The 41,106-nt window shown below is 71.9% G+C and carries 42 protein-coding genes, 1 pseudogene and 1 riboswitch (1 of these 44 running past the window's edge); of the genes and pseudogenes, 22 read left to right on the plus strand and 21 right to left on the minus strand.

What is annotated here, in order from left to right; translation table 11 throughout:
• Together ACFC0D_RS12675 and ACFC0D_RS12680 are read left to right on the plus strand one after the other, a co-directional pair.
• A protein-coding gene (locus tag ACFC0D_RS12675; protein WP_376434052.1) for a sensor histidine kinase crosses the window boundary here: on the plus strand, nucleotides 1-684 show its 3' portion. The gene continues 162 nt to the left of window position 1, outside the view; only the last 684 of its 846 coding nucleotides appear in the window; its start codon lies beyond the left edge, outside the window; the stop codon is at nucleotides 682-684.
• A 38-nt stretch (nucleotides 685-722) separates the two neighbouring features.
• Complete coding sequence (locus ACFC0D_RS12680; protein ID WP_376434054.1) at nucleotides 723-1,397, plus strand: response regulator; 675 nt, start codon at nucleotides 723-725, stop codon at nucleotides 1,395-1,397.
• Between the two features lie 12 nt (nucleotides 1,398-1,409).
• Here the strand turns inward: ACFC0D_RS12680 and ACFC0D_RS12685 are convergent, their stop codons facing one another.
• The 3 genes from ACFC0D_RS12685 to ACFC0D_RS12695 form a co-directional block, all read right to left on the minus strand.
• On the minus strand, nucleotides 1,410-1,715 hold the full coding sequence (locus ACFC0D_RS12685; RefSeq protein ID WP_376434056.1) for a CU044_2847 family protein: 306 nt from the start codon (nucleotides 1,713-1,715) through the stop codon (nucleotides 1,410-1,412).
• A gap of 268 nt (nucleotides 1,716-1,983) precedes the next feature.
• Nucleotides 1,984-2,778, minus strand: coding sequence for an ArsR/SmtB family transcription factor (locus ACFC0D_RS12690; protein WP_376434058.1), 795 nt, complete (start codon nucleotides 2,776-2,778; stop codon nucleotides 1,984-1,986).
• 62 nt (nucleotides 2,779-2,840) lie between these two features.
• On the minus strand, nucleotides 2,841-3,419 hold the full coding sequence (locus ACFC0D_RS12695; RefSeq protein ID WP_376434060.1) for a TetR/AcrR family transcriptional regulator: 579 nt from the start codon (nucleotides 3,417-3,419) through the stop codon (nucleotides 2,841-2,843).
• Between the two features lie 90 nt (nucleotides 3,420-3,509).
• Between ACFC0D_RS12695 and ACFC0D_RS12700 the strand changes: the two genes are divergently transcribed.
• The 8 genes from ACFC0D_RS12700 (at nucleotide 3,510) to ACFC0D_RS12735 (ending at nucleotide 10,148) form a co-directional block, all read left to right on the plus strand.
• Complete coding sequence (locus ACFC0D_RS12700; RefSeq protein ID WP_376434062.1) at nucleotides 3,510-4,724, plus strand: FAD-dependent monooxygenase; 1,215 nt, start codon at nucleotides 3,510-3,512, stop codon at nucleotides 4,722-4,724.
• Nucleotides 4,725-4,781: 57 nt separating this feature from the next.
• A complete protein-coding gene (locus tag ACFC0D_RS12705; protein WP_376434064.1) occupies nucleotides 4,782-5,351 on the plus strand; it encodes a PadR family transcriptional regulator in 570 nt (189 codons plus the stop codon).
• A gap of 138 nt (nucleotides 5,352-5,489) precedes the next feature.
• Nucleotides 5,490-6,401: a LysR family transcriptional regulator gene (locus ACFC0D_RS12710; RefSeq protein WP_376434066.1), complete on the plus strand. Its 912-nt coding sequence runs from the start codon at nucleotides 5,490-5,492 to the stop codon at nucleotides 6,399-6,401.
• A gap of 74 nt (nucleotides 6,402-6,475) precedes the next feature.
• On the plus strand, nucleotides 6,476-6,931 hold the full coding sequence (locus tag ACFC0D_RS12715; protein WP_376434068.1) for a peroxiredoxin: 456 nt from the start codon (nucleotides 6,476-6,478) through the stop codon (nucleotides 6,929-6,931).
• Between the two features lie 129 nt (nucleotides 6,932-7,060).
• The gene (locus ACFC0D_RS12720; protein ID WP_376434070.1) at nucleotides 7,061-7,456 is read left to right on the plus strand and encodes an SHOCT domain-containing protein; all 396 of its coding nucleotides are present in this window, start codon (nucleotides 7,061-7,063) and stop codon (nucleotides 7,454-7,456) included.
• A gap of 152 nt (nucleotides 7,457-7,608) precedes the next feature.
• Complete coding sequence (locus ACFC0D_RS12725; protein WP_376434072.1) at nucleotides 7,609-8,397, plus strand: hypothetical protein; 789 nt, start codon at nucleotides 7,609-7,611, stop codon at nucleotides 8,395-8,397.
• A 36-nt stretch (nucleotides 8,398-8,433) separates the two neighbouring features.
• Nucleotides 8,434-8,886: an RrF2 family transcriptional regulator gene (locus ACFC0D_RS12730; protein ID WP_376434074.1), complete on the plus strand. Its 453-nt coding sequence runs from the start codon at nucleotides 8,434-8,436 to the stop codon at nucleotides 8,884-8,886.
• A gap of 74 nt (nucleotides 8,887-8,960) precedes the next feature.
• Nucleotides 8,961-10,148 carry a globin domain-containing protein gene (locus ACFC0D_RS12735; RefSeq protein WP_376434076.1) on the plus strand — a complete coding sequence of 396 codons (1,188 nt, stop codon included), beginning with the start codon at nucleotides 8,961-8,963 and terminating at the stop codon, nucleotides 10,146-10,148.
• 96 nt (nucleotides 10,149-10,244) lie between these two features.
• On the opposite strand, the gene ACFC0D_RS12740 is transcribed toward ACFC0D_RS12735, so the two are convergent.
• From ACFC0D_RS12740 to ACFC0D_RS12755, 4 genes are all read right to left on the minus strand, one after another.
• Nucleotides 10,245-10,616 (minus strand): peptidase inhibitor family I36 protein, encoded by a 372-nt coding sequence (locus ACFC0D_RS12740; RefSeq protein ID WP_376434078.1) that lies wholly within the window; start codon nucleotides 10,614-10,616, stop codon nucleotides 10,245-10,247.
• On the minus strand, nucleotides 10,616-11,314 hold the full coding sequence (locus ACFC0D_RS12745) for a hypothetical protein (RefSeq protein WP_376434080.1): 699 nt from the start codon (nucleotides 11,312-11,314) through the stop codon (nucleotides 10,616-10,618). Before ACFC0D_RS12745 ends, ACFC0D_RS12740 begins: the two co-directional genes overlap by 1 nt.
• Before the next feature lie 434 nt (nucleotides 11,315-11,748).
• Nucleotides 11,749-12,525 (minus strand): polysaccharide deacetylase family protein, encoded by a 777-nt coding sequence (locus ACFC0D_RS12750; protein ID WP_376434082.1) that lies wholly within the window; start codon nucleotides 12,523-12,525, stop codon nucleotides 11,749-11,751.
• A 341-nt stretch (nucleotides 12,526-12,866) separates the two neighbouring features.
• Nucleotides 12,867-13,244 (minus strand): hypothetical protein, encoded by a 378-nt coding sequence (locus ACFC0D_RS12755; protein WP_376434084.1) that lies wholly within the window; start codon nucleotides 13,242-13,244, stop codon nucleotides 12,867-12,869.
• A gap of 187 nt (nucleotides 13,245-13,431) precedes the next feature.
• On the opposite strand from ACFC0D_RS12755, the gene ACFC0D_RS12760 reads away from it, so the two are divergent.
• A complete protein-coding gene (locus ACFC0D_RS12760; RefSeq protein WP_376434086.1) occupies nucleotides 13,432-13,968 on the plus strand; it encodes a DUF6328 family protein in 537 nt (178 codons plus the stop codon).
• A gap of 9 nt (nucleotides 13,969-13,977) precedes the next feature.
• On the opposite strand, the gene ACFC0D_RS12765 is transcribed toward ACFC0D_RS12760, so the two are convergent.
• Nucleotides 13,978-15,525: an ATP-dependent DNA ligase gene (locus ACFC0D_RS12765; RefSeq protein WP_376434088.1), complete on the minus strand. Its 1,548-nt coding sequence runs from the start codon at nucleotides 15,523-15,525 to the stop codon at nucleotides 13,978-13,980.
• A gap of 96 nt (nucleotides 15,526-15,621) precedes the next feature.
• On the minus strand, nucleotides 15,622-16,143 hold the full coding sequence (locus ACFC0D_RS12770) for a MarR family winged helix-turn-helix transcriptional regulator (RefSeq protein ID WP_376434090.1): 522 nt from the start codon (nucleotides 16,141-16,143) through the stop codon (nucleotides 15,622-15,624).
• Nucleotides 16,144-16,277: 134 nt separating this feature from the next.
• Between ACFC0D_RS12770 and ACFC0D_RS12775 the strand changes: the two genes are divergently transcribed.
• On the plus strand, nucleotides 16,278-17,894 hold the full coding sequence (locus ACFC0D_RS12775) for a DHA2 family efflux MFS transporter permease subunit (protein WP_376434092.1): 1,617 nt from the start codon (nucleotides 16,278-16,280) through the stop codon (nucleotides 17,892-17,894).
• Here ACFC0D_RS12775 and ACFC0D_RS12780 read toward each other — a convergent pair.
• On the minus strand, nucleotides 17,848-18,855 hold the full coding sequence (locus tag ACFC0D_RS12780) for a DUF6397 family protein (RefSeq protein WP_376434094.1): 1,008 nt from the start codon (nucleotides 18,853-18,855) through the stop codon (nucleotides 17,848-17,850). The genes ACFC0D_RS12775 and ACFC0D_RS12780 overlap by 47 nt on opposite strands.
• 131 nt (nucleotides 18,856-18,986) lie before the next feature.
• Nucleotides 18,987-19,400 (minus strand): roadblock/LC7 domain-containing protein, encoded by a 414-nt coding sequence (locus tag ACFC0D_RS12785; protein WP_362357998.1) that lies wholly within the window; start codon nucleotides 19,398-19,400, stop codon nucleotides 18,987-18,989.
• A 137-nt stretch (nucleotides 19,401-19,537) separates the two neighbouring features.
• Between ACFC0D_RS12785 and ACFC0D_RS12790 the strand changes: the two genes are divergently transcribed.
• Nucleotides 19,538-19,963, plus strand: coding sequence for a PPOX class F420-dependent oxidoreductase (locus ACFC0D_RS12790; protein ID WP_376434096.1), 426 nt, complete (start codon nucleotides 19,538-19,540; stop codon nucleotides 19,961-19,963).
• A 28-nt stretch (nucleotides 19,964-19,991) separates the two neighbouring features.
• Here the strand turns inward: ACFC0D_RS12790 and ACFC0D_RS12795 are convergent, their stop codons facing one another.
• The 5 genes from ACFC0D_RS12795 to ACFC0D_RS12815 all read right to left on the minus strand — a co-directional run bounded on the left by ACFC0D_RS12795 (nucleotide 19,992) and on the right by ACFC0D_RS12815 (nucleotide 25,372).
• On the minus strand, nucleotides 19,992-20,612 hold the full coding sequence (locus tag ACFC0D_RS12795) for an ATP/GTP-binding protein (protein ID WP_376434098.1): 621 nt from the start codon (nucleotides 20,610-20,612) through the stop codon (nucleotides 19,992-19,994).
• Complete coding sequence (locus ACFC0D_RS12800; protein ID WP_376434100.1) at nucleotides 20,593-21,009, minus strand: DUF742 domain-containing protein; 417 nt, start codon at nucleotides 21,007-21,009, stop codon at nucleotides 20,593-20,595. The genes ACFC0D_RS12795 and ACFC0D_RS12800 overlap by 20 nt, the downstream gene beginning before the upstream one ends.
• A gap of 12 nt (nucleotides 21,010-21,021) precedes the next feature.
• Nucleotides 21,022-21,456 carry a roadblock/LC7 domain-containing protein gene (locus ACFC0D_RS12805; RefSeq protein WP_376434102.1) on the minus strand — a complete coding sequence of 145 codons (435 nt, stop codon included), beginning with the start codon at nucleotides 21,454-21,456 and terminating at the stop codon, nucleotides 21,022-21,024.
• Nucleotides 21,453-24,281, minus strand: coding sequence for a nitrate- and nitrite sensing domain-containing protein (locus tag ACFC0D_RS12810; protein ID WP_376434104.1), 2,829 nt, complete (start codon nucleotides 24,279-24,281; stop codon nucleotides 21,453-21,455). The genes ACFC0D_RS12805 and ACFC0D_RS12810 overlap by 4 nt, the downstream gene beginning before the upstream one ends.
• Nucleotides 24,282-24,481: 200 nt before the next feature.
• Complete coding sequence (locus ACFC0D_RS12815) at nucleotides 24,482-25,372, minus strand: MHYT domain-containing protein (protein ID WP_376434106.1); 891 nt, start codon at nucleotides 25,370-25,372, stop codon at nucleotides 24,482-24,484.
• A 151-nt stretch (nucleotides 25,373-25,523) separates the two neighbouring features.
• On the opposite strand from ACFC0D_RS12815, the gene ACFC0D_RS12820 reads away from it, so the two are divergent.
• The 4 genes and pseudogenes from ACFC0D_RS12820 to ACFC0D_RS12835 all read left to right on the plus strand — a co-directional run bounded on the left by ACFC0D_RS12820 (nucleotide 25,524) and on the right by ACFC0D_RS12835 (nucleotide 29,045).
• Entirely contained in the window at nucleotides 25,524-26,120 is a 597-nt protein-coding gene (locus ACFC0D_RS12820) for a class I SAM-dependent methyltransferase (protein ID WP_376434108.1), read from the plus strand.
• Nucleotides 26,121-26,221: 101 nt separating this feature from the next.
• Nucleotides 26,222-26,536 (plus strand): hypothetical protein, encoded by a 315-nt coding sequence (locus ACFC0D_RS12825; RefSeq protein WP_376434110.1) that lies wholly within the window; start codon nucleotides 26,222-26,224, stop codon nucleotides 26,534-26,536.
• Between the two features lie 99 nt (nucleotides 26,537-26,635).
• Nucleotides 26,636-27,532: a hypothetical protein gene (locus tag ACFC0D_RS12830; RefSeq protein ID WP_376434112.1), complete on the plus strand. Its 897-nt coding sequence runs from the start codon at nucleotides 26,636-26,638 to the stop codon at nucleotides 27,530-27,532.
• A 133-nt stretch (nucleotides 27,533-27,665) separates the two neighbouring features.
• A pseudogene (locus tag ACFC0D_RS12835) lies at nucleotides 27,666-29,045 on the plus strand (tannase/feruloyl esterase family alpha/beta hydrolase).
• A 40-nt stretch (nucleotides 29,046-29,085) separates the two neighbouring features.
• Here the strand turns inward: ACFC0D_RS12835 and ACFC0D_RS12840 are convergent.
• From ACFC0D_RS12840 to ACFC0D_RS12850, 3 genes are all read right to left on the minus strand, one after another.
• On the minus strand, nucleotides 29,086-29,631 hold the full coding sequence (locus ACFC0D_RS12840; protein ID WP_376434114.1) for an MOSC domain-containing protein: 546 nt from the start codon (nucleotides 29,629-29,631) through the stop codon (nucleotides 29,086-29,088).
• A gap of 204 nt (nucleotides 29,632-29,835) precedes the next feature.
• A complete protein-coding gene (locus tag ACFC0D_RS12845; RefSeq protein ID WP_329112629.1) occupies nucleotides 29,836-30,018 on the minus strand; it encodes a hypothetical protein in 183 nt (60 codons plus the stop codon).
• Nucleotides 30,019-30,034: 16 nt separating this feature from the next.
• On the minus strand, nucleotides 30,035-31,135 hold the full coding sequence (locus ACFC0D_RS12850) for a fatty acid desaturase family protein (protein WP_376434116.1): 1,101 nt from the start codon (nucleotides 31,133-31,135) through the stop codon (nucleotides 30,035-30,037).
• Between the two features lie 277 nt (nucleotides 31,136-31,412).
• On the opposite strand from ACFC0D_RS12850, the gene ACFC0D_RS12855 reads away from it, so the two are divergent.
• The gene (locus ACFC0D_RS12855; protein WP_376434118.1) at nucleotides 31,413-34,352 is read left to right on the plus strand and encodes a DEAD/DEAH box helicase; all 2,940 of its coding nucleotides are present in this window, start codon (nucleotides 31,413-31,415) and stop codon (nucleotides 34,350-34,352) included.
• Nucleotides 34,349-35,635: an SWF or SNF family helicase gene (locus tag ACFC0D_RS12860; RefSeq protein ID WP_376434120.1), complete on the plus strand. Its 1,287-nt coding sequence runs from the start codon at nucleotides 34,349-34,351 to the stop codon at nucleotides 35,633-35,635. The genes ACFC0D_RS12855 and ACFC0D_RS12860 overlap by 4 nt, the downstream gene beginning before the upstream one ends.
• 28 nt (nucleotides 35,636-35,663) lie before the next feature.
• Here ACFC0D_RS12860 and ACFC0D_RS12865 read toward each other — a convergent pair whose 3' ends face one another.
• Nucleotides 35,664-36,338 carry a hypothetical protein gene (locus tag ACFC0D_RS12865; RefSeq protein WP_376434122.1) on the minus strand — a complete coding sequence of 225 codons (675 nt, stop codon included), beginning with the start codon at nucleotides 36,336-36,338 and terminating at the stop codon, nucleotides 35,664-35,666.
• A 107-nt stretch (nucleotides 36,339-36,445) separates the two neighbouring features.
• On the minus strand, nucleotides 36,446-37,300 hold the full coding sequence (locus ACFC0D_RS12870) for a bifunctional 5,10-methylenetetrahydrofolate dehydrogenase/5,10-methenyltetrahydrofolate cyclohydrolase (RefSeq protein WP_376434124.1): 855 nt from the start codon (nucleotides 37,298-37,300) through the stop codon (nucleotides 36,446-36,448).
• 28 nt (nucleotides 37,301-37,328) lie between these two features.
• Nucleotides 37,329-37,435: riboswitch (ZMP/ZTP riboswitch) on the minus strand.
• Between the two features lie 134 nt (nucleotides 37,436-37,569).
• On the opposite strand from ACFC0D_RS12870, the gene ACFC0D_RS12875 reads away from it, so the two are divergent.
• From ACFC0D_RS12875 to ACFC0D_RS12885, 3 genes are all read left to right on the plus strand, one after another.
• Entirely contained in the window at nucleotides 37,570-38,850 is a 1,281-nt protein-coding gene (locus ACFC0D_RS12875; RefSeq protein WP_376434126.1) for a GAF domain-containing protein, read from the plus strand.
• 45 nt (nucleotides 38,851-38,895) lie between these two features.
• On the plus strand, nucleotides 38,896-40,419 hold the full coding sequence (locus tag ACFC0D_RS12880) for an aldehyde dehydrogenase family protein (protein ID WP_376434128.1): 1,524 nt from the start codon (nucleotides 38,896-38,898) through the stop codon (nucleotides 40,417-40,419).
• A gap of 309 nt (nucleotides 40,420-40,728) precedes the next feature.
• A partial coding sequence (locus ACFC0D_RS12885; protein ID WP_376434130.1) for an AI-2E family transporter occupies nucleotides 40,729-41,106 on the plus strand: 378 nt, incomplete at its 3' end.

The raw sequence follows: 41,106 nt of genomic DNA on the forward strand, positions 1-41,106 counted from the left end.
CGGATCGCGGTCGAGGAGGAACGCGCCCGGATCGCCCGCGAGTTGCACGACGTCGTCAGCCACAATGTGGCGCTGATGGTGGTGCAGGCGAGTGCGGCCCGCGAGGTGCTGGCCACGCTGCCCGAGGAGGCGGCGACGGCGATGGAGGCCGTCGAGTCGGCGGGCCGGGACACGATGACCGAGCTGCGTCATCTGCTCGGACTGCTCGCGCCCTCGCCGAGCGGTGAGGACGAGCCGTACGCTGCGGAACTCTCCCCGCTCGCTCCGCAGCCGGGTCTGGGCCGGCTCGGTCCGCTGGTCGACCGGATCGCCTTCGCGGGGCTGCCGGTCGAGGTGCGGATCTCGGGAGAGCCGCGGCCGCTGCCGACCGGGGTGGAGGTGACGGTGTACCGGATCGTGCAGGAGGCGCTGACGAACGCGCTCAGGCACGGCGACGGGGTGAAGGCGGAGGTGTCGGTGCGATACGGGGAGCGGTACGTGCGGGTGGAGGTGCTGAACAGCGGACCGAGCGTGCTGTCCGGCGACGCCGCGCCGAAGCTGTCGCTCCGTGACCACGCCGGTGCGGGCCGCGGGTTGATCGGGCTGCGCGAGCGGGTCGCGGTGTACGGCGGGGAGCTGGACGCCCGGCGACGGCTCGGTGGCGGATACCGCGTCCGGGCCCGGATACCGCTGGACGGCGCGTGACGGCCGCGGGCACGGCTCCGTCCCCTCGGGCGCCTCGGGTGCTCATCGCCGACGACCAGGCTCTGATCCGTACCGGCTTCCGGCTGATCCTGACGACTCGCGGCATCGAGGTCGTCGGGGAGGCGTCCGACGGGGCCGAGGCGGTGGCAGCGGCGCGGCGACTGCGCCCGGACGTGGTCCTGATGGACATCCGGATGCCGGGGATGGACGGCCTGGAGGCCACGCGGAGGATCCTTGCCGAGTCGCCGCGTCGCAAGGTGCTGATGCTGACGACCTTCGACCTGGACCGGTATGTGTACGCGGCGCTGGCCATGGGTGCGAGCGGGTTTCTGCTGAAGGACGTGACGCCGGAGCATCTGGCGGCGTCCGTACGGCTGGTGGACACGGGCGACGCGCTGCTGGCGCCGTCGATCACCCGCCGTCTGGTGGAGCGCTTCGCGAGCGGCGACCGGGTGTCGGGGGCGGGCGGCGACGCGCCCGCGGTTCACCGTGATCTGGCGGCGCTGACGCCCCGGGAGCGGGAGGTGCTCACGCTGATGGGGCGCGGGCTCTCCAACATGGAGCTGGCCGAGAGGCTGACGCTGAGCGAGGCGACCGTGAAGACCCACGCGGCCCGGATCTTCGCGAAGCTGGCGCTCCGGGACCGGGCCCAGGCGGTGGTCCTCGCGTACGAGACGGGCCTGGTCACCCCGGGCGGCGCGATGGAGGGCTGACGGGCCGGCAGTTCAGGAGGACTTGGTCCATTCGAGGGTCACCCGCAGGTTCGCGCTGGTGCTGCCCTTGACGATGAGTGCGGTCAGGCCGCCCGCGTCCAGGCCCAGTTCGCAGCCGAACTCCACCGTCGCCCGGTCCGGCGCCGCCTGGTTCAGCGCGTGGCTGAGCTGGCCGGCGAAGGAGGACAGGGCGCGGGTGACCCCGGAGAGGTCGGGGACACGGTCGCCCAGGCCCTCCAGCTCCGAGTCGGGACCGAGTCGCTCCGCCTCCACGTAGAGCACGGCGCCTTCGACCTCGACCTTGGTGACGTCCCGCATCACGGATCCCTCCGAGGGTGGGTGGCGAGCAGAGCGCCAGTATCACCGAGCGGTGGCCGGAGCCCGGGCAACAGGGCTCCCGAGGCGTGGCGGGGCGAGCCCGGGGTGCGGCGGCGTATGTGAGGGCACGCCCGCCGTCGTGGGGAGGGGCGGCCGCACACGCGGTGCCGACGTGGAGTGCCGCCCGTCGGAGGAAGGCCTCGTGCGATCCCCCGGCGGCCGGGACTCCCGACCGCCGGACAGGGCACGCGACGTATCCCGCCCGAACTCACCGGGGCGGTTCCGGCAGCTCCTCGCCCGTCTCCAGGAGGGACTTGAGGCTGGAGAGCAACGCCGGCCACCCCTCGCCGATCATGCCGCGCATGGTGCTGTCCGGCTCCAGGTCGTCGTGCACGACGGTGAGCTTGACCGTGTCCCCGGCAGGCTCGATCTCGAACGTCACCTTCGAGCGGCGCTCCTTGGCGAGCTTCGCGTACACGTCGTCCCCGATGCCGACCGCCTCGGCCCACTCCGGCGTGAAGGTGTGCCAGGTGTACGAGAGTCGCCGGCCGGGCTCGGCCGCGAGGACCACCTGCTCGGGGTCGCTGGTCCTGCGGCCGCCCTCGTCCCAGACCATCGGCGATCCGGCCGTCCACGTGGTCTCGAAGGTCACGCCCCAGTAGCGCCTCGTGAAGTCCGGGTCGGTGAGGGCCTGCCACAGCTCGTCGGGGGTGGTGCGGATGTAGGTGGTGTAGACGAACGCGTTGCTGTCCATCGGGTTCTGCTCCAATGCTGACTTCAGGTCGGCGAGCGCACGGACGCGCTCGCGGGCGTACTGACTGATCCAGCGGTCCGCGATGGCATGGATCGGAGCGGCGTTCAGGTAGTGCAGCTTCTCCCGTCCTCGCCGCACCGTGACCACCAGCCCCGCCGCCTCGAGAAGCGCCAGATGCTTGCTGACGGACTGCCGTGCCATGTCCAGACCCGCGCAGAGTTCGCGCAGGGTCTGGCCGTTGCGGGCGTTCAGGCTGTCGAGCAGCCGTCGCCGACTGGCATCGGCCAGTGCCTTGAACACCTCGTCCATCGCCCCACCTCAACATGCAGCCTTTTAGCTGCCTCTACGGTAGGCAGCTGTTCGGCTGCATGTCAACGACCCTCCGTTCCGGCGGGCCGGAGCGCCGCCGCCACCAGCCCTTCGATCTCCTCCGCGGTGACACTCCCGCCCCCGACGACACGGTCGAGCACGAGTCCGTCCACACAGGCGAGCAGCGTCAGCGTGCGACCCTCGGGGTCCTCGACCCCCTCGGCGGCGAGGAAGTCACGGACCGCATCGCGCCCAGGGTTCTCACGCGGTACCAGGATTTCGCGGAGTTCGGGGTCACGCACGCTCTCGACCACGCAGGCGTAGCGGGCCAGGGAGCGGCGTCGCCCCTCCCCACCGAGGCGCGCGGCCACCAGCAGACCGATGCCGTGGGCGAGTTCGGCGGCGGAGCGCGGCGCGGGGATGCGCTCTCCGGCCGCCCGCAGCTCGGCCTGGTCGAGTTCGACCAGGCGGCGGACCAGGGCGGTCAGGAGGGCCGAGCGGGTGCGGTAGTACGCCGAGGTGGTGCCGGCCGGCAGTCGTGCGGCGGCATCGACCGCACGGTGGGTCAGGCCGCGCATCCCGGCGTCGGCGAGGACACCGAGCGCGGCGTCGGCGAGGAGGGTACGTCGATCGGAGGTCACCCCCTCTTTCTACACCTGTAGAGGACGCACGCTACGCTTTCTACAGATGTAGAAGCCGTCTTGGTCGGTTCGGTGAAAGGGCTGGTCGCCATGGGGAACATCGCTGTCGTCGTCGGCGCGGGCATCGGAGGGCTCGCCGCCGCCATCGGGCTGCGGCGCGTCGGCTGGGAGGTGCGGGTCGTGGAACGCGCACCCGTTCTCGACGACGCGGGCGCCGGAATCTCGCTGGCCGCCAACGGCATCCGCGCCCTGGACGAACTCGGCGTCGGCCCCTCCGTACGGGCGGCCGGGCGCGGTCAGTACACCGGCGGCACCCGCACTCCGGACGGATCCTGGCTCGCCCGGATGGACGGCGCCGCGCTCGAACGCGCCCTGGGCACCCCCATCGTCGGCATCCCGCGCGCCACGCTGCACCGTCTGCTGCGCGACGCGCTGCCGCCCAAGAGCATGAGCATCGGAGTCGAGGTGACCGAGGTCGACAGCTCGACATCGGGCCCCGTCCGCGTCATGACCCGGCCGTCCGGCCCCTCCGCCGCCCCGGGCACGGGCCCGGAGCTCCACGCGGACCTGGTCGTGGCTGCCGACGGCGTCAACAGCCGTACCCGGGCCGCCCTCTTCCCCAACCACCCGGGACCGGCGTACAGCGGCTCGACCGTGCTCCGCGCCCTCACGGAACCGCTGGACCTCACCACGGACTTCGAGATCACCTGGGGGCACGGCGCCGAGTTCGGGCACATCGCGCTCGACGACGGGCGTGCGGAGTGGCACGCCGTCCTCAACGCCCCCGCGGGAGTCCGGCACGCCGATCCGCTCGGCGAGGTCCGCAGGCGTTTCGCCGGCTGGCACCAGCCCATCGGGCGACTCCTCGACGCGACCCGCCCCGAGTCCGTCCTCCACCACGACATCCACGAACTGGCCACCCCGCTCCCCTCCTTCGTCTCCGGCCGGGTCGCCCTGCTCGGCGACGCGGCCCACGCGATGACCCCGAACCTCGGCCAGGGCGCCTGCCAAGCCCTGGAGGACGCCGTCGTACTGGCCGCCGCCCTGGCGCGCGACCCCGACACCGACACGGCGCTGGCCGCCTACGACTCCGAACGCCGCCCACGGGCCCAGTCGGTCACCGTCGCCGCCCGCAAGGCCGGCCGTATGGGGCAGCAGCTCTCCGGCCCGGCGGCGGTCACCCTGCGCAACGCGGCCCTGCGACTGGCCCCGTCGGGCATGGCGGTGCGCATGATCCTTCGGCACGCCGACTGGACCCCGCCCAGGCTCCCCGCGGTGGGTTCGGGTACGTCGCTCGTTGAATAGGTGCGGACGAAACCAGGTGCGGACAAAACTACTCAACGAGGCTGCTAGCTTGTCCGGATGTCCCTCAAGCACGCGGTCCTGGCAGCTCTCCTGGAGGGCGAGGCGTCCGGATACGACCTGGCCAAGATCTTCGACGTGTCCGTGGCCAACTTCTGGGCCGCCACGCCGCAGCAGCTCTACCGGGAGTTGGACCGGCTCTCCGACGCAGGTCTCATCGCCGCCCGTGTCGTAGAGCAGGAACGGCGCCCGAACAAGCGGATGTTCTCGCTCACCGACGCGGGGCGCCAGGACCTGATGGAGTTCACGGCGCAGCCGCCGCGCCCGACCGCCATCCGTGACGAGCTGATGGTCCAGGTCCAGGCCTGCGACGAGGGCGACACCGACGCGGTGCGCGGTTTCGTCGAGGAGCGGATGGAGTGGGCCCGGGGCAAGCTGGCACGGTGGGAGCGGCTGCGGGAGTGGATGCTCGACGGCCGGGACGAGGCCACGTACCTCCGCGAGGCGGAGCGGATCGGCCCCTATCTCACGCTGATGCGGGGCCGCTCCCTCGAGGAGGAGAACCTGCGCTGGGGCGAGCAGGTGCTCGAGATCCTGGACCGGCGTCGGACCGTGCGCCAGCAGGCCTGACGTACGGCCGGGCCCTCATCGGGACCCATCGGCACGCCTATGCTTGGCGCTGTGACGGATAGAAGGAGCGATGGCGGAGCGGCCGCCGACCCGAGGGACGAACCGAGCCGGTCGGAGGCTTCGCCGCGCGGGGCGGGCGTGGCTTCGCGCGGACCGCTCGACCTGTCGCTGCTGCGCACCTTCCTCGCAGTCCACCGGACCGGCTCCTTCACGGCCGCGGCCCGGCTGCTGAGCCTGTCCCAGCCGACCGTCACGACCCAGATCCGTTCACTCGAACGCCGCCTCGACCGCGAGCTGTTCGAGCGGCAGCCGCGGGGCGTGGCGCCGACGCCGTACGCCGACGAGCTGGCCGCGCAGGTGGCGGGGCCGATCGACGCGCTCGCCGCGGTGGCCGATCATGGCCCGGGAGGCGCGACCTCCCTCCAGCCGGTCCATCTCGCCGGGCCCGCAGAATTCCTCTGCGTGACCGCCCTGCCCGCTCTCGCACCGCTGGTCGGGGAGGGTGTGCGCCTCCAGGTGACACCCGGGCTCACCGACGAGCTCCTCGACGGACTGCGGGCGGGTCACCACGATCTGGTGATATCGACGGTCCGCCCGCGCGGGCGGACCCTGACCTCCGTACCGCTGGACGACGAGGAGTTCGTGCTCGTCGCATCGCCCGAATGGGCGCGGCGGATCGGCCCGGACGCCGTGGCCGAGGACGGCCCCGCCGCGCTGCACGGTGTGCCGATGGTCATGTACGCGGAGGATCTGCCGATCGCCCGCCGTTACTGGCGCCATGTCTTCGGCCGGCGTCTGACCGGCGAGGCCGCCGTCACCGTGCCCGATCTCCGGGGTGTCGTGGCCGCGGTCGCGGCGGGGGCCGGCTTCAGCGTGCTGCCGCACTATCTGTGCCGCGCGGAGCTCGACGCGGGCCGGCTCGTGGCGCTGCTGGAACCGGAGGACCCGCCGATCAACACCGCCTACCTGGTCCAGCGGCCCGGCACCCCCGAGAACCCGCACGTGACGCTCGTGCGCGATCGCCTGCTGGCTGCCGCCCGCGACTGGTGACGCACCTCCTTACCCTGCGGTAACGTCACCGGTCGTCGACCGGAGGCGCCGGTCGCGGACAAGGGGCGGACCGGATGAACGTCGGTGACATCGTCGAGGACTTCACTCTCCCGGACGAGACGGGGACACCCCGCTCGCTGACCGGCCTCCTCGCGGACGGGCCGGTCGTCCTGTTCTTCTACCCGGCGGCCCTCACCGCCGGCTGCACCGCCGAGGCCTGCCACTTCCGGGATCTGGCCGACGAGTTCCGGTCGGCGGGTGCGCGCCCGGTCGGTATCAGCTCCGACGTCGTGGAGCGGCAGCAGGAGTTCGCCGAGCGCCACTCGCTCGGCTACCCGCTGCTGTCCGACCCGCAGGGCGCGATCCGCGACCGGTTCAGGGTGACGCGGGGCTTCTCGCTCGCACCGACGAAGCGAGTCACTTTCGTCATAGACACGGACCGCCGGATCCTGGAGGTGGTCCGCAGCGAGCTGCGGATGAGCGTCCATGCCGACCGCGCGCTGGCGGCGCTGAAGACCCGCACGGCCTGACGAGCGCAGGGTCCGGATCGGGCTCGGGCGACCTGACGCCCCGCCCCGACATGCGGAGGGGCCGGGGTTGGGCAACACTCGCTCGTACCGGCGGTCGACTTCCGGCCGCGGCCGGAACGGAGTGTAGGCATGGACGACTACCCCCTCCTCAATGTCTTCTGGACCATGCTCTGGTTCTTCATCTGGATCATGTGGCTGTTCCTGCTGTTCAAGGTCATCACGGACATCTTCCGTGACCACGACCTGAACGGCTGGGCCAAGGCGGGCTGGCTGATCCTGTGCATCGTGCTCCCCTACCTCGGCGTGCTGATCTACGTGATCGCCCGCGGCAAGAGCATGACCCAGCGGGACCTCAAGCAGGCCAAGGAGAGCGAGGCCGCGTTCCAGTCGTACATCCGCAAGACGGCGGGGACGACATCCGGCGGCGGCCATGCCGACGAACTGGCACGGCTCGCCGAGCTGAAGGAGAAGGGCGCCATCACGAACGAGGAGTTCGAGAAGGCGAAGGCCAAGGTCCTGTCCTGACGGACGACGAGAAGGAACCGTCCACCGACGCGCTCTCCCGCTCGCTGCTGCGGGAGGCGCTCGCCGATCCGGGGCGGCTTCCGGAGCTTCTGGCGGGGTACGCACTGCGGCACATGGGCCCGCGGGCCGGGCGACGCGTGGCACGCCTGCGCATGCAGCATCCGCAGGCCACCTCTGCCGAGCTCCGGGCCATGGCGGCGGAGCGGGGCCGGCGCGCGGTCACGGCCGAAGGGTCGTTCGTGGGCGGGCCGTTCATGCTGCTCGTGCCCTTCGCGTTCTGTGGGGCAATGCTGCTCCAGGCACGGACGATCCTCGAACTGGCGGTCCTCGAAGGCCGGGACACCACCGATCCCGAGCGTGCCGCCGAACTGCTCGTGCTGCAAGGGGTGTACGAGGACACCGCCACTGCACGTACCGCCCTGCGCGCCCGCCCGAAAGCACACGACAGCAGTCGCCCCCGGCCGGGCAGAATCACCGCGCTCTGGGACCTGGTCATGCGGATGGCCCGCCTCCTCGGCCTCATCACGCCCGACGACGACGGCCGCAGCCGACTCGTCCGCGCCGGCCAGTGGGCTCTCGTCGGCGTGGTCTTCCTCGTCGGTCTCGTGGCGCCGCTGGTGTGGATGCCCTATCTGGGGGTCTCGTTCTACCGGGCCACCACCCAGGTGACGGACCGGGCGACCCTCTTCTACGTCGGCAGCCGCGACACGCGTGCGCCACGTCCGGGCCGCCTCAGCCCGGAGATCGTGGGCGCCGGCCTGCGCGCGTTGGCGTCGATCCTGGTACCGATGGTGAGTGTGGCTCTGGTCCTCTTGACCGACATGGAGCTCGCGGGGCGGCGGTGGCCTCTGATCGCACTGGTATTGATCGTTTCCCCGGTGGTCGTGGGCGGCATCTGGATGTGGCGCCGCCACTCCACGGCCCATCGCGAGGACCCTTAATAGGTGTCCAAGATGCTTGTTTGATACTTTCATGGCGTGCGGCTGACGAAATTCACCGACCTGGCGCTTCGTGCTGTGATGCGCCTGGCGGTCCCCGGAACTCCCGGGCAGGACCCTTCCGCCACCACCCGCGAGGTAGCGGAGGTGATGGCGGTGCCCTATGCCCATATGGCGAAGGTGGTCACGCGGCTCCAGCACCTCGGGGTCGTGGAGGCCCGGCGCGGTCGCGGCGGCGGTCTCGCCCTGACCGAAACCGGTCGGCGCGCCTCGGTCGGCTGGCTGGTGCGGATGCTCGAGGGCGAGGAGGAGGTCGTTGCCTGCGAGGGCGACACCCCCTGCCCGCTGCGCGCGGCCTGTCGGCTGCGTGGGGCCCTCCGCGAGGCGCAGGAGGCGTTCTACCGCACACTCGATCCACTGACCGTCGCGGATCTGGTCGAGTCCCCCACCGGTCCGGTGCTCGTCTCGCTGAGCGCGCGCCACTCCGACTGACGCCCCACCCCGATCCGACTCCGCACCTCTTCACCGTTTTAAATACGTAGATCATCTACCACTTAGGAGTGTCGATGCTGTCCGAGCAGGCCGTCCCGGTCGTCCGAGCCACCCTCCCCGTCGTCGGAGCCTCGCTCGGCGACATCACCGATCGCTTCTACGCCGGACTGTTCGCGGCCCACCCCGAACTCCTGCGGGATCTGTTCAACCGCGGCAACCAGGCCAACGGCGACCAGCGGCGCGCTCTGGCCGGCTCGATAGCCGCGTTCGCCGGGGCGCTCCTGGACAGCCCGGACACCCGGCCGGACGTCATGCTCTCCCGTATCGCACACAAGCACGCCTCGCTGGGTGTCACGTCCGAGCAGTACAAGGTCGTCCACGAGCATCTCTTCGCCGCGATCGTCGACGTGCTCGGCGAGGCCGTGACCCCCGAGGTGGCACGGGCATGGGACGAGGTCTACTGGCTGATGGCGAATGCCCTCATCGCCCTGGAAGCCCGTCTCTACGAGGAGACGGGTGTCGCGGAGGGCGGGGCCCGTCGGCCGATGGAGATCGTCGAGCGCCACCAGGAGGCGGCCGACACCGTCTCCTTCACCCTGCGGCACTCCGACGGGCGGCCCGCGGAGCCGTTCCGGCCGGGGCAGTACGTGAGCGTACGGGTCGAACTGCCCGACGGCGCCCGGCAGATCCGCCAGTACAGCCTCTCCACCGCGCCCGGCCTCCCGTACTGGCGGATCACCGTGAAGCGCGTCCCCGGCGACCCGGCGGGCGAGGTGTCGAGCTGGCTCCACGCGCACGCGCGCGTGGGCGACACGGTCGAGGTGTCCGCGCCGTTCGGCGATCTCGTCCTGCCCGAGGGCGAAGGCCCGCTGCTCCTCGCCTCCGCGGGGATCGGCAGCACGCCGATGCTGGCCATGCTCGGCCACCTCGCCACCGTCGGCTCGCGCCGCCCCGTCACCGTCGTCCACGCCGACCGGTCCCCGGCGGACCACGCGCACCGCGAGGAGCTGCGAAGGCTGGTCGACGCGCTGCCGCAGGGCTCCCTCCACCTCTGGTACGAGGAGCCGGGCGACGCCACCGACGCCCGCCCCGGCCGCGCGGACGTCACCACGCTCGACGTACCCACCGACGTGACGGCGTACCTCTGCGGCCCCTTGCCGTTCATGCGGCAGGTACGCGGCGACCTGCTGGCCGGCGGGGTCGGCGCGGCTGCCGTGCATTACGAGGTCTTCGGCCCGGACCTGTGGCTGGGCGCCGCCTAGGGTCGCCCCGGCGGCGCCTCCGGGAGCCGGAGCTCCGAGGCCCGGCCGGCCCCCCGCCGTCGGCGGTGCGGGGCCGGCCGGGCGGCCGGGCTCGGTTCAGCACCTCATCGCCCAGGTGTGGGAGTCCCCCCGGTCGTTGGCGGCACCGTTGTAGCCGACCTCCTGGCCGGGAGTCAGGCAGACCGTCATCGAGCCACCCTGGTGGGCGCTCTCGTACACCTTGACGTGGTCCTTGATCCCCGGGCCGGAGATGCCGTGGTTGGCCCAGGAGGAGTCGGTGTCGGCGATCCAGCTCTCCCACCAGCCGTCGTCGCCGCTCCAGTTGGCGCGCTGGCCGCCGAAGTTGGCCTCCTGCCAGACACAGAACTCGCCGCTCGGACAATCGGCCGCCTGGACCGGCGCGGTCAGGGCGAGGCCGCCGGCGAGGGCGAGCAGAGCCGCGGCGGTGGTGGTCAGAATGCGCTTCATCAGGTGGGGGTGCCTTTCCCTGTGGTGGTGCCCGCGGACAGTTCGGCTGCCCGCTGCAGCGCGCGGTCGCGCAACTGCCGGTAGGTGGTGAGCTGATCGGCGCGCAGGACACGCACCTCCGCCAGCTCGGCGGGTTCCAGCCGGGCGCGCACCTCGGCGAGTCCGCTCTCGCGCTCGCACCGGGCGGTGACGGCGGGGTCGGGGCGATCGGGGCGGGGGCCACCGGTCGCGGCGGCGCACCGGTTCCAGCGCTCCAGTGCCGCTCGGTGGGCGGGGTCGTTCTTGATCCGGGCCTGGGCCTCGGCGCGCAGGTTGTCGACGGTCACCTGGGCGCGGAACCAGCGGCTCGGGTCTCCGTAGAGGGTCTGGCGGGCGCCGGCCAGGCAGCCGTCGGTGTGGGCGCTGACGGTGTGGCCGGTGGCGAGCTTGAGGGACAGCTCGCGGGGGCCGGTCCCGAAGAGGGCGGCCTGGAGGCGACGGTCGGCCTCGGGGGTGCGCGGCTTGGCGGCGAGGGTGAGCCCCTGGGCGTCGAGGCAGCGGTCGACGAGGGCGCGCTCGACGGTCCTGAGGAGCTCGTCCTGAGCCTGGGGCGTCGGCGGGACGGTCGGTCCGGATGTGGTGGTGACGCAGCCCGTGAGGATCAGCGCGGCGACCGCGGTCCCGACGGTGCGGCGGATGTGCGCGGTCGTGCGGAGCATGGCGATCCCCCTCGCGAAGTGCCTGGTCAGCGGGGAGTCATGGTGATCATCCCGGCCCGGAACGATCATTGCCCGGGCGGAAGCGGGCCATGCGGGAGGTCACTCGAAGGGGTCGAACGCGCCGGAGTGTGCGCCGCTCGGGAGCTGTCCGCGCCTGCGGAAAGGTGCCGAAGACGGTCCGGGACGATGCTGCGCATCGGCGAACGGCGCGGCGCGCCGGATCCGGGAACGACACAGCCCCGGTTGGACGGGGGATTCCAACCGGGGCCGTTTGCCGTGACGAGAAGAGCGGTCACCTCAAGGGGGGACTCGGGGACCGGGCCCCTTCACTGTCACATATGCATGAACGATAAACCTTCATGCGGTGTTCCACGATGTCCGAGGTGACCGCTGTGAGACACCTCACCCCGTTTTCACCGCTCTCTTGTCTCGCCCTACGGACGGTAGACCTCGCCCGGCTCGGCCTTGCCGGGCGCCAGCAGCTGCGGCACGGTCACGAACGTGAAGCCACGCTTCTTCAGCTCGTCGATGATCCCGGGGACGGCGGGGACGGTCCCGTCGTAGATGTCGTGCAGCAGGATGATCCCGTCACCCTCGGCACTGTCGAGTATGCGCTGCCGTATGAGCGCGGAATCGGTCGTGGAGTAGTCCTTGGCCGTGGCGCTCCACAGGATCTGCGCGAGTCCGAGTTCGCGACTCACATCGGACACCGTGCCGTCGGTGCGCCCCTGCGGCGGTCGCATCAGGGTGGGCCTGCGCCCGGTGATCTTCTCGATCGCGTCCTGGGTGCGGGAGAGCTCGTCACGCACCTCCTCGGCGTCCAGGTCGGTCAGGATGCGGTGCGTCCAGGTGTGATTGGCGACTTCGTGCCCCTCGTCGGCGATGCGCTTGACCACCTCGGGATAGCGGTCCACATGCTTCTTGCCGAGCAGGAAGAAGGTGGCCGGGACCTGCTTCTCCTTGAGGACGTCGAGAAGGTGCGGCGTGTCCTCCCCGGGGCCGGCGTCGAAGGTCAGCGCGATGCACTTCACCTCGGCGCAGTCGACCGCTCCGCCCGCGCCCGGCTTGTCGTCCGAGCCGGCGGCCTCACCCCTGGCGTCACCCGGGGTGATCGGGTCGACCCCGCAGCCACTGAGCCCCAGCATCAGAGAGGCCGCCGCCAGAAGGGCGACGGCCGGTCCCCGGCGCTTCCCCGGTTCGCTTCGGAACATGCTGCTGCAACCCACTTCCCCGTAGACGACTCAGAAAAGCCACTCGCGCCTGGTCAGCGGCTGCGAGTGGCAACGCCGAGCACTCTACACACGGTGTATACATGCCATGCATAGGGGGGTGGGGCAGCGATCCTGGCCCGGGGCCGCCGGGGCCCACCTGCGCCCCGGGTGGGCCGGACCGGGCACGACGTGCGCCTTGGGGGGCAAGGGCCTGCGCCTGGGCGCCGGACTGGGCACACGCGTGCCCCGGGCGGCGCCCGTCCGCTCCGCCCGGGGCGTCCTGTGTGCCGGCGGGGCCCGGCTCCGGCGGGACGTGAGGGGGGCTTGGTCCGCGCTATCCGTCAGCGGGAGGCGAGCAGCAGCCGGGCCTCGGTCTCCTGGTCGCCGGAGACCGACTGCAGCGACTGGATGTCGAAGGTGGCGGCGAGTGTCTTCTCCATCTCGTCGACCGCGTGGTAACCGCCGGTGAGCAGCGCTCCGACCATCCCGTCCAGATGAACGGAGGTGGGCTCCTCCCGGCGGCCGGCGGCCGTGTCGAAGGTGGCCATCCAGACGTTGGCCGCGGGTGCCGTGGCGGCCCGCGGTCCCGGCGCCGTCATGTCCTCGAGCTCGTAGTAGTGGTCGAGGACGTCGAAGACAGCCTGGGCGTCCTCCCTGTTGCAGTCGCTCAGCTGCACCGTGACGTCGGTGTCGATGTGCGTGTCGTACACGTCGCTCATCTCCTCGCGGCCAGGCGGGCCGGTCGTTTCACGCTTCCAGCATCCCTCGCAGGAGGGCGTCCCGCGAGGTCCGGACCGGTGTGCCCGGGGGATGGCGGAGCGCAGCGGCGCCATCCCCCGGGAACATCGGGATTGAGGTGGCCCCTGAGCGGTTACCCGCGATGAGGGGGCTTCATCAGGAGGTTCCGTGACCAGCCAGCCCGGCAGGGAGCAGACGGAGGGCGGCGGACTTTCCCGAGGCCGGAACGAAACGCCGGAGGAACGGGCGGACCGGCAGTGGAGCGAGCTGATGCAGGAGATCAGGGTCGCCCAGACGGGCGTGCAGATCCTGTTCGGCTTTCTGCTCACCGTCGTGTTCACCACTCGCTTCCCGGAGCTGAGCGCGACCGACCGGGCGATCTACATCGTCACTGTGTCGCTGGGCGCGGCGGCGACAGGCGCCTTGATCGGACCGGTCTCCTTCCACCGGCTGGTGGCAGGGCGACGGATCAAGCCGCAAGCCGTGGTCTGGGCCTCACGGCTGACGTTCATCGGGCTACTGCTGCTGCTCGCGACGCTGGCGTCGGCGCTGCTGCTGATCCTGAGGGTGGCGACAGGGGACTCGTACGTGCCCTGGCTGGTCGGCGGACTGGTCGCCTGGTACCTGATCTGCTGGTACGCGCTGCCGCTCTGGGTGCGGGGCCGCTACACGAACGGCAGACGCAACGGCGGGAACGAGGACTGACCTTCCGGTTCACGCCTGCCCGGTGACGTGCTCCACGGTGTCGGCCTCGGCTGCGGACTTGTCGGGGCGGTGGCGTACGACCCGGGCGAAGCGGAGGGTGACGCCCGCCGGGTAGCGGGTGGAACGCTGAAGGCCGTCGTAGGCGATCTCGACGACGAGCTCGGGGCGTACGCGTACGGTGAATCCGTCGTCGTCCACGGCCAGTTCGCCCAGCTTCTCGGTCTGCCAGCGCAGCATGTCGTCGGTGAGGCCCTTGAACGTCTTGCCGAGCATCACGTACGTGCCGTCGGCGGCACGCGCGCCGAGGTGGAGGTTGGAGAGCAGTCCGGTGCGACGGCCGTGACCCCACTCCGCGGCGAGGACGACGAGGTCGAGGGTGTGGACCGGTTTGACCTTGAGCCAGGTGCGGCCGCGTCGGCCCGCCACATAGGGCGCGTCCAGCGCCTTGACCAGGACGCCTTCGTGCCCGCGAGCCAGGGTGTCGCTGAAGAACCGCTCCGCCGCCTCCACCTGGGCGGCCGAGCCGGGGTCGTCGACGACGAATCGCCGCACGCGCAGGGACTCGGGGAGCAGCCGGGCCAGGACGGCATGACGTTCCTGGCCGGGGTGATCGATGAGAGCCTCCCCGTCCGCCGCGAGGACGTCGAAGTAGACGGGCGAGAGGGGCAGTGTGGCGCTGGCCGTCTCGACGTCGACGCGTGAGCCGACCCGTGAGGCAATGTCCTGGAACGCCATCGGCCTCCGGGTGGCCGGGTCGAGGGCGATGACCTCGCCGTCCAGGATGAACGAGTCGGCCGTCATCTCCCGGGCGCGGGCGACGACTTCGGGCAGCCGTCCGGTGATGTCGTCCAGGGAACGGGTGAACACCCGGACCTGGTCGCCGTGACGGTGCACCTGGATGCGGACGCCGTCGAGCTTCTCCTCGACGACACAGGGGCCGAGGCCGGTGACGGCTTCGGTGACCGAGCCGGCGGTGTGGGCGAGCATGGGCAGGACGGGGGTGCCGACCCGAAGGGCGAAGGTGTCCAGGGCGGCCGGGCCGTCCGCGAGTACGGCCTGGGCGACGCGGGGCAGGGACCCTTCGAGCATCACGGCGCGACGGAGCTCGGCGGAAGGCACGGTGGCTGCGCGGGCGACTCCCTCCAGCGCGATGGCGTCCAGGGCGCCCTGGCGCACGTCACCCGAGAGCAGCCGGAGCAGGAACTCCTGCTCCGGCCGGGTGGCGCCGGCCATGAGTTCGTGCACGAGTCGGGCCCTTTCCGCCTGCGAACCGGCGCCGGACACGGCCGCGAGCGCGGTCATGGCGGCATCGGCGCCGACAAGCGTGAGGGTCGGATGCTCGGCGGGTGGCACGGCCGGCGGGATCGCGTACTTGAGGACGCTCCAGCCGACACCGATGCGTCCCTGCGGCAGTCGGCCGGAGAGATACGCGATCACCAGCGGGCTCTCCTCGGGCGCGGCCTCCGCGAACAGCTCGGCCAGCACAGCGATCTTCCGTGAGCGGGCGGAGGTGGCGGCGACCTGCTGGGAAGCGTCCGCGACTCGGGCCAGAAGCATGGGCCCATCCTCCCCCGCGCTCACGGCAACCCGCCATCGGGCACGGTGCGGAATCCCCGTTCCCGGCCACGCCCGCGGCGTGCGTTCACACGCCGGTCAGGCTTTTCCTCGTGCGGAAGGGGCGCCTGGGCGGCGTTCTCGGTACTCGTTCGCGAGCAGCGAATCCATGGTCCCGCGCAGATGCTCGACGAAGTTCTCGAACTGTCGTAGCTGGTCCGGGGTGTACTGCGCCATCTCCGCGGCCATGCGCTCGGCGTAGGGGCCGAAGAACTCCACGGCCCGCGGCCTGATGGCGGGGCTGCTGCGCAGTGTGACGACTCTGCCGTCGGTGTGCTCACGGGTGCGGACGACATGCCCGGCCAGTTCGAGGCGGTTCAACAGGATGGTCGTGGCGCCGGACGACAGGGAGATGCGCTCGCTCAGCCTGGCGGGAGACAGGGGAGAGCCCTTGTCCTCGGCGTAGAGGATCTCGGCAAGGGCCGCGGCGTCGGTGGAGTGCAGCCCCAGCCAGGTCGCGAAGCGCCGGGTGAACTCGGTGTAGTTGGCGCTGAACCCTCGCAGCCGGTCCATGATGCGGTCGCGTTGAACCTCCACGTCGCCGAACTCCGGTTTCTCCACTGGCCTGCTCCCCTTCCACGATCCGCACGGATCGGCGCGTGCCCGACTGCTCCTTGACAACCTACCCGAGCAAAACTAGCTTTGCGGCAAAGGTAATTACCTTTGTCATAAAGCTATCCAGAGTGGAGCCCCTTGTGGACGTCACAACAGAACCCTCTTCTCCGCGGCGCTGGTTAGGACTCATCGCCGTCTCTCTGGGCGTGGCCCTGATCGTCGTCGACCTCACCATCGTCAACGTGATCCTCGCCCCGGTGATCGAGGACCTCTCGCTCGACACGATCGCGGCGCAGTGGGTTCAGGAGTCCTACGCGATCGTCTTCGCCGGAATGCTGCTCGTCGCCGGACGCCTCTGCGACCTGCACGGTGCCCGCCGCGTCTTCCTCATCGGCCTGGTCGTGTTCGGCGTGACGAGCGTGATGGCCGCGATCGCGCCGAACGGCGGCCTGCTGATCCTGGCGCGCTTCCTGCAGGGCATCGGCGGCGCCCTGATCCTTCCGACCTCGCTGGCCCTGGTCAACGCGACGTTCACAGGGAAGGCGCGAAGCCAGGCGTTCGCGATCTGGGGATCGACCATCGGAGCGACCGCAGCCGTCGGCCCACTGTTGGGCGGCTGGCTCGCGGACTTCTCGTGGCGTTGGGCCTTCGGGATCAACATCCCCCTCGTGGCGGTGATCATCACAGGTGCCCTGCTCTTCCTTCCGGCCTCGCCCCGCACCCGGGGGCGTGTCGACGTCCTCGGCGGAATCCTCTCGGCGTTCGGGCTCGGGCTCCTGGCCTTCGCACTGATCGAAGGCCGCACGTACGGCTGGTTCATGACGCGGGAGCCATTGGAAATCGGCGGCTCGTCGTGGAGCGGCGGTCCTTCCCCGGTCTTCGTCGCACTGGTCGTGTCCGCTCTGGTCCTGTGCGCGTTCTGGCGCCGGCAGGCGGCGCTCAGCCGCGAGAACCGCGAGCCGTTGATGGATGTGCGGCTGTTCTCCGTCCCCTCCTTCCGCAACGGCAACGTCGTCACTCTGGTCGTCGGCCTCGGCGAATTCGGCATCATCGCGGTGATCCCGCTGTGGCTGCAGTTCGCCCTGGACTACAGCGCCTTCCAGGCGGGCCTCGCGCTCGTCGCCCTCGCCGTGGGCAGTTTCTGCGCGAGCGGCGCGAGTTTCTCGATGACCGCCTCGCCGCTCGCCCAGGTACGCACGGGTCTGTCCCTGGAAGCCGGCGGCCTGGTGATGCTGGGGCTGTTCGCGACCACCGACAGCGCCTGGTGGCTGATCGCGAGTGCGCTCTTCCTGTACGGAATCGGCGTCGGCTTCGCCACCGCGCAGGTCACCAACATCGCTCTCGCGGACGTGCCGCCCGAGAGCGCCGGGCAGGGCTCGGGCATCCAGAGCGCGGCACGCGAACTGGGCTCCGCGCTGGGCATCGCCGTACTCACCACCCTGTTCTTCAGCACGCTCACGTCCGCGCTGCGTGACCGCCTCGCCGGCACCGAGCTCACCGGCCCGGAGGCGGAACGGCTCAGTGGAGCCGTGACGGAGAGCGCCGGGTCGGTGATCCCTGCGCTGTCGTCCGATCCACGGACGGCAGCGGCCGCGGACGCCGCGCGCGAGGCGATGACCGACGGGCTTCAGGTGTCCGGCTTCGTCTGCGCAGGACTGCTGGTGCTCGCGCTCGTGGCCACGCTGTTCATCGCTCCCAGGACCGCGACCGTCACCGCCGTGCGCGAGCTGTCGAAGCGGGAGTCGAGCCCTCGATAGCCGGGACCCGGCCCAGCACCGGAGCCTCCTTGTCTCCGGCCGTCCCCGCTTTCCGGCGGCGGAGGCGGTCGAGGAGGCCGCGGCGGGTGCGGTGGGTGGAGGGGCGCGGGAGCACGGCCGGGCGGGGCGGCCGGGCGACGACCGGTCCGACTCCCCCGTCCGGGCGCGGGGCCTGGCGGTCCGCGCGGGCCTCGTCCAGGGCGAGGGCCAGGCTCATGCGGTGCCAGAGGATCTCGTCCGGGTCGTCCGCCAGCATCAGTCGGTCCGCGATCTCGCGAGAGGTCGCCGACTCCGGGCGCCCGGACGGCGGTTCCGGACGTAGTCGGTCCAGATGGGTGCGTTCGTAGGGATCGTCGACGACCTCGGCCAGCTGGACCGGGTCCAGGAGCGAGGCGATCGCCGCCGCCCGGACCCATGGGTCCTCGGTCGCGCGGAGCAGCAGCCCCAGCCGCCGGGCACGCCAGTTCCGGGGCCGCCGGTCCTCGCCTCCGTCGATCCTCTCGCGGACCTCCCTCGGCAGCCTGCCGGTCAACAGGGTCTGCCGGGTCAGGGCGAACTCGCCCAGCTCACCGGCGAGATAGAGCCAGACCACGGCGCGGTACCGATTCAGATAGAACCGCACCGGGCTGAAGTGCCCCGTCCTGGCGAGCTTGGTGAAGCGGTCCGGCGTCACGGAGAGCAGCGCGGCCGCCTCCGTCGTACCGACCGTGCGGACGCGGTCGCGCAGTCCGTCCGGGAAGTCCGGTGCGGCCCTTAGCCGGTCGATCTCGGACTGCTCCACCCGGCGCCGCCCGCCCGGTGCGCCGGCGGCTCCCGGCCCCCTCGGCGCACCGGGCGCGGCGCCCGGCACCGTCCTCACCAGTCCCAACTGGACGGCGAGCTGGAACTCGTCGCGCCTCAGTTCCAGTTCCTGCGCTGCCCGCGTCGGTGCCACAGCGCGCGTGCCTTCTTCCACCGTCATGACGGTCTCCCCCGTGAGCGACGAATACTCTCGGTGACGACCGTAGCCCGCAGCGCCCCGTTCCCGCTCGGCCTGTGGACAACCGTGGAACACGCGGGCCGACCGCCTCGGCACGGCGCCTGTGGACAACCTCAGAGCTCGGCGACGCCCGCCCTGCCCGGCTGCCGCGCCGCCACACCGAGGTGCTCACCGACCCGGTTCACGAGCAGCGTCATCTCGTAGGCGACTTGGCCGACATCCGCCTCCGCCGCGCTCAGCACGCACAGGCAACTGCCTTCGCCCGCCGCCGTGACGAAGAGCAGAGCCTCGTCGAACTCGACCATCGTCTGCCGGGCCCGGCCTGCCTGGAAGTGCCGGCCGGAGCCACGGGCAAGGCTGTGCAGACCCGAGGACACCGCGGCCAGATGCTCGGCGTCCTCCCGTTCCAGACCACTGCTCGCACCCGTCACCAGCCCGTCGTTCGACAGCACCAGCGCGTGCCGTATGTACTCGACCCGCTGGGTCAAGTCGTCCAGGAGCCAGTCCAGTCCCTTGTCCAGCGCCATGTGTCGGTCCTTCCCCCTGTGTGTGGCGTCCCCGTCGACCCGAAGTCCCCGCGGTCCGCGTGTCGCGCGCAAGCCTTACGCACTGTCGTGGACAGAGCAAGCACCCCTGGACGCCTCGCGTGGCTCACCATGGGGCCATGGCAAAGATGACCGAGGAACAGTGGCGGGCCTTCGTCTCCGAGGGAACCCGCACCGGCAAGCTGGCGACCGTGCGTGCGGACGGAAGTCCGCACCTGGCGCCGATCTGGTTCGTGCTCGACGGCGACGACTTCGTCTTCAACACCGGCAAGGACACCGTGAAGGGGCGCAACCTGGCCCGCGACGGACGCGTCGTTCTGTGCGTCGACGACGACCGGCCGCCGTTCGCCTTCGTCACGCTCCAGGGTCGTGCCGAGATCAGCGAGGACCCGTTCGAGCTGCGCCGCTGGGCCGCCCGGATCGGCAGCCGCTACATGGGCGAGGACCGCGCCGAGGAGTTCGGCGAGCGCAACGGAGTCCCCGGCGAACTGCTGGTCCGCGTACGGATCGACAAGGTGGTCGCCCAGGGCGGCGTCTCCGACTGACCCCGGGCCTCGGGATCCCCGATCCTCCTCACCCGACGGAGTCCAGCAGCCGGGCCGTGTGCATCCGCCCGGCGTACTCGACGAGTCGGATCAGCACTTCCTTGCCCGAGTCCCGGTCCCGCGCGTCGCACAGCACCACAGGTGTGCCGCGGTCCAGGTCCAGCGCGCGCGAGACCTCGTGCGCGCCGTAGTTCCGGGCTCCGGCGAAGCAGTTGACCGCGACGACGAAGGGGATCTTGCGGTGCTCGAAGTAGTCCACCGCGGGGAAGCAGTCCTCGAGTCGTCGCGTGTCGGCCAGGACGACGGCACCGAGCGCACCCTGGGACAGCTCGTCCCAGAGGAACCAGAACCGGTCCTGCCCCGGTGTGCCGAACAGGTAGAGCGAGAGCCCGGAGCGGATGGTGATGCGTCCGAAGTCCATCGCCACGGTCGTGGTGGTCTTCTGGGCGACGCCTCCGGTGTCGTCGACGGTCTCCCCGGCCCGGCTGAGCTGTTCCTCGGTGCGCAGCGGTCGGATCTCGCTGACCGCGCCCACCAGGGTGGTCTTGCCGACGCCGAATCCTCCGGCGACCAGGATCTTCAGGGCGAGGGCCGTGGTGTCCGCACCGCCGCCCGCACCGGTGCTGCTGTCAGAGCGCTCGTAGGCCATCGATGACTTCCCTCAGGATCCGTTCGTCGGGCAGCTGTGCGGGCGGCACCGGTCGACTGACCTTGACGAAGCCCGCTTCGAGGAGGTCGCCGAGGAGTACACGGACGACCCCGACGGGCAGGTCGGCGTCGGCGGCCAGCTCGGCCACCGACTGCGTCTCCGCCCGGCACAGGGTGAGCAGGGCCCGGTGCTCCGGGCCGAGGAGCGACTCCTCGGCCCGGCCGGGCGGGTTGTCGTCGACGACGACGAGTGCGATGAGGTCGAACCGTACGTTGCTGGGTCCCGGCTTCGTACGGCCACCGGTCATGGCATACGGGCGGACGAGCGGCCCCGCGTCCGCGTCGTACCAGTGACTGCCCGGCACGGCCTGGCCGTCGCCGATGCTGTCCTCGTTCATGGGTGTCTCCGGTCAGCCCGCGGCCGGCGGGGTCGCGGTGAGCCGCGGCGGGGTGTGGAGATGTTCGCCGACTCGCTTCACCAGGCGGGCCATCTCGTAGGCGATGAGGCCGATGTCGGCGCTCACCGAGCTGAGGACGGCGAGACAGGAACCGTCTCCGGCAGCGGCGACGAACAGGAAGCCGTCGTCCATCTCCACCATCGTCTGCCGCACGCCGCCGGTGTGGAACTGGCGGCCCGCGCCCTTGGCGAGGCTGTTGAATCCGGAGGCGATGGCGGCCAGGTGCTCGGCGTCCTCCCGGCTGAGGCCGTTGGAGGAGCCGACGGCCAGCCCGTCGTTGGACAGCACGACCGTGTGCCGGACTTCGCGGACCCGGACGACGAGGTCGTCGAGGAGCCAGTCGAGTTCGCCGGAGCGGTGGTGGGAAATCCTCTCGTGGTCGATCATGCGTGGTCTCCTTCATTGCCGAATTCGCGGCCGCGGTCACGGTCGTGGTCATGGTCGAGGTCGCTGCCCGGGCCGGTGCCCGGGTCGTTGGCGATGTGGCGGCCGGGATCGGCGGCGAAGTCGCGACCCGGGTCGTGGCCGAAGGCACGGCCGGAGCCCGACCCGAGGGGGCGCCGGGTGCCGGGGGCGGCTCCGCCGCCTCGCGTCCAGCCGTCGCGGTAGGCGGTCATGCGGTCCCTGACCTGTTCGGGGGTGCGTTCGTCCGCGCCCTGGACGGCCGGGGTGGGCGGGAGATCGGCCGGTGGCGCCTCGCGCAGCTGCGGTACGAGGCTGGCCTGGCGCACACGGCGGGGCAGATCGCCGGAGTCGTCGACGGCGGCTTCCGAAGGGCCGGATTCGGCCGGGGCCGGTGCCGACGCCGACGCCTGCTGCGGGGGCTGAGTCTGAGGCTGAGCCGAGCGGCCGCGCTGGCGCAGGGTGGTGACCCCGGCGGGCGGCTGCTCGGGGAAGCTCGCCTCCGGGCCTTCCGGCTGTCCCGCAAGGGCGGGGATGCGCGGCGGGCGCGGCAGCGGCTGCGCCGGGGACGGTGCGGGGGCCATGGCGACGGGCTTCTGGTGCCGGGGGCGGGGGAAGGGCGTCTCCGGCCCGGTCTCGGCGCGCCCGCGCTCTGCGTGCGTACGGGGCGGCGCGTAGCCGTGCCCGGTGTCCGCACGGGAGCCCTCGGACGCCCGCGGGTCCGGTGCGCTCCTTCCGGGCGGAAGCGCGCTCTGCAGCACGTCGTTGGGGAGCAGGACGACCGCTGTCGTGCCGCCGTAGGGCGAGGTCCGCAGATGGACCTTGATCTCGTGCCGGGAGGAGAGCCGGCTGACCACGAAGAGGCCGAGCCTGTCGCTGTCGAACAGGTCGAGGGCCTCGGACTGCTTGATCCGGGTGTTGGCCTCGGCAAGGGTCTCCTTGCCCATGCCGAGCCCCCGGTCCTCGATCTCCAGGGCGTAGCCGTTGCCGACCGGTTCGCCGCTGATCCGCACCTTGGTGTGGGGCGGGGAGAACTGGGCGGCGTTCTCGATGAGTTCGGCCAGCAGGTGGGTCAGGTCGGCGACGGCGCCGCCGACGACGGCCGTCTCGGGGAGCTGCCGCATCTCCACGCGCGCGTAGTCCTCGATCTCGGAGACGGCGGCCCGTACGACGTTGGTGAGCGGGACCGGCATCCGCCAGGCACGGCCGGGGGCGGCGCCGGACAGGATGATCAGGCTCTCGGCGTGGCGGCGCATCCGGGTCGTGAGGTGGTCGAGCCTGAAGAGGTCGCCGAGTTCGTTCGGGTCGTCGGCCCGGCGCTCCATGCTGTCCAGCAGGTTGAGTTGGCGGTGGACCAGGACCTGGCTGCGGCGGGCGAGGTTGACGAACACGCCGGAGATGCCGCTGGCGAGTTCGGCGCGTTCCACGGCGGCGGAGAGCGCGGCCCGGTGGACGGTGGTGAGCGCCTCTCCGACCTGGCCGATCTCGTCCTGAGGAGCGGGTCCCGGCGGGGCCTCGGCCTGGACGTCGATCTCCTCGCCGGCCCGCAGCCGCGTCATCGCGGCGGGAAGTTTGCGGCGGGCGATCGCCAGAGCGGTGTTGCGCAGGCTGATCAGTTCGATGACCAGCGCGCGTCCGATGCGTACGGAGATGACGAGGGAGGCGGCGACGGCGGCGAGGCCGAGCAGCACCGCCGCGCCTCCGGCCGTCAGCACGCCTCCCGCGAACGGGTCGGCCCGGTCGGCCGCCGCGCGCCGGGCGTCCGTCTCGATGGTGCTGAGCCCACCGCGTACGACCGCCATGGCGTCGTCCCAGGTGGCGGCGGGCACGGCCTGGGCGGCCTTGCGGCCGGGAGCCGCGGCGCGTACCCGGTCCTCCGCGGCGGTGAGCTGCTGGTAGCCGCGCTGGGCGGCGAGGTTCTCCCAGGCGGCGCGCTCGGCTCCGCGCAGGTCGGCGGTGGCGGCCTCGGTGAGGGTACGGCGCGTCTCGACGGCCCCGGTGAACTGCCGGAGCCGCTCGGCACCGAACTCTCCGCCGAGGTGGGCCGAGGCGAGCAGGGCGTCCTCGCGGGCGAGCATCTCGCCGGCGCGGCCGAATTCCAGCAGCACGCGCGCGTCGGAGCCGATCTCCGCGTCCTGGATGCCGCTCAGTGCGCCGTCGACGGCGAAGGCGGCGGTGATCGCGGCCGTGTACTCCTTGTACACCTGGTCCCAGTCGGCGTTGCCCGCGGCCGCGGCGGTACGGAGTCGGGCGAGGCCCTCCGCCTTGGTGACGAACTGTCCGATCCGGTCGGCGACGTTGCGGGGCAGGTCCCCGGTGTCGCCGACGGTGTGCCCGCCGTCGAGGCGGAGCCGGGAGACGGCTGCGTCCGTGCGCCGCATCTGCTCCTTGAGTTCGGTGACGCGTCCGGCGCCGGGCACGGCGACCTGGCGTACGGCGGCACGGCGTTCGGCCTGCAGGGCGGTGACGGCGGCGGCGACGGGCTCGCGGATCTCCGCGTCGACCCGCTGGAGTTCGCGGAGTCGGGCGATGTCCTGGGCGGTGGTGACGGTGGCGAATCCCCACAGGGCCAGCAGCGACACGACGGGGACCATCAGCAGCGAGACGATCTTCGCCCGGACGGTCCTGGGGCGCAGCCCGCGGCGTCGGGGCGGGGCGGACGGCCGGACCGCCCGACCGCCCGGGTCGGCCTGTGCCTCCGGGGCACGCTCCGCGGGTTCGTCGGCGGGCGGCCCTGCGTGCGCGCGCCGTCCGCGCGCCGCCTGCGGCGCCGGTGTGTCGGCGTCCTTGGTCTTGCGGGGAGTTCGCATGGCCTCCTCGTTCCGGCTGCGTCTGTCCAGGTGCGGTGTGCGTCCCGCGCGGGCCGCGGTGCGGCGGTCGGCGAGGGGGCGGGCTCGGTACGGCCCATGTCGGGCCCGGCTTCACGGGGTACGGCTCAGGTCCCGCTCGAGCCCGGTCCAGGCATGACCCGGTCCGGCCCGGGTCGGCCCAGAGGTGGCCCAGCTGCGGCCTACGTGTGGCCCCGGCCGCCGTCCACGGGGCCCGCCGGGTAGGCGTAGGAGGCCGCTGCCCTCGCGGTGTCGGCGGTGGCCGGTTCAGGCCGGTAGCCGGGGGGTGCCACGTCGACCGCGCGCTCGTCGGGCTCGGTGAGGCGCTCGGCCGAGGCGTACGCCGCGCGTTCCCTCGCCGTCGGGGAGAGGGCGACGAAGGCGGAGGTGATGAAGAGATAGGAGCCGAGGCCCACGGCGAGGGGGAAGATGAACTGCATCGCCGTGGCCCCGGGCAGCGCCGCCGTAGAGGGAGCGACCTCGACGCGGACGGCGAACATGCCGGTGTAGTGCATGCTGCTGACGGCCGCTCCCATGACCAGCGAGGCGACCGCCACGGCGGCCGGGGCGTGGATGTTGAGCGCCGCCCACAGCGCCGCCGTCGCGGCGACGACCGCGATGACGACGGAGAGCGCGACGAGCATGGGGTCGTACGTCACCTGCCCGTGCAGCCGCAGGGCGGCCATCCCCATGTAGTGCATGCTCGCGACGCCGATGCCGGTCGTGAGACCGCCGATCAGGAGTGAGCGGACCCGGTCGCGGCCGTGGCCGACGGCGAAGACGCCGACTCCGACGACCGCCATGGCGATGAGAAGACTGAGAATGGTCAGCGGCACGTTGTAGCGGATGTCGGTCCCGGTCACGCCGAAGCCGAGCATCGCGACGAAGTGCATCGTCCAGATGCCGGTGCCGATGGCGGACGCGGCGGTGAGCAGCCAGTTGCGTCGCGATCGGCCGGTCGCGTCGAGCGCTCGTACGGTGCAGCGCAGCCCGAGGGCGGCGCCTATGCAGGCCATCGCGTACGACAGCACAGGTGTCAGCCAGCCGAAGGTGGCGTGGTCCAGGTGTCCCATGACCCAGGGACGCTAGTCCGGACAAGGGGGCGCATCGGGGGCGCATTTCGAAACCTGATGGAATATGACACAGAGATGTTCCAGAACGATCGTGCCGCGCTCGAACGTGCGCACAGGACGTTCACCCCTGAGGCTGAGGCATCATGCACGCATGAGCGACGACCCCACCCATGTCCAGGAGTTCTTCGGCCCCCGGGCCGCCGACTGGGACACCCGCTTCCCCGACGACGGCCCCGCCTACGCCGCGGCCGTCGCCGATCTCGCGCTGCGTCCCGGCGACGCCGTGCTCGACGCGGGGTGCGGCACGGGCCGCGCCCTGCCGGCGCTGCGTGCGGCCGTGGGCCCGACCGGCACCGTCATCGGCGCCGATCTCACCCCGGAGATGCTGGCTCAGGCGGTACGCGCCGGGCGCGACAAGTCCGCCGAACTGCTCCTCACGGACGTCGCCCGGCTGCCGCTGCGCGAGGGCGCGCTCGACGCGGTGTTCGGCGCCGGTCTCATCTCCCATCTGGCGGACCCCGCCGAGAACCTGCGCGAACTGGCCCGGGCGGTCCGCGCCGGGGGACAGCTCGCCCTCTTCCACCCCATCGGCCGCGCCGCCCTCGCCGCCCGCCACGGCCGGCAGATCACCGACGACGATCTGCGCGCCGAGCCCAACCTGCGCCCGCTTCTCTCCGGTTCCGGATGGCGGATGGTCCGTTACGTGGACGAGGACGACCGTTACCTGGTGCTCGCCGTTCGCGAATGAGCCACTTCGTCGTCATCACGGCCAACGCGCCCTTCTGTCACGCCACTTCCCTGTCTACGGTGGAAGTGCCGGGCAGCCGTGTCCGGGGAAGGCGGCAGGTCATGGCCCGAATGCGAGCACTGCTCAATGCCCTCCTGCCGACCGCGCGACGGGCGCCGGACGGCCCACCCGAGCCGCCCCGGGTGCGACGGCAGCACAACATCTTCGAGGCGGCGGCGACGTACGTGGCCGGCTGCGTGGAGGAGGATCAGGACCAGATCGAGGAGGCCGCCACCTGGGTCTCCCCCGAAGCCCTCTCCTTCGGCATCAACGAGCTCGCCTGCCGTGCCGTGATCGCACTCGCCCGTGAGCGCGGCGAGTCGCCGCAGACCGTGGCCCGCTCGCTCCTGGGACTGCCCGGGCTGCCGACGGCCTGAGCCTTACGGAATCGGCCGTGCCAGATTCCTCCCGGAGACTCTCGACGCGCGGGTTACCCACTGGTTAAGGTGCGCCGACGACCAGATGGGGAGGCTGACGTGGCTACCGCCGACGACGACGCGCTGTACGTGCTGACCGCGGTGCTGCTCACGCCCGCGCAGTTCCCGAGCGCCTTGGGCGACGACTATCCGGCGGCCTGCGCGGCGCTGGAGCTCGAGCCCTACGCCGAGGGGTACGGGCTCGTCCTCGGCCAGGACGGCGAGGGCGCCCGTTGGACCGTCGCCATCGACGACGTCTCGCTGGTCGCGGTGGCCATCGCCTCCTGGGACTGCGGGATGGAGTACGACCTCTCCCCCGACGAGCGCTCGGTCGTGGCCGCGCTCCCGGGCTGGCCGCTCGCCGTGGCGACGGCTTCCCCGGACCTCCCGGCCCCGCACGACCCGGAGCCGGAGGAGGGCGACCGCACGCCACTGACTCCGCCGGACGACGACACCTGGGGACCGGCCCAGCGCAGGCTCGGCGCCGACGAGGTGGCGCTGCAGTGGGCATCCTGGCGGGCGCAGATGGACGACGCGGAGGGAGCCGAGGACACCGGGACCGACACGGTGGACCCGGCCGCCGGCAACCGATCCGTACCGGACGAGTCGCGGACCGGGGCCGACGCCGGGACGGGTGGCACGCCGGACAGCCCGGGCACCGGCGACGGCGGCGACGCTTCCAGCGATCCGTACGACGGCGTCCGTCGCGCCCTCTCCGAGCTGCGTGGCTATCTGGAGGACGCACCCCCGGTGGGACGGGTGCGGTCGAGCTTCGCCGCTGGCGGGGCGCGCATGCTGCGCGCGGACGGTCCCGGCTGGTCGCTCGTCGCGCGGACCGACGACATGGCCTTCGTCCTCCTGGACGACGAGCCCCGTGAGGTTCTCCCGGTGGCGCGCGGCCCGAAGCTGCCGGACCTCCTGGAGGCCCTGGACGCGATGGCGGTGCGCCCCTCCTGAGGCCGGGGCCTGCCCCCGCGGCCCCACATGGGCCGACGGCCCGAGGTGTGGGCCGGGACCATGGCCGCACGGGAGGGCGCGCCGCACGATGTGGCGGCACACCCCGTTCCCGTCGTCCCACCGGAGGCCGTCCATGCGCCTGAACCGAGGCGTCCCGTTGCTCGTCGCGCTCCTGACCGGGCTGACCGTCGTCGGTCCCGCCGGGCCCGCCGGCGCCCGGTCGGGCCCGCCGTCCATGTGCGCGGGGCAGTACCGGATCCATGTTCCCGGCGCCGAGCACCAGGAGACGGCCTGCCTCGGGGATCTGACGACGGCAGGTCTGGCCGGCACCCCGTACACCGACATGGCCGACCAGGCCGGCCTCTCCGCGAAGGGCACCAGGAACCCCTCCGGCGTCCCCGGGATCCAGATCGACGGCTACTTCCCCGACGATTCGCGGCTCAACGCGACCCACGGGTGGGGCCACGACTCCCAGTTCGTGATCAGGCTCCCCGAGAACTGGAACGGCGGCCTGGTCGTCACCGGCGCGCCCGGCACCAGGCGCCAGTACTCCACCGACACGCTCATCTCCGACCAGGTGCTGGCCCAGGGCTTCGCCTACGCCGCCACCGACAAGGGCAACACCGGGCCGGACTTCTTCACCGACGGTCGCCGGCCCGGCGACGCGGTCGCCGAGTGGAACCGCCGGGTGACCGAGCTGACGAAGGCGGCGAAGAAGGCCGTACGGCAGCGCTACGGCCGGGCGCCCTAGCGCACGTACATGACGGGCATCTCCAACGCCGGCTATCTGACCCGCTGGCAGCTGGAGAACCGTCCGGAGCTGTACGACGGCGGGGTGGACTGGGAGGGCGTGCTCTGGACGACCCGCGGGCCGAACCTGCTGACGAGCCTCCCGGTCACCGTCGCCCGCTCCCTCGGCCAGGCCTCTGACGAGGACCTGATCGACGCCGGCTTCGCGCCGGGTTCGCGTTTCCTGTGGCCGTACCACGAGAAGGCGTACTGGGGGCTGACACAGAAGATCTTCCGGGCCGAGTTCGATCCGTCGTACGACCCCGAGTGCCCGGGCTCCACGGCCGGTTCGACGATCGAGCAGATCCTCGCCCCCTGCGCCTCGGACGCCTCGTACGACTACACCACCCGCCCCGCGTCCGTACGCCGGGCCGTCGCCGAGGTCGCGCTCACCGGACGTATCGGAAAGCCTTTGATCACCCTCCACGGCGATCTGGACACGCTTCTCCCCATCGCGACCGACTCCGACGTGTACGCGCGGATGATCGACGACCGAGGGCGGGGCGGGTTGCACCGGTACTACACGGTCGAGGACGGCACTCACACCGACGGGCTCTCCGACACGTATCCGGACCGGCTGCGTCCGATCCTGCCCTGCTACCGCTCGGCTTTCGCGGCGCTCACGGAGTGGGTGGAGGAGGGCACGGCTCCGCCCGCGGACCGTACGATCGCACGGCCGGCAGGCGGTGATGTGGTCAACTCCTGTGCGCTGGAGACTCCGTAGGACTGACGGTCACGAGGCCGGAGGCTCGAGGGGCCCCGGCTCAGACCATCTCCAGGGAGCGGTGCGGCTCGGCCGGCAGCTCGATCCGGATCGGGTCGCCGGGCCGCACCTCGCCGCCGGTCAGCACGATGCTCATGATCCCGGCCTTGCGGACGATCTGCCCGCTCTCGTCCCGGCCGAGGACCTGCTTCAGCAGCCCGTGCCGGTAGGTGTCGATCTGGGCGCAGGGGTTGCGCAGGCCCGTCACCTCGACGACGGCCTCGGCACCGAGGTGCAGCCGGGTGCCGGTCGGAAGACCGAGGAGGTCGATGCCCCGGGTGGTGACGTTCTCGCCGAGCGCCCCCGGGGTGACCTCGAAGCCGGCCCCGGCGACCTCGTCGAAGAGCTCGGCGTGGATGAGGTGCACCTGCCGCAGGTTCGGCACGGTCGGGTCCTTGGCCACGCGGGAACGGTGCTTGACCGTGACGCCGGAGTGGACGTCGCCCTCCACGCCCAGACCGGCGAGCAGCGTGATGCTGTCCCTGTTCGGCTTGGTGAACGAGTAGACGCCGTTGCTGCTGACTGTCGTGACGGTGGCATTGCTCATGCGATGGAGCTCCCCTTCTCCGTTCCGATGATCACGTGCGGGTGATCGCCACCGAGCGTACGTCAGGCGTTCTCCGGGTCAGCAGTTCTCCGCCCGGTCCGCGCAGGTCACCCCGGTCCGGGCAGGTCAACGGTTGCCCGCGCAGGTCACCCCGGTCCGGGCAGGTCGCATCGGTCCGCGCAGGTCAGCCGTGGTCCGCGGAGGTCAGCGGTTCAGCTCCTTGCGGGAGATCCTGCGCAGTCGGCGCCGCTGGCTCGGGTCGAGGGCCAGGTAGGCGACGGCCGGTACGCCGAGTATCACCAGCAGGGACATCCAGAATCCGATGAGAGGGATCAGGAGCAACCCGACGGCCACTCCCCCGATCACGATCTTCGTCCGTGTCGACATGTCCGACGCCTCCTTGTCACGCTGCCGAGCGCAGCGGCTCCCCGACCTCGTGCAGATGTCCGAGCGCCTGTCGGTAGGACTCGACGAAACCGGTCTCTGTGTAGGAGATACCCACCGTACGGCAGTGCGCACGCACGGCGGGCTGCGCGAGTCGAAGATGCGGCCTCGGCATGTTCGGGAAGAGGTGGTGCTCGATCTGGTAGTTCAGTCCGCCGAGGAACCAGTCGGTGAGGATCCCGCCCCGGATGTTGCGCGAGGTGAGCACCTGCCGGCGCAGATGGCCCCAGCTGTCGCCGTCCGGATGGGCGTCGGGCATCTCCATGCCCTTGTGGTTGGGGGCGAAGGCCATGCCCAGGTGCAGTCCGAGGAGCATCTGGTGGATCAGGGCGAAGACGAGGGCCTGACCGAGGGTGAGGGTGGTCAGCAGCAGGGTGGCGTAGCCGGCGACGTGGGCGAGGAGCAGGGCGCCTTCGACGAGCCGCTCGCGCCGGGTCTTGTACGGACCGTCCTTGGAGAACAGCGCCTGGAATCCGTACACCTTGAGCGCGATGCCCTCGAGCGTGGTCAGCGGGAAGAAGAGCCATGCCTGATGGCGGGTGAGCCAGCCCCGGAAGCCGGCGCGCCCGGTGGTCTGGTGCTGGGCGAAGACGAGGATGTCGGCAGCGACGTCCGGATCCTTGTCGAGGTGGTTGGGGTTGGCGTGGTGGCGGTTGTGCTTGTCGTTCCACCACTCCTGGCTCATGCCGAGCAGGAGGTTGGCGTGGACGAGCTGGATGATCCGGTTGTGGCGCCGGTCCCCGGAGATCTGGGAGTGCCCGGCGTCGTGTCCGACGAAGGCGACCCGGGCGGAGAGCAGGGCGAGCGGGACGGCGAGCAGCAGGGCCCACCAGGACGGCCCGAGCAGGACCAGACCCGTGACGACGGCGGCGAGGCCTAGGAAGTTGACGGCGATCCCACGGGCGTACCAGCCAGCCCTGCGCTCCAGCAGCCCTTGCTCCTTCACGATGCGCAGCAAGGGTGTGAACTCGCTCCCGCCGCCCCTTCTGGTGGCGCTGCTCTCGTCGGGCGCCGGAAGGCTCCGGTCGGGCGCCGTGAGCGTTGCGGTGGCCTGGGGCATGGCGGTCTCCGGTGTCCGTGGGCGGGGCCCGGGCGCGGGTCGCCCGGACTCCCTCGAACGTACGGATCGGTGATCGTCCGGAGCCATGGCGTCACCCCCCGGGATTCCAGGGGGCTTGCCCGGGGGTGGGGGTGGGGCTGGCTCCACCCCGGGCCGTTCGGAGACTCCGATCGTTCGGCTGGAACGTGAGCCAGGTCACGTCGATCGCGTTCACGGGAGGGCGGTCGGTTCAGGTACTCTCGGCCGCTCGGCCCAGTAGTCAAATTTGAGGAATGCGTTGCCGTCGTCCCAGAGACTCGATGAACTCGCCCGCTGCTCCGCCGTCTTCCTGCCCTCCGATCCGCCGCGCGCCGGCCGGATCGCCTTCTGGTCCCCGGACGGGTCCCTGCCCACCGGTCGTCTGCCCACCGACCGCCTGTCGGCGGCGGCCGACGAGCTGACCCCGGTGACGGACGAGCTGACCGTGGTGAGCGCGGCGGCCGACGACGTCCGCCCGCACACCGTTCCCGCGCTCCTGCTCCCGGTACGGGACGCCCTGCCGGTCCTCACCCGCGCCCGCTTCTCCGACGCGTCCTCGCCCGCCGCCGCCTTCTGGGGTGCCGCTGCTCTCTTCGCACTGCACCTCGGGGCCAAGGGCCTGTTCCTTCCCGGTCTCACGGCCACCGACCGGGACGCCTGGCGGGCCGGGCCGCTGGGCCCCGAGGAACTGGCCGAGCTGCGGGCGCTCGCCGCCTCGATGCCGCCCACCGCCCATGCCGTACCGCTGTCCGGGGCCGGTCCGCTGCTGCTTCCCGAACCCGAGAGGCTGCTGCGCTCCTTCGTGGACGCGGTCGCCGACACGCTGCCACGCTCCCCGGCCGCGCCGCTCGCCGCCGGCGGGCCCGCGTTCGCGGCCGAAGAGCCGCAGGAGCTGCCCGCGCAACGCGCGTGGGCGGCGGACGTGGCGGCCGGTCACGACGCAGGCGTACGCCTCTCCCTGCGCCTCGAACTGCCCGGTCTCGGCGAGCAGGAGGCTCCGGCCTTCCGGGCCGTGCTGCAGATGCACAGCGTCGCCGACCCGACTCTCGTCGCGGACGCGGCGGACGTCTGGGCCGGATCGGGCACGGCCGGCGGGATGTTCGAGCCTCGGGCCCGGATGGACGCCCTTCTCGCGCTGCGCCGCGCCGCCCGCGCCTGGACGCCGCTGGCCCCGCTGCTCTCGGCCGCGGTCCCGGACACCGTGGAGCTGGCGGACGACGAGGTCACCGACCTGCTCGGCCCGGCGGCACGGGCTCTCGCCGCGACGGGCGTCCAGATCCACTGGCCGCGCGACCTGGCCCACCGGCTCACGGTCCGCGCGGTGATCGGTCCGCCGGACGGCGATTCCGACGCGACGGACGCGCCGCACGCCACGAAGAGCACCGAAGCCGAGCATGCCCCCGCCGACGGTCCCGCCGACCACCGCTCCTCCGCGCTCCCCTCCTTCCTGTCCGCCGACGCGCTCCTCGCCTTCAACTGGCGCTTCGCGATCGGCGACCAGCAGCTCACCCGTGCCGAACTGGACCAGCTCGCCGAGGCCGGTCGCCCGGTGGTCCGGCTGCGGGACCAGTGGGTGCTGGTCGACCCGGCGGAGGTGCGCCGCGCACGCGCCTCGCACGACCGCAAGATCACTCCCGTGGACGCACTCGGCGCCGTCCTCACCGGAACGACGGAGGCCGACGGCCTACGGGTCGAGGTGCACGCGACCGGCTGGCTGGAGCAGCTGCGCGCCCGCCTCGCCGACCCCGAGGGCGGGCCGCAGGAGGTCGCCCAGCCCGCCGCACTCGCCGCGACGCTCCGCGACTACCAGCTGCGCGGCCTCAACTGGCTGCACCGGATGACCTCCCTCGGCCTCGGCGGCTGCCTCGCCGACGACATGGGCCTGGGCAAGACGATCACGCTGATCGCGCTCCATCTGCACCGGCAGAGCGAGCCCGCCGCAGCGGGTCCCACCCTCGTCGTCTGTCCGACCTCGCTGATGGGCAACTGGCAGCGGGAGATCGAGAAGTTCGCGCCCGGCACGCCCGTGCGCCGCTTCCACGGTCCGGCCCGGAGTCTGGAGGGCCTGGCCGACGGCGAGTTCGTCCTCACCACGTACGGCACCATGCGGCTGGACACCGAGCCACTGGCCGGACGGCCGTGGGGCATGGTCGTCGCGGACGAGGCCCAGCACGTCAAGAACCCGTACTCGGCCACCGCCAAGCAGCTGCGCACCATCGGAGCGAAGGCCCGCGTCGCGTTGTCCGGCACTCCTGTCGAGAACAACCTCTCCGAGCTGTGGGCGATCCTCGACTGGACGACACCCGGCCTCCTCGGTCGGCTCGGCACCTTCCGCTCCCGCTACGCCTCGGCCGTCGAAGGCGGTGAGGACCCGGCCGCCGCCGAGCGGCTCGCCGCGCTGGTCCGCCCCTTCCTGCTGCGCCGCCGGAAGTCGGACCCCGGCATCGCGCCCGAACTGCCGCCGAAGACCGAGACCGACCGGGCGGTCTCCCTGACGAAGGAACAGGCGGGGCTCTACGAAGCGGTGGTGCGGGAGACGCTCGCGGCCATCGCCGAAGCCGACGGCATGGAGCGGCGCGGGCTGGTGGTGAAGCTGCTGACCGGGCTCAAGCAGATCTGCAACCATCCCGCGCAGTATCTGAAGGAGGAACGGCCGCGCATCGACGGCCGTTCGGGAAAGCTGGAGCTCCTCGACGAGCTGCTCGACACGATCCTCGCCGAGGACGCGAGCGTCCTGGTCTTCACCCAGTACGTACAGATGGCGCGGCTGCTCGAACAGCATCTGGCGGCGCGGGGCGTACGGACGCAGTTCCTGCACGGCGGCACTCCCGTCGCCGAGCGCGAGGCGATGGTCGCGCGCTTCCAGGACGGCGAGGTCCCCGTCTTCCTGCTGTCGTTGAAGGCGGCGGGCACGGGACTCAACCTGACCCGGGCCGGGCATGTCGTGCACTTCGACCGCTGGTGGAATCCGGCCGTGGAGGCGCAGGCCACCGACCGTGCGTACCGCATCGGGCAGACCCAGCCGGTGCAGGTCCACCGGCTGATCGCCGAGGGCACGATCGAGGACCGGATCGCGGACATGCTGCTGCGCAAGCGGGTGCTGGCCGACTCGGTGCTCGGCGCGGGCGAGGCGGCGCTGACCGAACTGACCGATGCCGAGCTGGCTGATCTGGTCCAGCTGCGAGGGGACGGACGATGAGCGGGTACGCACACGACGACGAGCGGACGTTCGCGGCACTGCCGCCGGCCCGCGGTTCCGGTTTCGCCCGCACGTGGTGGGGCCGGGCCTGGCTCAAGGCGCTCGAGGACACGGCGCTCGACGGCCGGCAGCTGAAGAAGGGGCGCAAGCACGCCCGTGAGGGCGCGGTGGGCGCGGTCGCGGTGCGGCCGGGACGGATCACGGCGGTCGTACGGGACGACGACGGCTCCTCGTACCGCAGCGATGTCCTGCTGCAGGAGCTGTCGGCGGACGAGTGGGACCGGCTGCTCGACCTCGCGGTGGAGAGCGCGGGGCACATCGCGGCTCTGCTCGACCACGAGATGCCGCCGCATCTGGTGGAGGACGCTGCGGCGGCCGGGCTCGAACTGCTGCCGGGCATCGGCGATCTGGACCCGCAGTGCGGCTGTGAGGCGTGGGACCACTGCCCGCACACGGCGGCCCTCTGCTACCAGATGGCGCGGCTGCTCGACGAGGACCCGTTCGTGCTGCTGCTGATGCGGGGGCGCGGTGAGCGGGCGCTCCTGGACGAACTGCAGGAGCGCAGCGCGGCGCGGGCGGCTCCGGCCGCCGGCGACTCCGCCGAGGAGGAGGTGGAGGCCGGAGGCGTCCCGGCCGCGGAGGCGTTCGCCGCGCGGGACATCCTGCCGCCGCTGCCGGCCCCGCCGACGCTGCTGTCGGCGCCGGGCGTGCCGCCGTCCCTGGACACGGAGACGGACCCGGCGCCCGGTGTCGACCCGTCGGCGCTGGAGTTCCTGGCGGCGGACGCGGCCGGGCGCGCGCATCGGCTGCTTGCCGATGCGCTCGCCCCGGGTCATGAACGGACCGCGATGGAACCCTCCCTGACGGTCGGGCAGGACGCGGTACGGCTGGCGGCCGCCGGGTCCGTCCCTTCGGGGATCGCGGCGCGGCTCGCGACCGGGTCAGGGCGACGGCGGGCGGAGCTGGACCTGGCCACGCGCGCGTGGCGGTACGGGGGCGCGGCCGCCCTGTCCGTACTGGAGGAGGAGTGGACGCCGGACGCCGAGGCGCTGGCACGGGCGAGGACGCTGCTCGCGGAGGCCTGGGAGGACGCCGACCGGCCGGTGTTGAGGCCGGCGGGGGCGGCGCGCTGGACGGTGGTCGGTGCCGAGGCGCAGCTGCGGCTCGGCGAGGACGGACGCTGGTGGCCCTACCGCAAGGAGCGTGGCCACTGGGTCCCGGCCGGTCCCGCGGACCCGGACCCGGCCGCCGCGCTCGCGGCTGCGGCGGCGGGAGAGGACTGAGGCGTCACCGTCACCATCACTGTCACTGTCACTGAAGTGGCGCGGTGAGCTTGCGAGCCGTGCCGCCCGTGGCGGAGTTCGGGGTGTGGGCGGCGAGGCTGCAGGCCACCGCGTCGGAGCCGAGGAGGTAGCTGCTGCGGTACGGGTACTGGACGAAGGTGATCCAGCGTGTGCCGTACGGCTGCTCCGCGGCCTCGCGGCGCAACGGCTCTCGGCAGAGAGCCGCTGCACTGTCGCGTATGTCCCGGTCGGCGGCGTGGTCACCGGACAGCCTCAGCTTGGCGACGAGTTGGGCGTCGTGCGGCTGCTCGCAGCCTCGCCGCACGACGGTGCCCGGCGCCTCGCGGTCGATGTCGAAGCACTCCCCCGGCGCGAGCTGCTCGTACGCAACGGGCGAGCTCGCGCCGGACGGGCCGGCGCTCGGCGAGCGTGGGGCGGACGGGCGTGCGGCGGACGAGCTGGGGCGGCGCGAGGGCCTGCGCGTAGTTGCCCCGCCCTGGGGTGCGAGCTCACGACTTGCGGCCTGCGCCGTCGCGGACCCCAGATCCCCCCGGTCCTCCGGGCCCGCCGAGAACCGGCCCGCGCCCCCGCCGTGACAGCTCACGGCCACGAGAGCCGCCACCAGGAGCAGGACGGGCACAAGGAGGTGCCGTAGCGGCGGCAGCAGGTCGACGGAGAGCCGGGACATGGTGACCAGGTTCACTCACGAACCGTCAGCTTCCTTTGCCTGAAGGCAAGTTGCAGCACACCGCGTACAGAACGGTGACAAAGTCAGTTCACCCAGGGGTCGCGCGACACCCCACCCTCGTGCTAGAGGCCGAGCTGGCGCTCCGCCCCTTCGACGGTCTGCGCGAGGAGCACGGCGATGGTCATCGGGCCCACGCCACCGGGTACGGGCGTGATGAGCGAGGCTCGCTCGGCGGCGGTCTCGAAGTCGACGTCGCCGATGTTGCCGGGGTTGTAGCCCGCGTCGATCACGACCGCGCCGGGCTTGATGTCCTCACCCTTGATGAAGCGGGGCTTGCCCACGGCGGCCACGAGGATGTCGGCCTCGCGGACGATCGAGGAGAGCTCGGTGGTGCGCGAGTGGCAGTACGTGACGGTGGCATCGCGGCCGAGCAGCAGCAGACCGGCCGGCTTGCCGAGAATCGCGGAGCGGCCGACGACGACGGCCCGCTTGCCGCTCAGCTCGACGTCGTACGCGTCCAGCAGGCGCATGATGCCGCCGGGCGTGCAGGAGACGAAGCCCGGGAGGCCGAAGCCCATCGCGGCGAAGGAGGCCATGGTGACACCGTCGACGTCCTTCTCCGGCGCGATCGCCTCGAAGGCGGCGCGCTCGTCGATGTGCGGTCCGACCGGGTGCTGAAGCAGGATGCCGTGGACCTCGGGGTCGTCGGAGAGCGCGGTGATCGCGGCCACGAGTTCCTCGGTCGTCGTCGAGGCGGGCAGCTCCACGTGCTTGGAGCGGATTCCGGCCTTCGCGCACCGGTTCTGCTTCATCTTCACGTACGTGACGGAGGCGGGGTCCTCGCCCACGAGCACCGTGGCGAGACAGGGCGTGACGCCGGTGCGGCGGGTGATCTCGGCGGCGCGCGCGGCGGTCTCCTCGACCGTGCGGCGAGCGAGCGCGGTGCCGTCCATGAGGGAAGCGGTGCTGGTGGACATGGGCCACTCCTGGGCGTCGTCGATGACAGGTGATCGCCCAGGCGCACGGCAGCGACGGATCCGCGCGGGTGCGTGGAGTCCGCGGGGCCGCTCCCCGGTGGTGATCCACCTCAAGCGCCAGTCACGGCCCGAGCCCCACTCTACGTGAGGGCCTGGTGGCGATGTCAGGACAGGGGGCGTATGCCGCGGTGTCCGGACGCTTGTGGGCGGCTCCCGCGCGCACGACGATGGCCACGAAGGGAACGGTGGACCTCGACGTGGAGGCCGAGTTGAGCGATGCGTGGGTGGCGTCCGAGCCGGACGCCGGAGCGCTGAAGCGGGCGCACGAGGCGTTCACCAGCGGCGGCCGGGTGCAGCTCCCTCCGGTACGGCCGCTGGTCGCCGACTCCTGGCGGCGCTCGGCGCGGGCCAGAGTGAGCCCGGACGGCGCGGCCTGTGTGGAGCTGGCCGACGAGGAGCTCGCCGGGCATCGGGAGGAGCATCCGCTGTCCGCCGCGATGCCGGTGATCCGCGAGCTGATGGGCGCGTACGCGACGGACGGGGAGCATCTGCTCGCGGTCTGCGACGCATCAGGCCGGATGCTGTGGGTGGAGGGTCATCCCGGGACGCTGCGCCGGGCCTGCGCGATGAACTTCGTCGCCGGGGCGCGCTGGTCGGAGTCGGTGGCGGGGACGAACGCGCCGGGGACCGCGATCGCCGTGGACCGGCCGGTGCAGGTCTTCAGCGCCGAGCACTTCCGTCGGCCGGTGCAGGCGTGGACGTGCGCCGCCGCTCCCGTACACGATCCGCGGACCGGACGGCTGCTCGGCGCGGTCGACATCACGGGCGGGGACCGGCTCGCCCATCCGCACAGTCTGGCGTTCGTACAGGCGGTGGCGCGGGCAGCCGAGTCCCAGCTGGCCCTGCTCGCTCCCGCGTCGGACGCGGACCGGGTGCGGCTGACCGCGCTGGGCCGGGACGAGGCGCTGCTGAGCGTCGGCGGCCGCCGGCTGCGGCTGAGCCGGCGGCACAGCGAGATCCTGGTCGTCCTCGCGTATCGCCCCGACGGGGTGAACGGCGACGAACTCCTGACGCTCCTGTACGAAGACGAGTCGGTCACCCCGGTCACGCTGCGGGCGGAACTGTCCCGGCTGCGGGGGCTGCTCGGCGGGGAGCTGTTGCGCTCCCGCCCGTACCGGCTCGACGCGGTGGTGGACGCGGACTTCGGCACCGTGGACCGGCGGCTCGGTTCGGGCGCGGTGTCGGCGGCGCTCGGCGAGTACGCGGGTCCGCTGCTGCCCGGTTCCCGCGCACCGGGGGTCGTACGGCTGCGCGAGCGGCTCGCGGACCGGCTGCGGGCGGCGCTCGTGGACCGCGGCGATCCGGGGCTGCTCGCGGACTGGACGTACAGCGCGTGGGGCGAGGACGACGTGGAGATGTGGCGGGCGCTGTCGGAGGTCGTACCGAGCTCCGGACTGGCGCCTGTGCTGGCCCGGCTGCGGGCGCTGGACGCGGAACTGTCGGCAGGCGCAACGGTGTTGCAACGTCGGACGGCGCACTCTCGGCGGTGAGCGCCGGTCAGGGACGGCCGGCGCGGTCCGAGGGAGGCCATGTCCATGACCCGTTACGCCGCACCCGGTACCGAGGGCGCGATCATGTCGTACCAGGCCCGCTACGACCACTGGATCGGCGGTGAGTACGTCGCCCCCGCCCGCGGGCAGTACTTCGAGAACCCGAGCCCGGTCGACGGCCGTTCCTTCACCGAGGTCGCCCGCGGCACGGCCGAGGACGTGGAGCGTGCTCTGGACGCGGCGCACGCGGCGGCCCCGGCATGGGGACGTACGGCCGCGTCCGAGCGGTCGAACATCCTCCTCCGGATCGCCGACCGGATGGAGGCGCACCTGGAGGAACTGGCGGTCGCGGAGAGCTGGGAGAACGGCAAGCCGGTCCGCGAGACCCTGGCCGCCGACATCCCGCTCGCGATCGACCACTTCCGCTACTTCGCGGGGGCGCTGCGCGGCCAGGAGGGCGCGCTGAGCGAGATCGACGACGACACCATCGCGTACCACTTCCACGAGCCGCTGGGCGTGGTCGCGCAGATCATCCCGTGGAACTTCCCGATCCTGATGGCGGTCTGGAAGCTGGCGCCGGCGCTCGCGGCGGGCAACGCGGTGGTCCTCAAGCCTGCCGAGCAGACCCCGGCGTCGGTGCACTTCTGGATGAGCCTGATCGCCGACCTGCTCCCGCCGGGTGTGGTGAACATCGTCAACGGCTTCGGCGCGGAGGCGGGCAAGCCGCTCGCGTCCTCGCCGCGTGTCGCGAAGATCGCCTTCACGGGCGAGACGACGACGGGGCGGCTGATCATGCAGTACGCCTCCGAGAACATCAAGCCGGTCACGCTGGAGCTGGGTGGCAAGTCGCCGAACATCTTCTTCGACGACGTGTGGGCGGCGGACGACGACTTCCGCGACAAGGCGCTCGAGGGCTTCACGATGTTCGCCCTGAACCAGGGCGAGGTCTGCACGTGCCCGTCAAGGGCCTTGATCCAACGGGGCCACTACAGCGAGTTCCTGGATGCGGCGATCGCCCGCACGGAGAAGATCCTGCCGGGCCACCCGCTGGACACGGACACGATGATCGGCGCCCAGGCATCCAACGACCAGCTCCAGAAGATCCTCTCGTATCTGGACATCGGCCAGCAGGAGGGCGCGAAGATCCTGACGGGTGGCCGGCGCATCGAGTACGACGGTGAGTTGGCGGGCGGGTACTACGTCCAGCCGACGATCTTCGAGGGCGACAACCGTATGCGGATCTTCCAGGAGGAGATCTTCGGCCCGGTCGTCGCGGTCACCTCCTTCACCGACTTCGACGACGCGATCCGCACGGCGAACGACTCCCTCTACGGCCTGGGCGCCGGCGTCTGGACCCGCGACGGCAACACGGCCTACCGCGCGGGCCGCGCGATCCAGGCGGGCCGCGTCTGGACGAACTGCTACCACGCGTACCCGGCCCACGCGGCGTTCGGCGGCTACAAGCAGTCGGGCATCGGCCGAGAGACCCACAAGATGATGCTGGACCACTACCAGCAGACGAAGAACCTGCTGGTGTCGTACTCGCCGAGGAAGCTCGGCTTCTTCTAGAGGCACAAAAGAGGCGCCTGACCTGGGCTTTCGCCCGTCAGGCGCCTCTCGCTCGCCCCGCATGGAGAGGGGTCGCGTTTACCCCAAAACTCCCAGTTCATCACACTGGTATCCCGCTCCTGACGAGCTCACGCCGACACCGTAGGACGGCTCGGCCCGGGGCGCCGCCTCGTGCTCCTGCCCGGCGCCAACACGGTCGACGCGCTCGTCGTCCACCTGGCCGCGCTCTCGGTGGGGCACCCGGTCCTGCTGGTGCCTGGAGAGCTTGGCGGGCGGCGACATCCCAGCCCGGGCGGATGGCTCGGACGTATGAAGCGGAGTGCCTCCGCCTTCGGCGAGCGTCGAGCGCGGCTCCGGGACCAGCGGGAAGCCGAGGACGACGGAGCCTGGGACGACTCGCTTCCTCCGGAGCTGCGACGCGGTGATGCGCCGAGACCGCGGAGCCCCGCGACCTCGGTTCCCTGGGCCGTACGGGTGGCAGCGGAAGCCGGTTGGCGGTTCCTGGTGCTCGCGGCCACCCTCTGGGTGCTGATGCGGGTCATCGGAGCGGTACGGCTGGTCGTGCTCGCCTTCGTGGTCGCCCTTCTGGTCACCGCGCTGCTCCAGCCGACGGTCGCCCGGCTGCACCGACACGGACTCTCCCGTGGTGCGGCGACAGCATTGACGGCGACCTGCGGATTCGTGCTG

This window comes from Streptomyces sp. NPDC056222, assembly GCF_042264065.1.
Lineage (GTDB): Bacteria > Actinomycetota > Actinomycetes > Streptomycetales > Streptomycetaceae > Streptomyces.

What these genes read in the sequence shown, in the direction of transcription:
- ACFC0D_RS12740 (WP_376434078.1), bottom strand. Translation starts at nt 10,616, where the DNA reads ATGAAGCGCATTCTGACCACCACCGCCGCGGCTCTGCTCGCCCTCGCC.
- ACFC0D_RS12820 (WP_376434108.1), top strand. Translation starts at nt 25,524, where the DNA reads ATGAGCGACGACCCCACCCATGTCCAGGAGTTCTTCGGCCCCCGGGCC.
- ACFC0D_RS12860 (WP_376434120.1), top strand. Translation starts at nt 34,349, where the DNA reads ATGAGCGGGTACGCACACGACGACGAGCGGACGTTCGCGGCACTGCCG.
- ACFC0D_RS12800 (WP_376434100.1), bottom strand. Translation starts at nt 21,009, where the DNA reads ATGAACGAGGACAGCATCGGCGACGGCCAGGCCGTGCCGGGCAGTCAC.
- ACFC0D_RS12785 (WP_362357998.1), bottom strand. Translation starts at nt 19,400, where the DNA reads ATGGCGCTGGACAAGGGACTGGACTGGCTCCTGGACGACTTGACCCAG.
- ACFC0D_RS12685 (WP_376434056.1), bottom strand. Translation starts at nt 1,715, where the DNA reads ATGCGGGACGTCACCAAGGTCGAGGTCGAAGGCGCCGTGCTCTACGTG.
- ACFC0D_RS12780 (WP_376434094.1), bottom strand. Translation starts at nt 18,855, where the DNA reads ATGACGGTGGAAGAAGGCACGCGCGCTGTGGCACCGACGCGGGCAGCG.
- ACFC0D_RS12765 (WP_376434088.1), bottom strand. Translation starts at nt 15,525, where the DNA reads ATGCTTCTGGCCCGAGTCGCGGACGCTTCCCAGCAGGTCGCCGCCACC.
- ACFC0D_RS12790 (WP_376434096.1), top strand. Translation starts at nt 19,538, where the DNA reads ATGGCAAAGATGACCGAGGAACAGTGGCGGGCCTTCGTCTCCGAGGGA.
- ACFC0D_RS12880 (WP_376434128.1), top strand. Translation starts at nt 38,896, where the DNA reads ATGACCCGTTACGCCGCACCCGGTACCGAGGGCGCGATCATGTCGTAC.
- ACFC0D_RS12825 (WP_376434110.1), top strand. Translation starts at nt 26,222, where the DNA reads ATGGCCCGAATGCGAGCACTGCTCAATGCCCTCCTGCCGACCGCGCGA.
- ACFC0D_RS12725 (WP_376434072.1), top strand. Translation starts at nt 7,609, where the DNA reads ATGCAGCATCCGCAGGCCACCTCTGCCGAGCTCCGGGCCATGGCGGCG.
- ACFC0D_RS12705 (WP_376434064.1), top strand. Translation starts at nt 4,782, where the DNA reads ATGTCCCTCAAGCACGCGGTCCTGGCAGCTCTCCTGGAGGGCGAGGCG.
- ACFC0D_RS12745 (WP_376434080.1), bottom strand. Translation starts at nt 11,314, where the DNA reads ATGCTCCGCACGACCGCGCACATCCGCCGCACCGTCGGGACCGCGGTC.
- ACFC0D_RS12795 (WP_376434098.1), bottom strand. Translation starts at nt 20,612, where the DNA reads ATGGCCTACGAGCGCTCTGACAGCAGCACCGGTGCGGGCGGCGGTGCG.
- ACFC0D_RS12700 (WP_376434062.1), top strand. Translation starts at nt 3,510, where the DNA reads ATGGGGAACATCGCTGTCGTCGTCGGCGCGGGCATCGGAGGGCTCGCC.
- ACFC0D_RS12715 (WP_376434068.1), top strand. Translation starts at nt 6,476, where the DNA reads ATGAACGTCGGTGACATCGTCGAGGACTTCACTCTCCCGGACGAGACG.
- ACFC0D_RS12750 (WP_376434082.1), bottom strand. Translation starts at nt 12,525, where the DNA reads ATGTTCCGAAGCGAACCGGGGAAGCGCCGGGGACCGGCCGTCGCCCTT.
- ACFC0D_RS12870 (WP_376434124.1), bottom strand. Translation starts at nt 37,300, where the DNA reads ATGTCCACCAGCACCGCTTCCCTCATGGACGGCACCGCGCTCGCTCGC.
- ACFC0D_RS12735 (WP_376434076.1), top strand. Translation starts at nt 8,961, where the DNA reads ATGCTGTCCGAGCAGGCCGTCCCGGTCGTCCGAGCCACCCTCCCCGTC.
- ACFC0D_RS12690 (WP_376434058.1), bottom strand. Translation starts at nt 2,778, where the DNA reads ATGGACGAGGTGTTCAAGGCACTGGCCGATGCCAGTCGGCGACGGCTG.
- ACFC0D_RS12805 (WP_376434102.1), bottom strand. Translation starts at nt 21,456, where the DNA reads ATGATCGACCACGAGAGGATTTCCCACCACCGCTCCGGCGAACTCGAC.
- ACFC0D_RS12720 (WP_376434070.1), top strand. Translation starts at nt 7,061, where the DNA reads ATGGACGACTACCCCCTCCTCAATGTCTTCTGGACCATGCTCTGGTTC.
- ACFC0D_RS12815 (WP_376434106.1), bottom strand. Translation starts at nt 25,372, where the DNA reads ATGGGACACCTGGACCACGCCACCTTCGGCTGGCTGACACCTGTGCTG.
- ACFC0D_RS12810 (WP_376434104.1), bottom strand. Translation starts at nt 24,281, where the DNA reads ATGCGAACTCCCCGCAAGACCAAGGACGCCGACACACCGGCGCCGCAG.
- ACFC0D_RS12755 (WP_376434084.1), bottom strand. Translation starts at nt 13,244, where the DNA reads ATGAGCGACGTGTACGACACGCACATCGACACCGACGTCACGGTGCAG.
- ACFC0D_RS12845 (WP_329112629.1), bottom strand. Translation starts at nt 30,018, where the DNA reads ATGTCGACACGGACGAAGATCGTGATCGGGGGAGTGGCCGTCGGGTTG.
- ACFC0D_RS12850 (WP_376434116.1), bottom strand. Translation starts at nt 31,135, where the DNA reads ATGCCCCAGGCCACCGCAACGCTCACGGCGCCCGACCGGAGCCTTCCG.
- ACFC0D_RS12840 (WP_376434114.1), bottom strand. Translation starts at nt 29,631, where the DNA reads ATGAGCAATGCCACCGTCACGACAGTCAGCAGCAACGGCGTCTACTCG.